Source organism: Acidobacteriota bacterium (assembly GCA_040754075.1).
Lineage (GTDB): Bacteria > Acidobacteriota > Blastocatellia > UBA7656 > UBA7656 > JBFMDH01.
In genome coordinates, this window is record JBFMDH010000001.1 from 230,687 (window position 1) to 288,357 (window position 57,671).

The window sequence follows — 57,671 nt, forward strand, 5'->3', positions numbered from 1 at the left end:
GCGCAACCTTTGCCTTGAAAATTACCGGCGTGATTTTCATTGCCAATATGATTGGCATCGGCATATTTAAACTGGCGGGAAACCGTCAAAGCAGTGAACCGGCTTTGGAACCGGAAAGCGCCGATTGAAATTTCCCGCCTTGAAACATTGCCGAAGCCTCTTTACTATTTCACCTATGCTTAAACAAAAGCTGTTCGATTTACTGGATAAGCCGTTTCGCTGTCATCCATCGGTTGTCTGTTTGATAGTGGCGCTCGGTTTTGCAATTTCAGTTGCCGACATCGAAGCCCTGGCGCAAGGCGGCAAAGCCAAGCCCGCGCCGGTTTTCGATATTGACGCGACGAAATACAATTTCGGCGATATTTTTGTTGGCGAAGAGGTGGCGCATTATTTTCGCGTGCGAAATTTGGGCAATGTGCCGCTTGAATTGTCGGAATCACCGATTTATTCAGACCGCCCGGCGAATGCTACGCAGGAGATGGATTTTCAAACCCGCCTGATGAAAGAGCGCATGGTGCTGGTAGTAAACGGCAAACCGACGCCTAGCTGATGTCCCGCGAAAGACTTTTATTTCGATAAAGTCATCCAGCCTGGTCAGGCTGGCATCGTCAGATTGATTTTCAAAGGCGTCGATACGATGGGTGCGGTCGATGCGACATTCAAACTCTACACCAATGACCCGCGCAATAATCTGGTTGAGATTAAAGGCACCGGTTTCATTCGTCCGGTTCCCGAATTCATCAAACGCATGACCAAGGTCAATTTGACCGGCGGCGAAGATGTGGGGCTTTATAAAGTTTATCCCACGGCACATTCCGAGATGGTCGTCGAACGCCAGGAGCGTGTGAAGTTGATTTATAAAATCCGAACTGATGACGCGCAGGCGGGCGAATTGAAACTGGTATCGAACGATTTCAAAGACGCGAAGTACACCTTGCGTCGCGACCCGGCAAGCGCCAATTATTTTCTCGAAGTGGAAACCGAACCGGTCGGCGAAATGGGCGCGCGCAATGTCAAAATTACTTTGCAGAATACCGGCGATAAAGTGCAGACCTTCGATATCGTGCTTGCTTTAAAAGTCCCGGCTGAGAGTTTGACCTTTGCGCCAAGCGTGGTGAATTGTGGCGAGGTTCCGCTTTCGAGTTTGAAAGAGTTCGCCAATCGGGTTGGCAGATTGGGGATTAGAAAACTCGCGGGCACTTTCAAGATTAAAGCGGTGAGTTCGACGATTCAGTTTTTAAAACCTGAAATTCAGGAAATGGTCGCGGGCAGCAATTATCTGGTCAGGCTCAGCACTGACCCGCAAAACCTGCCCAAACCCGGAAGCTACGAAGGGATGATTCGCATCGAAACCGACGATGCGCAAAAACCTGTCGTTGAAGTTCCCGTCAAAATTGTCATCACTGACAAATAGAACTTACCTTGTAACAGTCGTTAGTTGTTTAATCACTCAACTGACGATTGTTACAAGAACCAATAAAAACAAAAGAAACTTTCAAGCACGTTTTTGTAGAGCAGATTTGTTAGAAGTGTGGTGTTACTCCGCAGGAAACACCAGTGAGAACGAGCCAACCTCGACACAGGTGAAAGTCTTTTTCTCTTCATCCCACTTTAAAATAGAAACCCTATGTCCGCCTGTCCCTAAATACTCTATTGCTACAACCCCTATATTTGAATTCCAGAGGCTTGTTCTTGTCAGATCATAATTGCAGGTTACCCAATATGGTTTGTAATCTCGGTGTTTATAACTGTAATCACGCGCATATAAAACAAGAATCTTATACCGTGAAGCATCTTTTACTTTTTGATCAGCTACGATAATGTAACATTCGCCTAATTGGTGACACTGAAATCGACGAAGTCCGCTAATTTTGAACTCATCAAGTCGAATAGGTTTATAGCGTTTGTTATTTTTAGAAACTTTAACCCAAGCCCAAGTAAAGTCATTATCAGTTAAATCGGGGGCAGGTATTTGGCTAAGCACAATCTCCTGCTTTTGAAGTTGAGGTTGGTTTTCATTTGTTGTGATGACATTTTGCTTCGGTTGGTTTTGGCAGGTTATCAGTCCATAGCAAATTAGACTGAGTATTCCTTGTATCAGAGATTTCTTCATGAAAATCTAAATTGGTCTAATGCCGCGATTGACCGGACGCGATTAGCACTGATTGCATGAGAGCCGCGGAGTTACGCGCTCCGGTAATCGCTGGTCAGGCATCGTCAGAATGCGCCCGGTATCCTTGCTCGCACTTCTTCCGATAGCGCTTTGATCTGTTCATCGACCCACCCTAAGCCATAACATTTTCCGCAAATGAAAGTGTCAAACTGCTGCCCCTCAACACTGCTTCTCCCGCTGCCTTGGCAATCAACACACACACTTGCCGCCGCTGTCCGCCTCGGCAGCAGCGCTTCCAACTCTGGATGCTTCTTGCTTTCTTCAATCAGGGCGACTAATTGCCACTCCGGCTCAACCGAGTTCTCGACCGTGCCGTCATCTCCACAGAATAGAAACGAACCATCAGGGCGAATCGCAATGTATCCAGTCCATCCGGGATAAATTGGCAATGCGTTTTGAGAAGCGGCTATTTGCCACTCTTCGGAGTTCATTCGCTCGGCATCTGCGAGCAGTTCGTCTATCCGTTGCTGTATTTGATCGGATAATGACATTGCGAAACTTATAGATGCCTAACGCCCCGCGTAATCGGGCGCGCGTGCGGCACTAAAAGAAACTATGAGAAGTCCGCTTCGCGCGCTCCAGTTCACGCCATTGTTAGGCGGCTTGTTGACTGACGATACATCTTTTAAATGCGAAAAGTGACTCTCCCCGCTTCGCCATCAATAGTTATGCCTATCTCTTCAAGGCGCGTAATCAGAATATCCAATAGGTCAATCATATACTCTACAAATGCTTGTGAAGCCGAAGACACCATTTCAATGAGGTCATCAACTTTGAGAGTAGGCGCATCTCCACCACCGATAAATACGTCAGTATAGCCCTCTCGTTTAGTTGCTCGTGGCTTCCTTTCATAAAGGATGCCCATACCTTCCATAAGAGGAGGTTGGTCGTGTACCCATTTATTTCGGTACTTCATTGTTTCATCCCAATTTTTTTCAGTTCTTAGTTTCCTTATAGCTGCCGTGATTGGGTGATTTGGCATCTGCTTGCCCATATATGTTCCGACAATAGCTGCGCGAGATGTAAGATTATTCTTCTCTTTATACGGTTTCAGGTCATCTTCGGCAATATCAAGGAAGTTTGCAATGAAATTAGCAGTATGCTCTCCTGCTGCATAAAGTCTAAGTGCAACATCATCAGCGTAAAACTTCCCAAGTAGAATTGCTTCAAACTCTGTAGGACCATCAGGTCTTTCCTCACGATTCCAGGCTAAGTGGCTATGAGCCTGACCTAAAGCGTGAGAAACTTCCCATGCGACATTATAGGCATCCTGAAAGCATATAACAGCAACATCGAGTCGCCCACGCAGCCTCATTTGAGTGGCAACAATGTTTGGCTCTATAAAAAGGCATTTCTTGAGTGGCGAAATATCAGGTAGCTTCGTTCTGATTTCCTTTAGCTTTTCATCGGACAATTGCATAACAGCCTCCTTCTTTCATATTCAATAGTATAAGGACAGCATAGGGAAGAACCTCTGCCGCCTAACGTGAATTGTCCGGCGGCGGTTATTTATCACGCCGTTATTTTTCCTGCCCATCAACGCGAGTTTCCAGGCGTTCGGCTTTTTTTCTTAATGCTTCGATGCGCGCTTTCAAACGGTCGGCTTGCGCTTGCAAATCCCCGATGCGGGTTTGATAGGTTGATTGTTGGCTACGCGCGCTTTCAATGGCGCGTTGATATTCCTGACGCAAAGCGGCTTCGGCTTCATCCTTACGCAATGCGCCGAAACCGCCGCGAAGCGCAACTTCCTGTGGCACATTGCGCAAACGCCGTTGCAGGTCGGCTTCCTGATTATCGAGTTGCGCTTTGGTGGTAATCGCCTCGTCCATTTTGTCTTCAATCTTGGCGAGGCGCTCTTCGTTCAGCAGCAGTTCGAGCATCGTCGAATTGCGTTCGGTTTCCTGGCGCATGCGTTGAACTTCGGATGCGAGTTTGCCGATTTGTTCGGATAAACTATCAAGCGTGCGGCGCAGCAATTGTTCACTGGTTTCTTCAACCGTGACTTCGGGTTTTTCATCCGCCACCGGTTTGGTCTGCTGACGTGGCGCGCGGGGTTTCTGTTCCTGCGTATTCTGGCTTTGCGCGAAAGCCCCGGTTAAACCCGCAGTTAAAAAAATAAAAAGTGTGATGGCAAATAATCGGTTGTTAATCATTGCTTATTCCTCTCGGCTTCTCTGGTTAAAAGCCATTTTCAACAGGTTAGTTCCAATTTCTTCAGCAATCAAGAAAAGCATTTGGAAATTTTCTGAAGGCGATACAGGAAAATTCAAGTGTGGTCAGAACTATTTTTGCCAAACGTCTCGCCGCGCGCTTGCCTGGAAATTGGTATCGCAAGCATTTTGCTCCTAACCAAAACAGGGAATGCGGGAATGATTGACCGCAAAGAAACGAGGTGATAACGTGCAGACTATGAATCAAACGGAAGAGTTCAACGAAGAATATAAACGCAAATTTCAAGGACCCGGGGGAACGCCCGGCGGCTTGGGAATGTTTTTATTCGGGCTGGCGCTCGCCATCGCCGGAGGTTACTTGATTATGCAGCAGGTGCAGGTAACCAGTGCCTATTGGGGATGGTTCGGGCCGAATACCTTCGGGTTTACGTTGATTCCATTAATCATCGGCATCGGACTATTGTTCTTTAATGGCAAATCAATTTTCGGATGGGTGCTTGCCGGTGGCGGACTGGTCATCATCCTGGTCGGGGTGATTAGCAATCTGCAAATCTATTTTCGCACCACGAGTCTTTTCAATGTGCTGGTGATGCTTATCTTGTTTGCCGCAGGCTTAGGACTGATGGCGCGGTCATTCAAAGGCAAATAATTTGCGCTAAACAAATCGGCGAACCCGTATTAAACTTGTGCGGCTATGAAAATCAAATTCCTGTTTTCGACAGCCGCCATGCTTGCGCTTTTTGTCGCTTCCGTTTCATCTTCGACAAGTCTTTCAACCCGACAATCGAAACCGGCAAATCCGCCAACCGAGGCGTGCGACATTGATGCCTATATGATTGAAGATGACCCGAACGGATTGAATGTGCGTTCGGGTCCGGGCAAAGATTATCCGGTGATTGCCGTGTTGCCAAAAAAAGAGGAGCCGAACCTGATTCACATTAGTGGCGCAAGCGGCGCGTGGGTCAGAATCGCAATGGCTGAAACCTTGGAAGGCGAGCCCTTATTCAACGGTACGGGTTATGTTTTCGCCTCAAAACTGGCAACCTCCATTCGACCGGATGGAGCGGGCGGCTATCAGGCGCGAATCTTTCAACAAGCGAACCTCAAGAGCAAAGTGGTGACTAGAATCCCTGCCGAATCCGAAGTCTTGATTATCGGTTGCGCAGGCAAATGGGCGCAGGTGCAAAGCAAAAGCATCAAAGGGTGGCTCAGCCCCAACGGGCAATGCCCGAATCCTGTAACTACCTGTCCGTAAAAATTTCTGAAAATAAAAAGTGATGAAGGTGATGAATCAAACCTGGTGTCGAAAAAAAATGGTTGTGTCTGCGATTTTATGGCTTTTCCTCAGTTCCTCGATGCCGCAAGCTTTTGCGAAAACCGATTTGAAAGCGATGCGGGCAAAAATCGAAGCCTTAATCCAACAAAGCGGCGCAGAGATAGTCGGCGTCGCCTTTTATGACTTGAAAACCGGCGATGAACTTTTGATGAACCCTGATGAAAGCTTACACGCGGCATCGACGATGAAGGTGCCGGTGATGTTGGAACTTTACCGGCAAGCCGCTGCGAAAAAATTTTCACTTGATGACCAAATCGAAATTAAAAATGATTTTGTGAGCATCGCCGATGGCAGCCATTTCTCAATCGGCAAGGATGACGATTCCGAACCGACCCTGTATAAACGCATCGGCGAAAAAGAGACGATTCGCGAATTGATGCGCCTGATGATTGTGATGAGCAGCAATCTGGCTACCAATATTTTGATTGAGCGCGTTGATGCTAAAAATGTGATGAAGACCATGCGCGAGATGGGCGCAAAAAACATTCAGGTGTTGCGCGGCGTCGAAGACAACAAAGCCTTTGAGCGCAAAATGAATAACACGACGACGGCGCGCGATTTGATGATTATCTTGCGCCGTATTGCCGAAGGTCGCGCGGTTTCCCGTCAGGCTTCCGATGAAATGATTCAGGTGTTACTGACGCAGCATTTTAACGAAGGCATTCCGGCGGGCGTCAGTCGCGATGCGAAAGTGGCGCATAAAACCGGCTCGATTACCAGAATCTATCACGATGCGGCAATCGTTTTTCCAAAGGGGCGCAAGCCTTACGTGCTGGTGGTGCTGACGCGCGGATTTGCCGATGGCAAACAGGCACATCGATTGGTCGCGGATATTTCCAAAGTAGTTTATGACTCGACGGTGAAATAACTGAAATGTGCGCGAATTAAATCGCTTCTCTCTGAGTACAATGAGAAAAAACTATACTCAGCCTCAGTGTCTCAATGTCTCTGTGGTGAAAAAGAAAAACCACTGAGACACTGAGATTTTATAGAACACGACTCGCGCGCACTGCAAATAATTCAACAGGCGCAAACGCTCATTGGGTCGCTTAAATGTGAGAGAAAATCGCAATCAACCGTGAATCGGATTGTGGAATCGCGTGGGTTTCAATAACCAATTTTTCAGCAGTTTGTTTTTTCAAATGGTCAACCATATCGGGCGCGCAATAGAGCATCAGTTTTTGCTCTGCGCGCATTCGTTTTAACACCTGCGGCATCATCTCGTCGGCGCGATCAAGGGCGCGACTGGTGAGCCTTTCAAACGTTGATAAATCGAAAGCTTCAACTCGCGAACCGGCAATTTTGAAATTCGCTAAACTGAGCGCGTCTTTGACTTCATAAAGAAACAGCGATTTTTTTTGATTGGCTTCCAGCGCCGTGACCTCAACCTCGGGCAAAGCCACTGCCAACGGAAGCCCGGGGAATCCCGCGCCGCTACCGATGTCTAAAAGAGTTTTTGCCTGACCGACAAACTGCGCGCCAAAAAGCGATTCGCCATAATGCAGGCGCGCGGCATCAACGGGTTCGATGATGCGGGTCAAATTGGTGCGCTGATTCCACCGCAACATCAATTCGTAATGTTTGACCAACTGCGCTAGCTGATTTTCTTTAATCGAGGTGATGTTGAAATCACTCAAGACTTTTTCAAGCGCGGATTGAAATTGAGCAAGGTAATCGGCAAACGAGATTGAATGAATGGAGTTTGCGCCACGCTCCCTTGCTCCCTTGCTCCCTCTCTCCCTTTCTGCTTTTCTCGCTTTGTTGACCATCGCCCTAATCGTTACAATAAAATTTCAAGAAAGCAAAACCAATTTTTATAAGGACAAATTTGAAGCAAGCGAATCATATCAAAGCCATCTCATTCGATTTTTGGAATACCCTGTTTACCGAACAGGACGGCGGTTTCAAGCTCTATCAGGATACTCGTCGTCGCCTCCTCACACGCGCTTTACGCGAACTTGGATACGCTGTCACCGAAGCGCAGGTTGCCGAAGCCACTTTGCGCGAAGCCGAATCCCATCATTTAATCTGGACGCTGGAACATCGCACACTGGTTGCTGCCGACCGGTTGCGACGTGTGTTGAACATACTCGACGTGACGCTTCCCGATGAGGTGTTTAACGAAGTGGTTATCGCCTACGAAGAAGGTATACTTGAACGCCCGCCGACGTTGATTGACGGCGCGTTTGAAGTGGTTGAACATCTCGCCCGACATTACCGGCTCGGCATCATATCCGACATCGGCTTTTCGCCGGGACGCATACTTCGCGAAGTGATGCGACAGGCAGGCGTTTTAGAATTCTTTGAATCACTGGTATTTTCCGATGAAGCGGGACGGTCGAAACCGCATCCTGAGGTCTTCACGCAAACCCATCGTCAGCTTGCTGCTGAACCCGCAGCCTGTGTGCATATCGGCGACCTCGAACACACGGACATTGTCGGCGCCAATCGCGCGGGCTTTTATTCGATTCGCTTTGTCGGAGTGACGCCGATGCTTGATGGCGAAAGAAGCGATGCCCATTTTGTGACGACCAGTTTGCGTGATGTGCCGCGTTGCATTGCAGAGATAGAAAATCGTTTGGAAAGGGAACTGACGAAATGAAAATTTTGAGTTTACAGGAAGCCGAACGGGCTGCGGATTTTGATATTAAATTGGTGACGGTTCGCGCTTCGCGTTACCGCGTCTTCGGCTCATCGGAACGCATCCCGGATGGTGAAATGGTCGTCGTTGATTTACGCGGCTCGGTCAAACCCGAAGATTTCGAGGCGCGCTTTCGCGTGCTTGATAAACACCCCGCCTTGCCGATTATGTTGGTGCAGAAATTGAGTTGAAATTCAGCCATTGCCAGTAAAGACGCCGCGCCGGTTGAGCAAGCGGTCTTTGACCGCGTCGTTGGCAAATCGCAGACCGCTTGCTCAACCAATTCAAAGTAAAGGCAATCGCAAATCGCTCCAAGCGATAACCTATCTTGATTCAAGTGCATTGCGAAGTCTGGCAATGTCGCGTAGGGGCGGAGCGCCAAAAAGCTTTTTGTAGTCGCGACTGAAGTACGATGGGTCTTCGTAGCCGACACGGAACCCGGCGCTTGCAGCATCGAGGTCTTCGCCAAGCATCAAGCGGCGGGCTTCCTGAAGGCGTAATTGTTTTTGAAATTGTAAAGGACTCATCGCCGTCACCGACTTGAAGTGATGATGGAACCCCGAAACACTCATGCCGAATTCGCGCGCGATATTTTCAATTTTAAGCGGCTGGTCAAAGTTTTCGCGCAGATGCCCGATGGCTTTGGAAATGCGCTGAGTGTCGCCTACCGAAGCCACAAGATGGGTGAGCCGCGCGCCCTGTTCGCCTCTTAAAAGTCGATAAACCATCTCGCGAATGATCAGCGGCGCAAGCATCTGCATCTCATCCGGGGTGTCGAGAAGTCTGATCAGCCTGAGAACCGCATCCAGCAGATTGGCATCAATCGAACTGACATCCATCGCCTTGACGCTGGCGTCGCTTTTTTTAGTTTCAATGCCGGATTCCATCATGAGTGAGGCGACTAACGCAGCCTCGAGATTTAATCGAAAACTCAAATAGGGGCGCTCCTCAGAAGCTTCGACGACCTGACTGACGATTGGCAAATCAACCGTAGAGATTAAGTAATGTCCCGAATCGTAGCGGAATACTTCTTCACCTAAAAGCACCTCCTTGCTGCCCTGGGCAATGACGCAAAAGGCAGGCTCGAACACGGAATGCAGCATCTCCGTCGGTTGAGATGAACGAGCGAGAAAAAAGCCGGGAAAGACTTCTAATACTTTGTCATCGGGAAGCACGCGCGCCATGCGCTCGACCAGTTCTTCCCGGTTGCTTTGCATCCGGTGTTTCTCGCGTTTCGTGTCTCGAAAGTTCATAAGCTCATATTAATCGCTTTGTTTCTAATGAGCACGCCGCGCGCAAGAGTTTTGCAGGATTGTACAATTATTCGCGACTATCGTCTTACCGTCCGGCATTCCGCAGCCTTTATAATCAATCTCAAGCAGAAGGATAAAAAATGGCTGCTAACCAAACAAAAAAATATTTGAAGAAGGTTGAGGTAAGCCGATTGCCGGCGCCTCGAAGGAGTAATTATGCAAAAACGAAAACTTGGAAATAGCAATTTAGAAATTTCGGCTCTCGGTCTCGGCTGTATGGGAATGAGTTTCGGGTATGGCCCAGTGGGAGACAAACAGCAGATGATCGCGGTGATTCGCGCCGCTGTTGAAAGCGGCATTACGTTTTTTGATACCGCTGAAGTGTATGGCCCGTTCACCAACGAAGAACTCGTTGGCGAAGCGCTCGCTCCCGTTCGCGAACAAGTGATCATCGCCACCAAGTTCGGGTTCAAAATTGATCCCACAGCAGAGCGTGGTATCGGTGGGCTGGATAGCCGACCGGAACACATCAAAGAAGTTGCCGAAGCCTCGCTCAAACGACTCAAGACCGACGTTATTGATCTGTTCTATCAACACCGCGTTGACCCGAATGTGCCGATTGAAGATGTGGCGGGAGCCGTCAAAGATTTGATTCAAGAAGGCAAGGTCAGGCATTTCGGTCTTTCGGAAGCAGGCGCGCAAACCATTCGTCGCGCCCACGCCGTTCAACCGGTTACGGCACTTCAAAGCGAATACTCGCTGTGGTGGCGCGAACCGGAAGCGGAAATACTGCCGACCCTTGAAGAACTCGGCATCGGCTTCGTTCCTTTCAGTCCGCTGGGGAGAGGTTTCCTGACGGGCACGATTGACGCCAACACGACATTCGACAGCACGGATTTTCGCAGCCTTGTTCCGCGCTTTTCGCCGGAGGCTCGCAAAGCAAATCAGGCTTTGGTGGATTTAATTGGCAAGTTCGCAGAACGAAAGCATGCCACGCCCGCGCAAATCGCGCTCGCCTGGGTGCTTGCACAGAAGCCCTGGATTGTGCCGATTCCGGGAACTACGAAACTGCACCGCCTACAGGAAAATATTGGCGCCGTTGAAGTAGAACTGACGCCCGACGATCTACGCGAAATTGATCGCGCCACCTCGCAGATTACGGTGCAGGGAGCGCGATACCCGGAACATTTACAGAAGATGACCGGACGCTAAACGGTTTGGAACCAAACGACAAGCAAAATAGAAATCTTATTACTGTCTTTGAAAAAATGATCATCAAGGAGCAACAAATGGAAGTAAGAAATATTAAAGCCTTCGGCGCCGAAGCCGCCGATGCGCCATTAAAACAATTGAACATTCAACGCCGAATGGTCACCCCACGAGATGTCGAAATCGAAATCCTTTATTGCGGCATTTGTCATTCGGATTTGCACTCGGCGAGAAACGAATGGCAAAACACCATTTATCCGATTGTTCCCGGTCACGAGATTGTCGGCAGAGTAACCCGGGTCGGCAGTCAGGTGACGAAATTCAAAGTCGGCGAGCTTGCCGCAGTCGGCTGCATGATAGATTCGTGCAGGGAGTGTGAATATTGTCAGCAAGGCTTGGAGCAACTTTGTGAACCGGGCAGTACCTTGACATTCAACTCACCGGACAAATTCTTAGGCGGACAAACCTTCGGCGGCTACTCGGAAAGCATTGTGGTTGATGAAGACTTTGTGCTGCGAGTGCCGGAGAATTTAGACCTCGCGGCTACGGCTCCGTTACTTTGTGCAGGCATCACCACTTATTCGCCGCTCAAGCACTGGCAGGGTGGAGCGGGCAAAAAAGCAGGCATTGTCGGTTTAGGCGGACTGGGGCATATGGCGATCAAACTCGCCAAAGCGATGGGCGCTTACGTTGTGGTTTTCACGACATCACCTTCCAAAACCGAAGCCGCGAAAAAATTGGGAGCGGACGAAGTCGTTTTATCCACTGACGCAGCGCAGATGAATGCCAAGACGAAAAGTCTCCATTTTATTCTCGATGCCGTATCTGCCCCGCATGACATTAACGCTTATCTGAACCTGCTGAAGGCTGACGGCAATTTGGTGCTGGTCGGCGCGCCGATGGAGCCGCTGCCGGTAGCCTCGTTTAATCTCATTTTGGGAAGAAGGAGTTTTTCAGGCTCACCGATTGGCGGCATTGCTGAAACCCAGGAGATGCTGGATTTTTGTTCTGAGCATAACATTACTGCGGATATTGAATTGATCGGAGTTCAGCAGGTGAATGAAGCCTATGAGCGTTTGCTGAAAGGCGATGTGCGGTATCGTTTTGTGATTGATATGGCTTCGCTGAAAAAATAATCCGTCGGCAGGATTCGGCAATTCCGTACAGTCGCCGATTCTGCCTGAGATTGCCAATGCGATTTTCACGGCAACGGGCGAACGCCTTCGCGCGCTGCCGATGACGAAGCAGGGTTTCAGCTTCGCGTGAAAGTATTGTGAAGTAGAGCCGCTTACCATTTTATAAGTGTTCAAAAAAATTCAGCGCGGGCGTATGAGAATACGCCCGCGCTGAATTTTTTTGTGCAAGGCAATGCCGCCGAGTTGTGGCACCCTGAAAGGGCAATGACATTAAGCCAGCCAATTGCCGCGTCGCTGATGAGCGCACGAACGGTTCCGTTGCGGCGCAAGCCCAACGGCTGTAGACAAACTACAGGTTATAGGTGTAGAGTGGGTACATCCTACGATATTTTCAGGAAAGGAACACCGCGATGAAACCTCACAAGAAACGAAGCTACGAAAACCGCATCGAGCTGCTGCAGGGGACGCTTGACCTGCTGATTCTGCAAACCTTGCAATGGGGGCCGCGCCACGGCTACGGCATCAGCCAGGCAATTCGCGCCGGTTCGGGCGAAGTGCTGCAAGTGGACACCGGCTCGCTTTACCCGGCGTTGCACCGGCTGGAACGCAAGAAATGGATCAAGTCCGAATGGACGGTGTCGGAAAACAACCAGAAGGTCAAAAGCTATCAACTGACGGCAACTGGCAAGAAACAACTCACCGCCGAACGCTCCAACTGGGAGCGGCTGACCGCAGCAATGGCGGGCATCTTGAATCCATCAGAAGGGGCGTGAAGTATGCAATTCTGGCGACAACGCAAAGACGAGGAACTCAACATGGAAATCCGCCATCATCTCGATGAAGCGATCCGCGACCGCATCGCGCGCGGCGAAGCGCCTGACGAAGCCCGCGCCAATGCCTTGCGCGAATTCGGCAATGTCGGTTTGGTCAAAGAAGTCACACGCGCAATGTGGGGCTGGGCTTGGCTCGAACAGTTGGGACAAGACTTGCGGTATGGTCTGCGAATGCTGTTCAAACAGAAAGGCTTCACGCTGGTGGCTGTGCTCAGCCTCGCGCTGGGCATCGGGGTAAACACGGGCGTATTCAGCCTGATGGATGCGGTCTTGCTGCGAATGCTGCCGGTCGCAGAGCCGGAGCAACTCTATTTTGTCAACAATGTAGGCGCGCGTGGCGGCGGCGGCGCGCCACCGTATCCGTGCTTTGAGCGATTCCGCGACCAGAGTCAATCTTTTACCGGGCTGGCGGCTTTCACCCGGCGTGATCTGCGTATCAGGATTGATAGCCAACGCGAAGAGATTCAGGGGCAGTTTGTCTCAGGGAATTACTTTGCGGTGCTTGGCGTCAGCCCGGCGCTGGGGCGCGCGCTCAGCCCCGCAGATGATGCAGTGCCGGGAAAAGGCGGGCCGGATGGCTACGTTGCGGTCATCAGTTACAACTACTGGACACGTCGCTTCGGTCGCGACCCGGAGGTCATCGGCAAAGTGGTAGAAATTGGCAACGATCCCGTAACGATCATCGGGGTGTCGCCGCCCGAATTCTATGGCTTGTTTGCCGGCGCTGAAATGGACATTTCGTTGCCGCTGATGTTTGAAGGGCAGCGCCTGCTGGCTTCCAAAAATACCTGGTGGTTCAACGCCGTCGGCAGGCTCAAACCTGATGCTTCCGTCGCCCAGGCGCAGGCGGAGTTGGAGGCGATTTTTCAGCCCTTCATGACAGAAACCACGGTCTCAGCCGAAATGCGGCGCGACGCCTTCGCGCGCATCGAACTTACTCCCGCAGGCAGAGGGCTGGACACCGTGCGGCGGCAGTTTTCCCGCCCACTGCAAACCCTGATGGTGATGGTCGCGCTCGTGCTGGCTGTAGCCTGCGCGAATGTGGCGAACCTGTTGCTGGCGCGCGCTACGGCGCGTCGTAAAGAATTCGGCGTGCGGCTGGCATTGGGCGCGAGTCGAGGGCGAGTGGTGCGCCAGTTGTTGACCGAAAGCCTGTTGCTGGTTTGCTGCGGCGGGTTGCTGGGGCTGTGGTTCGCGCACTGGAGCGGCGACTTTCTGAAGAGTTTCTTTGCTAGTGGCAGTGACCGCCTGTTCATTGATGTGACGCTCAATTACCGCGTCTTGCTCTTCACCACGGGCGTCGCTTTACTGACCGGATTGCTCTTCGGACTTGCCCCTGCCTGGCAGGCGACACATCTTGACCCCGCGCCCGCGCTCAAGGAGAACACCAGTATGAATACGCGGCGGCGTTCGCGCTTTGGCAATTTGCTGGTGGTTACGCAAGTCGCGCTGGCATTGCCCCTGCTGGTCGGAGCGGGATTGTTCCTGCAAACCATGCGCAATCTCAAGCACCTGGATGCGGGTTTCCGCAGCGACGGCGTGGTGACGATGCGCGTGAACCCTTCGGCGGCGCTTTATCGGGACGAGCGATTGTCTGATTTGTGGCAAGACATTTTGGCGCGCGTCACCAGGCTGCCGGGCGTGCGGGCTGCGAGTTTGTCAACCATCACGCCACTGGGCGGGGTTGATGCGGTCAAATCGGTTGAGGTCGCGGGTTTTACTCCCGCCACACCGCAGGAACAGGAAGTTCGGCTCAATCAAGTCTCACAGGGCTTTTTCCAAACCTTCGGCATCAGCCTGTTGCAAGGGCGTAGCTTCAACGAAGGCGATAACGAGGCTGCGCCGCAAGTCGCGTTGCTCAACGAAACCGCAGCACGCTTCTATTTCGGCGACCGCAATCCAATCGGCGCGCACCTCAGCTTCAATCGGGGCGCGAAAGCTGCGCCTGCGGTTTATCAGGTGGTGGGCGTGGTCAGAGACTCGCGCTATAACAACCTGCGCGAACCGGACACGCGGGCGGTTTACCTGCCGATGCGGCAAGCGATTGATCAATTGGGACGATTGATGCTCGCGGTGCGCGGCGAAGGGCGCGCGCTTGACTTGACGACTGCCGTCCGCAATGAAGTGCGCGCGGCGGGCAATGACATTCTGCTTACCCATCTCGCTACGCTTGACGAACAGGTTAACCAATCGCTGTTGCAGGAACGCCTGCTCTCGACGCTCGCGCTGTTTTTCGGGGGGCTGGCGCTGCTGCTGGCATGCATCGGGGTGTACGGCGTGCTGAAGCTCGACGTAGCGCGGCGCACACACGAGATTGGTATTCGGATGGCGCTCGGCGCGAGCGCGGGACGAGTCAGGCGATTGGTTTTGCGTGAAATGCTTGGTTGGGTCGCGCTCGGTGTGGCGATTGGATTAGGCGCTGCGCTGCTTGCCACACAGTGGGCGGAAAGTTTGCTGTTCGGACTGAAACCGAACGATCCGCTGACGATTGGCTTAGCGGTGGCGTTACTGTTAGCAGTCGCGGCGGTCGCCGGGTATTTGCCTGCGCGCCGCGCCGCCAAAGTTGACCCGCTTGTGGCGCTGCGGTGCGAGTAAGCCCGGAATGGAACAGACGCGCGCCGCAGCGAGAGACCGTTTTTATCTGCGATTGCCAATGCGGTGTTTTCATTCACAGGCGAACGCCTTCGCGCGCTGCCGATGACAAAACAGGATTTCAGTTTTGCGTAAACCGAGAGGCAAACTGAGAAGCGTGGGCATCCCTCACGCTTCTCAGTTTGCCTACCTTAACTTTTCCCCAGCAGGGAGCGATGTGCTGAAAGGAATTCTGCTACAGTCACCAGCGCGCCCAGTCAAATCTTCAACGACAGAAGGGCACGGAGGTTTAGGCGAAGGCGTGAAATACCAGCATCAGTCAAGCAGTTGCTTGACAAAGTAAGTTCAGTAGTGTATACACACACTAAGATGTCTAAAGAACTAGATATGTCAGCAATGGAGAATTGCGTGTGCTTCAACCTGCGTTGGGTGACGCGGGCAGTGACGCAGTTTTTTGACGCGGAAATGCGGCGGCATGGCATCCGCCCCACGCAGGGGTCAATTTTGCTTGCCTTGAATTCAAAAGAAAGTTGGACGATGGCGGAATTAAGCGATTGGCTTGGGTTGGAGCGCACGTCACTCGTGCGTAATCTCCGACCCTTGCAGCGGGATGGTTTCGTCAAAGCCGTCGGCGGCGGGCGCGGTAGCCGTGTGGAACTGTCAATTACCGCCAAAGGGCGAAAGAAAATTGAGGAAGCCATGCCAGCCTGGCGATCCGCCCAAAGCGCCGTGGTCAAAACACTCGGTGAAAAACGTTGGTCTGCCATACTCTCTGATCTCGAAACTGCGGCGCTGTCCCTGAACCAATAAACCAATAACCCTGAATGCCACTAAAGGTGGCAAATTGAGAATTAAATTGTGTATATGCACACTTCACTAGCAAACAAAACCACATTCGTCACCGGAGTTTCCTCCGGCATCGGGCGGGAAATCGCCCAGTTACTGGCGGCGCGCGGCGCGCGCGTGTTCGGCACGGTGCGCAATCCGCAGTCGGTCAGTTCGATTCGCGGCGTAGAACTTGTCCGCATGGAGGTCACGGACGACGCCGGCGTGAACGCCGCGGTGCAGAGCGTTGCGCAAAAAGCCGGCCCGATTCAGCTTCTGGTCAATAACGCCGGTTACTCATTTATGGGCGCGCTGGAAGAAACCAGCATCGAAGAGGCCAGGCAGCAGTTTGAAACCAATCTCTTTGGCGTGTTGCGCGTGACGAACGCCGTCCTGCCGGGAATGCGACAACAGGGCTATGGGCGAATCGTCAACATCAGTTCTGTGGTAGGTTTTCTCCCCGCGCCGTATTGGGGAATTTACGCCGCGAGCAAACACGCTGTGGAAGGATATACCGAGACGCTGGATCACGAAATCAGGAGGTTCGGCGTGCGCGCGGTGTTGGTTGAACCGGCATACACGAAGACCAATCTCAGCGGAAACACCAAGTCTGCAAAAATCAATCTCGAAGCTTACGCGGAAGAACGAAAGCGTATGACCGAGATGGCGCTGCAAAGCATCGAACGCGGAGACGATCCTCGCCTGGTGGCGGACGCGGTTTGGACTGCCTTGACCGCGAAGTCGCCCCGGCTGCGTTATCCGGTCGGCAAGGGTATCGCCTTGAGCCGAATGCGCCGCTTTGTTCCCGCTGGCATGTTCGACAAAAGTTTCCGCAAGCAATTTCAACTGGACTGATTTTATGAACACACCATTCAAGGAACATCCCACGGTCAAAGCGCATCAACAAAGACCTGCGCTACAGAAAACATCCGAACCACTGGATGCTGCCTGGCTGCGGCAGTTGTGTCTCGACGCAGGCGCCGATGATGTCGGCTTTGTGGAAATTGACCGTCCGGCGCTGGCAGAGGAACGCCCACACATTCAACGCGCTTTTCCGCACACGCGCAGTCTCATCAGTTTTGTGCTGCGGATGAATCGCGACAATGTTCGCAACCCGGCGCGCTCGGTCGCGAATCTGGAATTTCATCACACCGGCGACGAGGTCAACGATGTGGCGCGACGCATTACGGCGGCTCTGGAAGGCGCGGGGATTCGGGCGCTGAATCCGCCGATGGGGTTTCCGATGGAGGCCAACCGCTGGATGACCGAGCGGATTTGGATGGTGGCGCACAAGCCGGTCGCGGTTGCGGCGGGGCTGGGTCGCATGGGCATTCATCGTAACGTGATTCATCCGCGCTTCGGCAATTTCATTTTGCTCGGCACGATTCTGGTTGGCGCGGAGATCAGCGCATATTCGCACGAACTCGATTACAACCCGTGTCTGGAATGTAAATTGTGCGTAGCCGCGTGTCCGGTTGGCGCGATTGGCGCGGATGGCGCGTTCAATTTCTCCTCGTGCTACACGCACAATTACCGCGAGTTCATGGGCGGGTTTGAAGATTGGGTCGAAACGATTGCCGACAGTAAACACGGGCTGGATTACCGGCGACAGGTGAAGGAGTCGGAATCGGTTTCGGTGTGGCAAAGCCTTTCTTTTGGCGCAAACTACAAGGCTGCGTATTGCATGGCGGTGTGTCCGGCGGGCGAAGACGTGATCGGGCATTACCTCGCATCGAAGAAGGATTTTACCGATGACGTGGTGCGCCCGTTGCAGGCCAAGCGCGAGCCTGTGTATGTGGTGCGCGGCTCGGACGCTGAGACGCACGTGCAGAAGCGTTATCCGCACAAGACCGTGCGACAGGTGCGCAATTCGCTGCGTCCGCGAAGCATCGCCAACCTGCTGTTTGGAATGCCGCTTTCGTTTCAGCGCCACGCCGCCGGCAAACTTGACGCCATTTACCATTTCGTATTCACCGGCAACGAGCCAGCCGAGGCGACAGTAACAATTCGCGCCGGAAAACTGACCGTCGAGGACGGACTGCTGGGCAAGCCGAACATCAAGGTCATTGCCGATTCGGAAACCTGGCTGGGATTTCTGGCAGGCGAACGGAACCTTTTGTGGGCGCTTGTCACGCGCCGCGTCCGGTTGCAAGGAAACCCGAAATGGCTGCTGGCATTCAAACGCTGTTTTCCGTCGTGATGACGAATGGTCGCTGGCGTGACCGTGGTGACAACATTCTGAGGAAGCAAATTGCCAACGCGGTGTTCTCAACGAGTGAACGCCTTCGCGCGCTGCCGATGACAAAGCAGGGTTTCAGCTTCGCGTAAAAATATTTTGAATTACAGGTCGAATCTACGCCCGATGAGCCAGGCGAGTTTGATAGCGCCGCACTGTGGAAGTGAGCGCATCAAGCGCCGGACACCGGTTTATCCAATAAAATATAGATAACCGGACGTTCATAAAGCGCGCCCCTGTTTCAGGTCTGATTTTTTCAGGAAGATGTCCCGACAGAATAGAGTGATTTTCTTAGCAAGCCGCTAAAGTCTCCATCCTGCCGGGTGACAAAATAGGAACGCCCTGATTGGGAAATCGCTTGCTTGATGATGAATTAAATCAATGGGTCATCTTCAACCGCCGGTTGATTTAATTCTTTGAGTTTTTCAATCAACCGCGCCGCTTCCTGATAGGATAATTCTTCACGCGATTGTTTGCCGGTGAACTCCACCAGCAACTGTTTTTGCGCCGGGCGTTGATTGGGTTTTATTGATTCCAGCAGTTCTAAAATTTCATCTTTTTGAATTTCGGTTGCCATACGCTCCGTTTTTGCTGGCGCAGTCGTTGCGGTTTCGGTTGCCACTCGCTCAGGTTTTACCGGCGAGGCTTCTTTCACAGCGGTCACGACTTTTTCACGAAAGGTTTCTGCCATTCGCGTTTGTTTTTCCATCTCTTCGCGGCTGGCGATGCCGCGCTTGACTTCAAATCCGCATAAAGCCAATGCTCTTCCGACACTCGAGGTTTCGCAGACCTCAATATAAGAGGTCTTTTGCACGAATCCCGCATCGCGATATTCATAAGCGTGACCGGTGGCTGCCGGTTGCGCGTCGTCTGCGTTGCGGAAAACCTCGGCGCGCATGAGAATGAATCCGCGTTCGGCGTCGTGTTCCAGAATATGGGTGATGATGCGACCTTGCGGATGTTCGCGATAAAATTTTTCAATGCGTTCGGCAACCGTGACGTAATCCTGCATCGGGTTGCCGCGTTGTGCTCCTTGTTGTGCCATATGGTTCTCCTTTTGTTTTTTCGATAAAGTTGCGCTTTAAATTTACTCTGTCGCGCCTGCGGCTTTCAATAGACCAACAATTTCCTGGTGTCCCTCTTCTTCGGCATAGGCTAACGCGGTTTTACTTTTAGTGTCTTTAACCGTCGCATCGGCATTTGCCGCAAGCAAAGCTTTCACAATATCTGTGCGCCCGCGAAGCGCAGCGGCGATGAGCGCCGTGGTATTTTGGTTATTGCGCGCATTCACATCTGCGCCTTTGGCAAGTAAAAAATTGACAATCTCCGCGCGCCCGAAAGTGGTCGCGTACATCAATGCCTCATCGCCATCATTATCTCTGGCGTTAATCTGCGCGCCTGCCTGAACCAGCAATTTAACGATTCTCATTTGCCCGTCCTGGGCGGCGTACATCAACGCAGAGGTGCGCCCGATGCGGGTTTCATTGGGGTCGCTGCCATTGGCGAGCAATCGCTCTACAGTTGCCGCGCGACCTTCGCGCGCGGCTCTGATTAAAGACATTTCGTTCGACCCGCCGATGTTGACCAGCGAAGAGAAAATCAAATAGGCAAATAAAAGCAGCGGCACGCCTATCCATCCCAGCGTGGCTTTTCCCATGCGGTCTGTCTGGGTTGGGGTTTCGGTTTGCAGGCTATCGGTGGCGGTTTTTTCTATCGCTTCACCGTTTGCCTGCTTGGCTTTGAAATAAAGCAGCGCCATCGGCATTGCCATATAAACCGTGTGCATCAAGGCGAGAATGAACCAGCTATACCCGGCTGTGAAATTGCGAATCATCGGCAAGGTCATCGCCGCGACGGCGTCCGTGCGCGTACCGCCAAACGCATACGCCATGATGGAAGTGATGCTTGGAAAACCGATGACCGCGGCAAGTGTGATGCCGAAATCGCGGGCTGATAATGAACGGGCGATGGGGCGCACCGGTTGCGCCAGTTTTTCGGAACGCGCAAGCGTTTGTAAAGCTGTGTGATTTTCCAAAGCCGCAACCGAAGGCGCAAGTAAAACATCGGTGTATTTTTTAATTCCCGGCAACAGGAGTTTCAGCAGATTTAAAAAGATTAAGCCGACGCTCACCATCATCGTCAACAGGAGTTTGGGCAACCGTTTCAAAAAATTTTTCAATATCGTAGATAGTTTGATTTTTGCGGTCGGTGACAGCCGGGCTTCTTCCATAATCATTGCGCAAAGCGCCGTATTCAAATGCGCGCAAATCATCAGCAACACAAATAACGACGCAAAGAATACAATCGCTGCCCCGAGCTTTTGAGACAGAACAGCATCAAAGGCTAAGCTCAAACCTATCGACAAGGCTGCCATCGGCAGATAGATAAAAATCGATGCGCCAAAAAAAGTTTTTTGCGCTGCATAGTAAAAGGCTTTTGCCTGCCTTAAAACATCGGCTTCACTTTCTGAGCGCACCCGCAAGGCGGTTGCAAAAGATTCGGCGCTTAACGGGCGGTCTTCAGGGTTTTTCGCCAGCGTTGACATGACGAGCGCCGCAAGTGACTCGGGTAAATCCGCGCGCCTGGTTTTTAAATCAGGTGGCATAGCGGTTGAATGCAGATTGATGAGTTCCATCATCGAGCCGGTAAACGGCGTTTCCCCCGCAAGCATTTGATAAACGATGACCCCAAGACTGTAGATGTCCGAACGCGCATCAAGATGTTCGCCGCGACACTGTTCGGGTGACATATAAAGCGGGGTTCCGAGAATGGAACCGAACGCCGTCAATTCAACCGTCGCCGCCGGGTTCATCCGCGTTACATTGCCCTGTGAATTGGTCGCCTGCGTTGCCATTTTCGATTGCGCGTAGCGGGTTGCGGATTTCTGTTGCGAACTTTTCACTGCACTTTGCGAATCCGTCTGAATGAGCGTCGCCTCATCATTGACAATTTGGGTCGCAGAAGCCGGTTTAATCTGCGTTGCGGGTTCCTCTGCGCCGGTATTGCTGATTTGCGTAGCCGCTTCCTGCGTGACCGCCGCTGATTGAATAACCGTTGTGGCTTCAATCTCGGTTGTCGTGGATGGGTATTGAATCAGGGTTGCCGCTTCATCAAGATTTGCGCTCGATGGTTGAATGAGGGTTGCCGCTTCCGGTTCGCTCGATGTCGCGGGTTGAATCAAAGTCGCCGCTTCGATTTCCTCATGCGGGTTTTGAGTTTGCGTCGCGCTTTCACTTACAAATTGCGCCTCGGTGTTGGCGCTTGCGCGAATGGTGTCCGTAGGTTTGACATTGAGTTGGGTTGCCAGTTGCGGCGCATCCGTTTGTACGAGTTCTTCGGCTTCATCGGAAATGGTATCGCGCAATTTGGCAAGCCCGAAATCGAGAACCTTGACGAGATAGCCGCCGCGCCCATCGGGTTGCAACCAGATGTTATCGGGTTTCAAATCGCGATGAATGATGCCGAGTTCATGGGCATTGCCGATGGCGAGACAAACCTGTTCGACAAAATCAACTACCAGCGGCAACGGTAAACGCTTTTCGCGTTTCAACATCTCGCCAAGCGAACAGCCATCCAGATATTCCATCACCAGATAAGCGAGTTGATCTTTGCCGAAAACCGTCACTCCAAAATCCGTGACGTTGACGACATTGGGATGGCGCAAACGACCTGCGGCTTCGGCTTCACGGCGAAAACGTTCGCCGACCTCGGCGTTTGCCATAAATTGCGGGGCGATGACTTTGAGGGCAACGGGTCGCTTGGTTCCAATGTGGGTCGCTAAAAACACTGCGCCCATACCACCTTGACCGAGCAGTTTGTCGAGGTAGTATTTTCCGTCCAGGGTTTGCCCTAATAAATTCGTCAGTTGCATAAATGTTCAGTGTTTATACCACAACCAGGCGAGAAATCCACAAGGCGAGCCGGTTGCAGGAAAATGAATTCCTAAAGATATTCACGAAATATCATTGAGCCAAATTTGCCAGGTACATTCCCAGCGGATGCGACGGATTGAGCGGATTTTCGCGGATAATTTTGAGACATCGGATAGCAATTCTCATTAACACTACTCATTGATAGAAGAAAATCCGTCCTCGTCCGCAATATCCGCCGCATCCGCTGGGAAAGCCAACTTGATGAGCCGAGCAGGGGTTTTCCATCTATTACTTTTGCGTCAGATTGGTTTTGAAAATTCAGCCAGAAAAATCGAATTACTCAATCGGAGATTCAACGCGCGCATCAACCCAGCCGACACAGGTTGCCGCGCCGCATTCGCATTTAAAGAACCACGGTGATGCCGGAATCGGATGATGCAAATAATTAAAGGTGATTTCTTCGCCCGCTTGAATATTCCGCAAGGCAACGAGCATTCCCGTTTCATCAAACTTTCCATTCGCATCGCACGAATGATTCGTCGCATGCATCGGCATAAGCGGTTGAGACCAATAATCGAACGGATAGATTGCCTCGCCGGTTTCGTAGTTGCGTGTTGCAAACAACCCCGCGCCTTTATCGCCCAGGTCGCGAATTTCAAAACGCTCATGGTTGAAAGTGATGGTCGGCGGGTATTCGCTCATGGATTCCTTAAATAAAAGCAGTTTTAAATTATTGCGCTTGCCAGTCGCCGCGCAAAAAAGGCAATGCGGTGGCAATGAACGGCGCGGTCATCTCTAAAAATATGGGACCGTGTCCAGCGTTGGGAACCATCCACAAATAAGCATTGGGCATCGCTTCGTACAGTTCAATGGCGAGTCGCGCCGGATAAAACGGGTCGCGGTCGCCATGCACAATCAAGGTTCGCGCAGTGATGGTTGACAGAAGCGGCGGGGTGAAATTCATATCATCAAAACTGTCTTTGAAATGATGCGCTTGTGTCCACAACGCGCGAATTTGCGCGTCGCCGTGTTTATGCCACTCGCGCATCTGTTGCCATTCGGTTTCGGTGTGGCTGTCGGGCGTCATGGCTTGCATAATGGCGCGGGCTTCATCGGGAAAGTAAGGCGCACAGCTTACAATGACCATCGCTTCAATGCGTGCAGGTTGCTGGGTTGCCATATGCAGCAGGGTTTTTGCGCCGCCGCTTAAACCAATAGCTTTGAATTTTTCGATGTTCAACAGGTCAAGCATTGCAAACAGATCAAGCGCCGATTGCCGGAAAGTAAAGGTATTCGATGGATTGGTGGTGCGTCCGTGCCCGCGCAAATCGGGAATGATGAGTTGATATTCTTTAACGAAATCAGTGACGAACGATTGCCAGTTGCTGCCGCATCCCGAAAAGCCATGCAATAAAACCAGCGGCTCACCCTCGCCATAAATTTCACAATACATTTCGATGTCGTTGATAGATAAGGTTTGTTGGATTGAAGAAGTTGCCATTGCGATTTTAAAAGGAAATAAATGAATTCAAGTTGCCAACCTGGAAATGCCCCGAAGGGGCTTTGGAGATTAGCCTGTGGCAACGCCACAGGAAATCCGGCGACCACAAGTTTCTTCGCTCTGGAAGAGCGATGGATGAAAAACAACTTCCTGCGCCCCGTCAGGGCGCGAGGGTTGGTTGATATGTACATCTCTCCAGTGGCTGCACCACTGGCTAATTTCCTCTGCGCCTCCGGCGCATTTTGAATAACTAAAATTTATTCCCACTCAATCGTCGATGGCGGTTTGGAACTGATGTCATAGACGACGCGGTTGATGCCTTTGACTTCACTGACGATGCGCGAAGAGATGCGTTGCAGTACATCATACGGCAGTCGCACCCAATCCGCTGTCATGCCGTCAACCGAATCGACGGCGCGAATGGCGATGGCGTTTTCATAAGTTCGCAAATCGCCCATCACACCGACACTCGACACCGGCAACAACACCGCGAAACTCTGCCAGATTTTGTCGTACAAATCGGCGCGGCGAATCTCTTCGATGACAATCGCATCGGCTTCCTGCAACAGCGCCACGCGGTCGGCGGTTACTTCGCCGAGTATGCGAACCGCAAGACCGGGACCCGGAAATGGTTGTCGCCCGATAATCTCTTCCGGTAACCCAAGCTCGCGCCCGACTCTTCGCACTTCATCTTTGAAGAGTTCGCGCAACGGTTCAACCAATTTCAAATGCATCTTTTCAGGCAGACCCCCGACGTTGTGATGCGATTTGATGACCGCCGAAGGACCTTTCACGGATACCGATTCGATCACGTCCGGGTAAAGCGTGCCCTGTACGAGAAAATCAACTTTGCCGAGTTTGTTGGCTTCTTCCTGAAAGACTTCGATAAATTCATTGCCGATGATTTTGCGTTTCTGTTCGGGGTCAGTGACGCTCGCAAGTTTCCCTAAAAACCGTTCGCCCGCCGCGACACCGACAACATTGAGGTGCATCTCTTGGTAAGCTTCCAAGACCTGCTCGAATTCATTTTTACGAAGCAAACCGTTATCAACAAAGATGCAGGTTTGCCGGTCGCCAATCGCGTGCGCCACGAGCGCCGCCGCTACCGATGAATCCACGCCGCCCGAAAGCCCGCACACCACCTTGCCGCCGCCTACCTGCTGTTGAATTTGCGCAATGGCGGTTTCAATAAACGATGCCATCGTCCAATCACAGTGCAAGCCGCAGACATTGACCAGAAAATTTTTCAAGACCGCTTTGCCGAGCGGCGTGTGGGCGACTTCGGGGTGAAACTGTATGCCGTAAAGTTTGCGCGAAGGGTCTTCAACCGCGCCGATTGCCGCATCGGTGGCGGCGGTGATGGTGAAGCCTTCGGGCGGCAGGCTCACATAATCGCCGTGACTCATCCAGACTTTTAAGGATTGCGGCAGGTCTTTGAATAACAGGCTTTCGGATTGCTTTTCGATTTCCGCATAGCCGTATTCGCGACGATTCGACGGTTTGACTTCGCCGCCTAAAAAATAGGCGAGCAGTTGCACGCCGTAACAGATGCCAAGCACAGGAACGCCGAGTTCAAGCACGGCGCGGTCAGGATGCGGCGCGCCCGCTTCGTAAACCGAAGACGGACCACCCGAAAAAATGATAGCTTGCGGGTGTTTCGCCTTGAGGGTTTCGATTGATGTGTTAAAGGGAACGATTTCGGAATAGACGCCGATTTCGCGTATGCGACGGGCGATGAGCTGGGTGTACTGGGAACCGAAATCAAGGACGATGACTGTTTCGTGGGTTGTAGTCATAGGTTAAGCGAGGATTATAGGGAGGCGAGTCGCGCAGTGTAAAGCGACAGACTTTTGTGGCTGTAAGAGAAGTTGAATCCAAACCGAGTTCTGATTTCATCGAACATTGATTTATGACAGGATAAAGAAAGATTACGGAACAGACGAAATAAAGCGGAACAAACGGAAAACGACATTGAGGAAAAGGAAAAAGCTAAAAATCTTTTTTATTCCTGCTTCCGTTTGTTCGGTTATTTCCGTTTGCCAGGTATCGCTTGTTTAATTCATCCGACTATCAAGTGATGCGTTAAGGGAACCGTTGGGATTATTTAAAAGCTTGGGCGAATTTTCGCAACCAAACGAGCAGGATTCCCCAGCATTTTTGATGAGCGTGCAAAAATCATTTGCTTTAAGCGGCTCTTGGTTGGAATAGCGATTGCTCTAATGAATTTAATACCAATCCCCCGAAGTGGGAGGTCGCGGTAATGCCTCATCGAAAAATCTTTAACCCTCTCTTCTCTACATTACTGGTTGGTTTATTAATCTTGATGCTCTATCCGTGGACAGGCGCGCAAACCGGTAAAACTAAAAGCCAACCAAAACCGCAAACTCAGGCTACGCCAGCAATCATCATTTTTGATAACTGGAATCGTGGAGCAGTTTCCAATCATCCTTCACAAGCAACCCGGTTTACGATTTCGCAACCTCACCTGATTACGCTCATCCGCAATTATCACTGGAACAATGGCAAAGGCGCGGTGCCGCGAACCATCGGGTTGCGCGATGACAAAGGAAATCGCTTCGGCCCCTGGCAATGTAAACGACCTGCGGGAAAAGCAAGTGTGGCAAGCACCCACTGGGAATGCCAGCCGTATGACATTTTGCCTGCCGGAGTTTATGAAGTCATTGATGCTGAGCCGATGTCCTGGTCATACAATGGCGCATCGCAAGGGAGCGGATTTTCCAGAATCGAAGGCGAACCGCTTGACGAACCGCTTGCCCCGCAAGTCGAAGCTGCATCGGTAAAAACATTTGAGGTCAATAAATCCAAGACCGCGCAAAACATCGGCTATCAAAACCGCGTTACCGTGACCTTGCCGCCGGGATTATTGGGCAGTAAACAGAAAGTGACCATCGGGGAAATTCCCAAAGAGCGATTGTTGATTGGCGATTATGATTATTACTTCATGCCGATTGACGGTTTCGGCATTGCGGTCGGCGATAAACGCGAGTTCAAAGAAGACATCGTTATCGAAATTCCTTACAACCCCGCCGACCTTAACCCCAAATATCGCGCCAGCCAGCAAATTACTGCCTATCATTGGGATGAGCGACAGAAAATGTGGCTGCCGGTTTCCAGCACGGTTGACGAAGCGAATCGCAAAGTCACGATTCGCACACGTCACCTCTCTTTCTTTTCATTTGAATGGACAGCTTGGGGGCTTGCCAAAATTACCGGTGCCATCGCTGCTGGCGCAGCCATTGCCTATGTCGGGCATATCGCATATGAGAAGAAAGCCCTTGACACCTTCTCCTCGTCCAACAGCAACTTCAACATTTTATACAGCGCATCCGATATTAATGGCGCAGCCAGTCCGGTAAATAATGCAAAGTGGAATGTTCAAAATCCCGGTTCGGGCGCTAGCCGCGCGCATCCGCGCTACATCGTTGATTTAGGAGCCTATCTCGAAACGGCGTTCAGTAAATATAAAATTTTGGGCGTGCCAGCAACGCCGATCATCGTCAAAGTCAATTCCTATTACATCAAAGGCTGGAATCAAAACCCGGCATTCTATGAATCCCGCTGGACGGGGCGAATTCATGTGGATTCGGCAAAAACCAATTCGCCGACGCGATTGCAACATAAAATTTCGCATGAACTCTTTCACGCTTTTCAATACGCTTTTCTCAATCAGAATTTGGAACTCTGGTGGAAAGAGAGCACTGCCGACTATGCCGCCTGTCGCTTTGCCGCGAATTTGCGTGACCAGATGGGACACGGATTGAACGACATTCACCCGAAATTATTGACCTTTCCTTTATCGGATACCGGCATCAAAGACCCCCCGGCAACGCTTTCCGAAATCGAATATGACAAAGGCTACTTTATCGAATATCTGGTCGCCAAAGGCGCAGATTTTGCAGCGATGTGCAAAGAGGTAGCAGCGGCTTCAACGCCCGCTACCTTCACGCTCGACCGCTATTTGAGGAAAACGACAGTCGCCGGGCTGGATTCACATTACAGAGGCTTTGCCGGTTATTTTCTCTTGAATGCCGATAGCCCCATCAACCGGCGCGGCGCGGCAACAGTGGCTGATGGTGGTTTGGAAAAAACCGATATATTCAAACTTGGAGCCAATAAAAATACCCCTGCTGCGCCGATTCAATATCAATTTCAACTGGCGCAAGAGTACACCGCAAAAGCCTGGGGCGTAAAAGCCGAAGTTCGTCCGCCTTCTACGACGCGGCAACTCAACGCGCGGTCAGTAGGGCAGGAGCTTGGCGCCTATGTTGATTTGTATGTTCTGAAAAACAATCAGGCAATACAGGGAAACGCCAAGCCTACAGCGACGCTGATTAAAAAAGGCGAGATGGCGGTTATCACACTCGGCGCAAGCGATATGCTTTACGTGGTTGCTGTCAATATCAATCCTTCGCAATCGGGCAGTGCGGCAATTCAAATCAGCGATGCCGACATCGCGCTGGAAATTGAACCCGTTGAAACCAAACTCGGAAAGTTTGATTACAAATTCAAAGCCAAAGCTCAACCGATTCCGCCGACGATGAACAAACTTGCCTACCAGTGGAATTTCGGCGATAAAAGCGACAGCTTCACAGACAAGTACAGCGGCGGTTTTACCAATCAAACCATCGCCTTTTCAAAAGAGCACAAATTTCCCGGCGCTGGGAAATATCTGATTTCAGTCGAACTTTTCGATGTCAGCAAAGGCATTCGTTCATTGATTGCCAAAGCGACTTTGCCGATTACGCTCACCGCTAAACCCGATGTTGAAATCACGCCGGATTTCGTGAGCGGCGACCCGCCGAAAACCGTCACTTTTCGCGCAGTTGTCAAAAACGGACCGGCAAAACCTTACTTCGTCTGGACGATTGATAACGTCAGTCGAAGCAGCGACAAGGAAGAAACCATCGCCACGACCAGCGCGACACTGACAAAAAAATTCATTGATTCGGGTTCCTATGAAGTGAAGGTCAAACTTTACAACAATGAGAACCGCAAACAACAACTCGATGCCGATAGCGCCTATTTGAATTTAATTGCTGCTGCGCCGCCAACGCCAAAGCCACAGCCGCCAACTCCTCAACCAGCGCCACCAAAACCCGCGCCGAAAGAGGAAAAGCGCAGCGGCTATTGGAAATTCATTCGCGAAGAAAAACAATTGCCGGCAATTCATGAAGGCGGCGCGAATATAACCATTACGGCAACGGCAACCTTCGGAAAAATTGCCGGAACCAGAGTGGACGTCTGGAACGATGGAGTGAATAAAAATTTTATCAACGGCTGGTTTAGCTGGACAGTGGCGGGCGGTGTTGATGTGTTACTGCCGGGACAACAAATCAATGCGACGGGAAATTGCAGTTATGACTGGACGAGTACGCAAAACGCCAAATCATCGGGAAGAGGCAATGCAGGCTTGGGATTTGAACGACCGGGAACGCCCAGAGGCGTCGCCTTTTTGCTAGCTCCGGCGATTATCAGCGATTGGTGCCCTGCCGCCAAAATAACGCCGTTAAAAGGCGTCAGCACGGTTCCTTACCCAAGCGAAAAGTTGAAATTCCCTGATGGCAAATATCGCCTGGCACTGCGCGGCGAATTTTGGTTAAGTCCGACGATAGTTATTGACCGCATCTATGAATGGGTGCAATAGCCAACGCCGATTTAAAACCGAAGGGCGCGGATAACTATATGCTATCCGCGCCCTTCGGTTTTTTAGTTATTGAATGGAATTGATAGTCTCAATCGCCGCTTTCGGCGGTGACTTCGAGTTTCTCTTTTTCGGCGCGGGCTTTTTGCCGTTTCGCAAACAATGCTTTGATGGGATGGAGAACCGGCGCAGCAACGCTTGCGAATTTATGCGCCCACGCGGTTTCGGCTAAATCATCAAGCAGAGAATACGCGACCGGCGTGACCAGCAAGGTCAATAATAGACAAAGCGTCTGCCCGCCAATGACCACAACCGCAATCGCCCGTCGTTCATCTGACCCGGGACCTGTGCCCAGGGCGAGCGGCAACATACCGGCAACCAATGCGAGCGTAGTCATCAGAATCGGTCGGAAACGGTCGCGGTTCGCCTGAATGATGGCGTTGAAGCGTTCCATCCCCTGCGCCCGTAAATTATTCATATGGTCAATCTGCAAAATTGAATTTTTCTTGACCACCCCGAAGAGTACGAGAATGCCAAGCGCCGAATAGAGATTCAAAGTATTATTGGTTACCCATAATGAGATGAGCGCAAACGGCACCGACAGCGGCAATGAAAGCAGAATCGTAAACGGATGGACGAGGCTTTCAAATTGCGATGCCAGAATCATGTACATAAAAATAATCGACAGCAAAAACGCCCAGATGAATTCCTGAAACGTCACTTCCAGTTCTTTGGCGCGACCCGACACGGCGGTTGTATAACCGGCTGGCAGATTCATCCGTTCGACTTCTTGTCTGAGGGCTTCGATGCGGTCGGCAAGCGCATAGCCGGGCGCAACCGAGGCGCGCAAACTGATCTGCCGTTGACGGTCGAGCCGGTCAATACGCGAAGGCGCGCGGTCAGGTTTCAGTTCGACAAGGTTATCAAGTCGCGCCAACCCGCCACCCTGACGCGGCACATAGAGTCTCGAAATCGTATCGATGTTATTGCGCTCGCCGTTTTTGACGCGCAATTGCACATCATAATCATCGTTCACCACATTATCGTGAAAACGTGACACCTGCTGATCGCCGCCAACCATCAAACGCAAAGCGGTGGCAATGTCGGATGTTGCGACACCCAAATCGGCAGCGCGCTCGCGATTGATCTGCACACGCAATTCCGGCTTGTCGAGTTTCAAGGTCGTATCGGCATCAACGATACCGAGTTCAGTCGATTTTTTGCGGAGTTCTTCGGCGTAATTGTAAAGTGATTCGATGTCAGGTCCGCGCAAGGCGAAATCGATTTCCGCATTGCCGCCGCCGAGGTTGATGGTTTGTCCGTTGCGCACAGAGGAGCGCAAATCTTTATATTTGCGCAAACGACCGCGCAATTCATTCATCACATCGCGTTGCGAATAATTGCCTTTGAAAGCGTCAAACGGCGCGCCTTTCAAGACGCTCTTCCACAATCGCGTCAGTGAAAAAGTGCGTTCTTCAATCGGCACAATGCGAACATAGGCATTGCCGTTGTTGACGCCGCCGCCGAAACCGCCGCCGGCGTTTGCCAGAACCAGTTGCACGCCGGGGGTTTCCATAATCTCTTTTTCGATGACCTTCATGGTTTCGTTCATTGCGGCAACCGTGGTGCCTTCGCGGGCAGTGACGCCGACATCAAATTCGGCTTCATCAACATCGGACGGGATGTAATCCTGGCGCACGATTTTATAAAGCGGAACCGAAGAAAAGATGACCGCGAGTCCGACGGTTGCAACCACCAGCCGATGGCGCATCGAGAAAGTGAGCATGCGCGTGTAAATTCTATCGAGTAAACCGTAAAAACCTTGTCGCGATTTGGCTTCGTTATGTCTGCTGGCTTCGATGTCTTCGGTTCTCAGGAGTCTGGCGCTCATCATCGGGGTGAGCGTAAAAGAAACCAGCAAACTCACCATAATCGCAACCGCCGCGGTGATGCCGAATTGATAAAGGAAACGCCCCGAAATACTCGACATAAACGAAACCGGCAAAAAGATGACCACCAGACTGAGCGTGGTTGCCATAACCGCAAGTCCGATTTCTGCGGTCGCTTCTTTGGCAGCTTGGAATGGGCGCATCTTCTTTTCTTCGACAAAGCGGTAGATGTTTTCCAGAACCACGATGGCATCGTCGATGACCACCCCGACCATTAACACCAATGCCAGCATGGTGACGGAATTGAGGGTGAAATCCAAAGCGCGCATCATGCCGAATGTCGATATAACCGACGCAGGAATGGCGATGCCGGCAATGATGGTCGAACGCCAACTGCGCATAAACAGCAAGACGACAATGCAGGCGAGGATACTGCCAAGAATCAGGTGCAGATTGATTTCATGAAGCGCCGCGTCAATGTAACGCGACTGGTCGCGGATAATTTCCATCTTCATATCCGCAGGAATTTGCCCTGTAACCCGCGAGAGATTTTGTTTGACTGAGCTGATGACTTCGATGGTGTTGGCGCCGGTTTGACGACGTATATCGAGAGTCACGGTCGGCACGCCGTTCAACCTTGCCAGTGTGCGTTGTTCTTTGGTGCCGTCTTCAACTGTGCCAATATCGCGAATACGAATCGGCGCGCCGTTCACGGTTGCGACGACAATATCATTGAAGGCTTCGGCGCTATCCAATCGCCCAAGGGTGCGCAATGTCTGTTCAACATTCGCGCCGGTGACGTTACCACCCGGCACATCAGTGTTTTGTCTGCGAATCGCATCACGAACCGTAGTGACGGGAACTTGATAAGCCGCCAGGCGGTCGGCATCAATCCACACATTGATGGCGCGATTGAGGCCGCCGAGAATTTGCACTTCGCCGACGCCGGTGGCGCGTTCGAGTTGCGGACGGACGACTTTATCGGCGATTTCCGTGAGTTCGCGCACCGAACGGTTGCCCGAAAGCGCGATGCTCATCACTGCGCCGGAATCGCTGTTGAATTTGGAAACAATCGGCGGGTCGGTATCTTCGGGCAATTGACGAACCACACTGGCAACCCGGTCGCGCACATCCTGAGCGGCGGTTTCAATATCGGTTTCAAGGCTGAAGGTCGCGATGACGAACGAGTTTCCGGCGTTGGAAATAGACCGCAGTTCCTGAACCCCTGCGACGGTGTTGACGGTCTCTTCGATTTTGTCGGAGATTTCCGTTTCGACCTCTTCGGGCGAGGCTCCCGGAAGACTGGTGCGAATGGTAACCGATGGGCGGTCAAAAGCAGGGAAGCGGTCAATGCCTAATCGATAATAACTGGCTGCGCCGACGACGACGAGCGCGAGAATAATCATCGCGGCAAATACCGGACGTTTGATACATATATCTGCGAGCTTCTGCATAAATAATCCAAGTTACGAGTGATGAGTAATGAGTGATGAGTGATGAGTACGTATGCAACTCATCACTCATCACTCATTACTCATCACTGTTGAACGACAACCGGTTGACCGGTTTGTAAATTGCCGGGTTTCAGAACAATCGTTTCGCCTGCTTTAATGCCGTTTAGAATCTCAACCCACTGTTCGTTGCGACGACCGAGGGTGACAGGTTTTTCCTGAGCCTTACCATCTTGAATGGTAATCACCTTATCGATACCTGCAAACGTGACAACCGCATCCGCCGGAACCGCGACGACCATATTATTGGGGTTGATGATGATGGCGGCGTTGGCAAAAGCGCCCGGTTTCAAACTGCCGTTATTGCGCACTTCGGCTTCGACGATGAGCACACGGTTTTGCGCCGAAATCGCCGGGCTGATGCGTTTAATCACGCCGCTGTAAACATTGGTGTCGCCTTCGACGGTGACGCGCACCAGTTGACCTTGTTTAACATCGCGCGAATCGCGTTCAGGCACTTCTGCCTGTAAACGCAGCGGGTCGATCTTAACCATTTTAACTACAGGCGCGCCCGCTGCGACATATTCGCCGAGGCTGGCAATGCGTTCCTGCACCATGCCGTCAAAAGCCGCTTTGATAGTGGTATCGGCGAGTTGTTGCCGGGCTATATCGACTTCGGATTTGCGTTGCAGCAAAACGCCCTGTCGATTGCGAATCTCTTCTTCGGCATCCTGATAACGACTGAGCGCGACTTTATAATCGGCTTCGGCTTGATCCATTTGGGATTTTGAAATGACGCCTTGCTGCAAGAGTTTCGCGAGTCGTTGACGATTGGCTTCAGCCTGTTCGAGCAGGGCTTTTGCCTGACGAACCGTGGCGGTGTCTTCAATGCGCAAATTTTCGTTGGCATTTGCAGGGTCGAGTCCCAGTCGGGCGCGCGCCTGGGCAAGCGCCGCTTCAGCCTGTTGTAACCTCAGTTGGGCATCGCGTTTTTCGAGTTCGGCAATCACCTGTCCTTTGCTGACGCGACTGCCGAGATCGACATTGAGTGAATTGATGCGTCCGGCAACTTTGGCGCTGATGGTGGCTTCTTCGTAAGCCGCAAGCGTTCCGGTGACGGTGATGAGATTTTCCATCGAGGTTTCCGCCACTTTAGCCACCGCCACCGGACGGGGTTCGCCGCCGCCACCTTGTCTGGCGGAAACCGGGTAGCCGCTCTTGCAGGCTGAAGTCGTCAAAAGGGCAATCAATAATCCGAAAACGGGTAATACGGACAGCTGAAGAGGATTAAAAGTTTTATAAAATGATTTCATCATGCTCAAAAAAAATTAAGATTTAAATAGCTGATTTAAGGTTATTAACGTCATCTATCAAAAAACTGTTACAGATTCAGATACGTCCCCTCGCTTGCAGGCGTTACAGACAATTCAGCGAATCTTCAACGAACCTGTCAAAGCACAGATTATTCCGCTATCGTTTGCCCGGGTTAATGAGGTGGCGTTCAAAAACGCTGGCGAAATGCCCGCTCACTTTTTGCGCAACTTCCGATAAATCGACTGGCCTGCCCAGTAATTTTTCGATAGACGTTACGCCTTTATCGGTTATTCCGCAAGGCACAATCATTTTGAAATAGTTCAAATCGGTGTTCACATTCAATGCGAAACCGTGACTGGTTATCCAGCGGGCAATCCGCACGCCAATTGCTGCAATCTTTTTATCGCCAACCCAGACGCCCGTGAGTCCGCGAATGCGCGCGCCTTCAATGCCATATTCGGCAATCGCGCGAATCAAGACTTCTTCAAGGTCGCGCACATAACGATGGACATCCTGACGGTCGGGTTTGAGATTGATAATCGGATAGCCGACGAGTTGCCCTTCGCCGTGATAGGTGACATCGCCGCCGCGCCCGATCTCGAACACTTCGATGCCTCTTGAATTAAGGGTTTCCTGATTTAATAAAATATGCGAAGCCTTGGCGCTGCGTCCGAGCGTGAAGACGTGATTATGTTCAAGCAGAAAAAGCCTTTCATTGCCTGAGTTCTCTTTCAGTTCTTCGACGGCGCGTTCCTGCAACCCGAGTCCTTCGCTGTATGGCACGCGACCGAGATATTGCGCCTCGCATTCGCGAAGCTGTGCTTTAACTAAATGCATTGATGATTCCATCACCGAAATTTTAACTGGCAAGTGGCAAAGAAGAAATAGTAGAAGCGTCAAGGCGGGTTGATGGGGGGTATCAAAAAGGCGCGATTAAAAATGGGACTTGCTTTGGCGCGCTGCGACAGTAAAGTCGTACCCCGGTAGAGTCATACTCTCTCGTAGTGTCATAGTCTGTCGTAGCGTCATACTCTGCGTCGCAGTTTTTGCGCAATCGCGGTAATCGTCGCCGACTGGGGTTTGATAATCGCTTCACTGAGCAGTTTGCTTTGCGAATCCAAAACGGCAACGTTGATGCTTGATGGACATCCAGTCCGCCATACCCCATCGGTCACTCCTTTCCCTAATAAATTGGGTTTTTGCTAACTCCAAAATATCACCAAGGGGCGACCTTATTCATATTACGTTAGGCGCTTTCCTTAAAATTCATAGATTCTTCGTTCTGAAGATACTTGGGGCAAATCCAATATCAGCCATTGGTACTGTTCATCGTAACCCTGAACTCTTGCTGTTACAAAATGCCCTTTGCCCATGACAAAACTCTCTCTTGTGGAGGCTTTGCAAGCGTGATAATCCGCTACACCCAAAATGCTGTTGCCTAAATCTATGATTGCTCCTTGAGGGAGGAATACTTCGATATAGCCGCGTACTTGATCACCTGGTGAGTATGCAAGTTTGGTCAAGTGCCAACGCCCAGCATTATTTTTCAAGTGTCGCTCCCAGTAGTGAGTAAACTCACTCAAGTCAATCTTCTGGACTTCCTCGATTGAATCATAGGCACAATCACCCTCTGCAAGCATTACGCCCCACTTCGGGTATTTAATATTTGAAGCAATAATGGCATCATCGTTGACAATGATTTCTCGAATAGCAACGACATTGAGAGCTTCCACATAACGCATCCCAGAAAACAAATCGCTGTCATTATAATATTTGTAATATCTATGAGTCATTGCGGTTTCCTGATGCCCAACGCCCCGCTGGACGCATTGGTTATGCTGCGCCCGCCTTCGACATCCTCATTTGGTACCATTTCACCGCTTCCTCTAACCCTTCGGCCAAATTATCATCACCACAATCATCGGCGCTGCAGCCAATAATACTGAGAATAATAAGCCTGCACTTGCTTCCCCTCGTCGCTCCGCACGCACATTCATTACTATGCCTATTAACGTCAGTATCAGGCTCGATAGCCCCTCACTGGCATATAGACTGAATGTTGCATACCCGATGTGGATACCCAATGCCCCTCCTATAACTGTCAAAGCGAACAAGATGAAGAGGAGCGCAGACCCGGCAAGGAAGCCCGTTTTTGCATTGTAGATACGTGCGAGGAGTATGAGCAGGAGTTGAGGCAAGGCTAGAGGGAGGATAATAATTACCCAAGCTGTAGTAAGGCTGATTAAAATTGTCCTCTCCATAGTAGATCACCGATTTGCACAGATATCCAGCGGGCTAACGTTCGACATCACCGGGCGCGAACGACGCTGATTTCAGGTGAACCAGGGTTCGCGCGCTCCACGGCATTGACCGGTGAGGCGCGGCTTCAAACATGAAAGATGACTGCTTTTCGATCCATCTCGATGAAATCAAAAATCGCAAATCCTTCTGCTAATTTTTCAAGGTTCGCCAAAAAAAAGGTGTGCAACTCTTGGTTCTTGATATTCCCTGTCGATACCAACAACAGTTTGTATGGCTTATGATTCAAGTGAAAAGAGTTGACGAAATCCGCATCTTTCCTAATGACGATGTATCCTTCGCGGATCGAAAGCTCATTGATAACAGAATCCGGCGTGCGGTTGCCAAGCGGCAAATCAAGCGTGTGAATTGCCTCAAACCCTTCCTCAATGAGTGATTGAGCAAGACGACGCGGCAATTGGGCATCAATCAGAAACTTCATACCAAAGCCGGTTCGATTCGTTTGATTTGACTGAGTTTCGTGGCAAAGGATAAAGCGGCAAGAATATCCTCTCGTTCAAGATCCTCATAGTCAGCCAGGATTTCTTCTGGAGTCATTCCGGAACTGAGTAACTCAAGCAGCATTTCAACGGGATAGCGTAGCCCCCGGATGCAGGGTTTGCCGTGACAAATATCTGGATCAATGGTGATTCGTTGAGCAAGTTCCATACGATACCTCCTGAGCAAAATCATATCACAGGCTGGTCGCTTTCGATTTGCGCTTCGAGTGATAAGCGCCTAACGGTTGGGATGACGCGGCGCACGCCGAACACTGAAAGAAATCATACAAAACTCGCTTCGCGCGCGCGCGTCGAACCGATTATTATGCCGATTAAAAGGGCGCGTTAACGCTCCCGTTCAGCGGGCGCGCGAACGGCCTCACAAGTATAGATGAGAACCGCGCGGCGCGCGCTCCGCTGCAACGGGTTGTTAGACCCCTTTCAGGAAGGCCAGTCTTGTTGTGCTCTCCACAACTCATACTTTTCCCATTTGCTCTTCAGCCTCATTATGTCTGCATCAATGCATTGGTTTAGAAACAGTTTTGCTCTGACCCCATTCACTCTGTAACGAAAAGTATAGGTGTTAGGGTAAAGTGGGTTGTGGCTCCGAAGGCGATATATGCCTGCCTTATCTGTCCGAGCCGTCGGGTAGTTTTCATCAAAGAAATCTCGAATCCACGCCAGAATATCTTCTGATCCGCTAGTGAAAGTTATACTGACGTAAGGCTGTTTTCTATCCTTATCAAATAGATTAATGCATCCGTCGCCGTCGAGGTATCCAACGACGAATGCCAGGATGCAATCGTTATCGGCTAAGGTCGGAGGTTGTAGGGTGTGGGACTTCTTGGGGGTTACGTTGAAATTCAATTCTAAGTCTCTAAGCCATTCCGAAACTCCGCAGATTTGCAGACCGGCAAGAGAAGAATAGCTTTGGAAAGCACTCTTATTCTTCTTCATCTCGACTATTGGTCCATCATACTGGACAGCAGACGCAAAGCGGCGAAGGTGATCCCTGTGCTTTTGGGCTGTATATAGCAAGAGCTGGTTTTTCTTTGCATAGAGACACCCATCAGCCGCTATGAACCCAGCCCAATATGAGTTTTCAGGGTTCGGAAGCTTAAAGTATGAACTGTCTTTGTTATAAATGGCTCTGTTCTTCATTGAGCGGAACCTCGTTAAGGGGTCTAACGACCCGATTGACCGGGCGCGATAAACATTGATTGAACGAGAACCGACAAGTTCGCGCTCCGGTCGAATCGCTGGTTAGATGTTCGGCTTGCGGACGATAGGCTTGTCTCCTAAGGGGGATTTCTTTAGCTTCTCAAGCTCCTGCCGCTGTAATTCCAGGTTGGATGGCCGCTCTCGGTTGGTGTTATCAACGACCTCACGTTTCAGGATTTTCCCCGCCTTGACCTCAAACAGTATGTCCCGCTCGTACACCGACCCGTAGCCCATGTGGACGTACTCTAGCTCTTTGCCGTCTGGGACGCGCAACTCCCCCGAGAACCATGACGCTAACACCATTCCGTTAACGACCCTCTTCCCGAACAATTCGCGCAACGTGACCCGGTGGCATCCATTATTCCTACGCGACTTGGAACGACCGCCGCAGAACCAGGAATCGATCTTGCTCAGGTACAGTTTGTCGCCGATGATTTCCCACGTAGCGACATAGCCACGCCAGTTACCGCTGCTCATCGTGCCTGGTCTCACCCAAAACTGCGGCCGTTTGTCCTCGTCCGGGTAATAATCTTCTAACGGATTGGAGAACAGGTCGTAAGTTTTCCCGGCGTAGACGAGCACGTCGGCCTGCTGCCCAGTGGCGAAGGCATGCATGGGAAACAGCATTAAGAGAAATAAGCTAATAAGCGCTTTTTGTATATTCATAATCCAATCTCTCAACAGAAAGAACATCTAACGCTCCACATCACCGGGCGCGCGAACGGCATTGGTGGAACGATATGAACTACGCTTCGCGCGCTCCGGTGCATGTGGTTGTTAGACGGCGGCTTGTTCACTATGCGCTTCTTGTTACGGCTTAACTCAATATGGCTATCCGCTGCCAACGGGGTTAGCCGCTCAATATGCCAAGAGGATTCTATTTCCATTTGACATTGAGGACTTGGACAATAGCTTCCATTTCAGTCCTTAGGATATTCATTCGTTGTTTAACTCTTTCCGTCTTGCTTTCTATCTCATGAAGCTTCACACGGAATTCCTGGTCAACATCCGACATACGCCTGAGGTAGGTAGCATCTCTTGCTCGCTCCCAATTTACAAGGGTTTGAGATTCTTCGCGCTTCAAGTCAGATAGCTCTTGCTGAAGGTTGGAGACCTCGTTTTGTCTTCGCTCGTATTCAAACCGAAGCCTGTCCACAGGATATTCATCGAATTCACTCATGGCTCTCCTCCCACAATAATATTACTGTTCATACTTCGCTAAGGCTCGTTGAGAAGCCGTCTAACATGAATTCGGCGAATTAACGCCATCTACTAATGGATGGATCTGGCTAAATATGTAAAGTTCCATCTACTAATAGAAATTTCAGACCATATAAATCCATATGGTGTTCTTCCCGGCAATCCGTTGCCTTAATCGCAATTGTGAGGCTGCGCTATCATGCATTGTCCCTGCCTTTGCCGCGTGGCTCAAAAAAATTTACTGCCGTGTTGACCCGGTTGATGCTTCATTTTGCAGCATCAGCTTTCCGAATTGGATTGCTTGAAAGGGATAGCTTAAAACTTCGCCATCATACGCCTGAGTCTTTCATCGCGCAAGTTGACGGGTTCAGTTTTTCTACCAGTGGCGCAAAAAGAAAAGCAGCAAACGACAAATTATGTTATCGCTTGCTGCCTCGGTTACGAAAAATTACCGTTTGACTGACGAAGTGAATGCGCCTCTTATTTACAAAACGCCTTCGCCTTTTTTCTATAAAATTCAAGTTGCCAGTTGCGCAAAGCCCTCTGGAAAAACGCCATTGCCCCAAAGGGGCAATGGAAATTAGCCTGTGGTAAAGCCACAGGTTAGTGAGCCAGTCAAAACTTTCGTGCCCTGAAGGGGCGCAGGAAGTTCATTGAATCCTGCGCCCCTTCAGGGCACTGCCTTTGATAGCGCCCCTTGCGATCCAGCGGCTGCACCGCAGGCTAATCTCCACAGCGCCTCCGGCGCAGATTAAGGAACGAGCAACTTGGATTATGAAGTGAATTCGCCTTTTTCGATGATGTCGCGCACATAAGCCAAAAATTGGTCAGCGTCTGCGCCATCCACTACGCGATGGTCATAACTCAAACTCAGCATGCCAATCTGGCGAATGGCAATCGCATCATCAACCACCACCGGACGTTTTTTGATACCGCCAACCCCCAAAATCGCCACTTGCGGTTGATTGATAATCGGCAAGCCGATCAACCCACCAAATACGCCCGGATTGGTGATGGTAAAGGTGCCGCCCTGCACTTCATCGGGCTTGAGCTTTTTATTGCGCGCTCTATCGCCCAAATCATTTACCGCGCGGGCAATCCCAAGCAGCGATTTTTCATCGGCATTGCGAACCACAGGCACAATCAAACCCCAATCGAGCGCCACCGCGACACCGATGTTGTAATCTTTTTTGTACACAATCTGATCGCCCCACACCGACGAATTGACGATGGGGAATTTCTTCAAGCCTTCAATCACCGCTTTGATGATGAACGGCATGTAGGTGAGTTTGACGCCATCGCGTTCCAAAAATTCTTTCTTGAGTTTATCGCGCAACGCCGATGTCTTGCTGTAATCGACTTCAATCAGCGAATAGACATGCGCCGAAGTATGTTTGCTTTCGACCATGCGTTCGGCAATCTTGCGTCGCATGATGCTCATCGGTTCGATTTCGACGCGGTCTTTATCGCTGAACGGCTGCGCGCCATATTCGACTGTCGCCGGCGGTTTCGCTTGCGGTGGCGGAATCGGAATAGATGGCGTAGCTGCCGGGGTCGCCGGCGCAGTCACCGCAGGCGCTTGAACCTGTGCGCTCACTTGCGCGGTTGCGGCTTTAGCTGCGCCGCCCGATTCGATGAATTGCAGAATATCGTTTTTGGTGACGCGCCCGCCCGCGCCTGTGCCTTGAACCTGGGCGATGTCAACCTTGTGTTCTTCGGCAATTTTGCGAACCACCGGCGACGATTTCACTTTGCGTAAATCCTCGGCGCTCATTTCGGCAGCAGGCTGTTCGGCAACCGGAGTTGGCGGCGTCGGTGGCGCAACCGGAGTTGGCGGCGGCGCGACTGCCGCAGGCGGTGTAGGTTGAACAGGCTCAGGCGTAGAAGTGGCTACCGGAGCCGGTTTGGCGTCACCACTGCCGATGATGGCGACCACTGTGCCGACCGCAACCGTCTGGCTCTCCTGAACTTTGATTTCGAGAAGCGTGCCCGATACCGGCGCGGGGATTTCCGCATCAACCTTGTCCGTCGAAATTTCAAACAGCGGCTCATCGCGTTTGACGCTTTCGCCGACCTGCTTGAGCCAGCGCACGATGGTGCCTTCGGTGATGGATTCGCCCATCTGCGGCATCTTCACTTCTTCACCGGTTGCGCCGTTTGTTGCAGCCGGAGGCGGCGCGGTCTGCGCCGGAGGCGTTGGCGGTTGAACTGCTGCCGCAGGCGGCGCAGGTTGCCCGTTTGGTTGTGGCGCAGGTGGCGCGGCAACCTCAGCGGGCTTGGAATCGGCTACCGGAGCCGGTTTGGCGTCGCCGTCACCGATGATGGCGACCACTGTGCCGACGGCGACGGTTTCGCCTTCCTGCACTTTAATTTCCGTCAATGTGCCTGAGACCGATGAAGGGATTTCCGCATCGACCTTATCGGTAGAAATTTCAAAAAGCGGCTCGTCGCGTTTAACCGTCTCACCCACTTTTTTGAGCCATCGAACAATCGTTCCTTCCGCGATGGATTCGCCCATCTGCGGCATCTTCACTTCTTCTGCCATCTCTTCTCCTCTTATTTAGTCTTGCGAGTCTTGCCAGTCTAGCAAGTCTTACGAGACTAAATACTTTCAAGACTCGCAAGACTCGCCGAACTCGCCAGACTCTTTAATACTTTGCCAGCGAACGCGCGGCTTCGACGACGTCTTTCACTTGCGGCAAGAAAAATTCTTCAAGCGGCGGCGCATAAGGCACCGGCGTATCAATCGAGGTGACGCGCACCACCGGCGCATCAAGATATTCAAACACCTCTTCGTTGATGACGGCGGTGAGTTCACCAGCCATCCCGCCGGTGCGCGTCGCTTCGTGTAACAAAATAACTTTGCTGGTCTTTTTAACCGATTCGCAAACGCTCACGCGGTCAAACGGCGCAAGCGTGCGCAGGTCGATGACTTCCGCTTCGATGCCGGCTTTGGCTAATTCATCGGCGGCATCGAGCGCCGTATAAACCATCGCGCCGTAGGTGATGATTGACAGATCGCGCCCTTGGCGACGGGTCGCCGCTTTGCCAATTGGCACGATGTAATCGGTGTCGGGCACTTCCTGTTTGATGCGCGGATTGCGATAGAGCAGCTTGTGTTCAAAGAACAACACCGGGTCATCATCGCGTATGGCGGCTTTGATTAAGCCTTTCGCATCATACGGGGTCGAAGGCTCAACCATTTTCAGCCCCGGCGTGTTCAAGAAAAAGGCTTCGACGTTCTGCGAATGGAAAGGTCCGGCATGTACGCCGCCACCACACGGACCACGCACCACCATCGGAATGCCTATGCCCTGACGATAGCGGCTTTTGGCGACGTAATTCGTCAGAATATCAAAACAGCATGAAATAAAATCAATGAACTGCATTTCGGCGACCGGACGCATGCCCATCATTGCCGCGCCGCTCGCCGCGCCGATAATTGCCGATTCCGAAATCGGCGTATCAATCACCCGGTCAGCGCCGAAATGCGCTAAAAACCCTTCGGTAACTTTAAACGCGCCGCCATAAGCGCCGATGTCTTCACCTAAAATGAACACGCTCTTGTCGCGTTCCATCTCTTGCCAAATTCCTTGTCGTACCGCTTCCAGTAATGTAATCGCTGCCATAAATTTTTGTTAGTTACTCTCTTCTTCGTTTGCTTCTTCTCCGCTCAATATCTTGATACCCATCGTCAGCATCACACAGCCTTCAATGGTTTCCAGCGTCTCTCTTTTTAACGTCCCAAGTTTCTGTAACAATCGCGTCTTATCTATTGCGCGCAATTGATAGCACAACGCTACAGAATCGCTCTTGAGTCCGCCTTCACCTTTCGAGACTTGAACACAAGAGGGCAATGCGGCGCGGCGTAGGTTCGTAGTAAAGGGTATAGCCAGCACCGTAGTCGTAAATTGGTTTATCAAATCATCTTGAAAGATCAGCACAGGTCTGATTCCTGCCTGTTCGGAACCTTGAATCGGATTCAGGTTTGCCAACCAGATTTCGCCGCGCTTAACGACCATCAACTATCCTCTCTGGCTAATGCCTCTGCATAATCAGCCATCCCTTCTTCGGCAAGCTGGCGGTCTTCTTCGGCAAACTCCGCGTAGAGCGCCGCCAATTGCTTTTCATCTACAACCGGATGTGATTTGAGCCGTGATTGATATTTTAAAAACGCAAGGTACTGTGCCACTTGTTCAAGTTCATTCGGACTCAAACGGTTAAGTTCTTGCGCGATTTGTTCCCTTGTAGTCATTGCTTGATTCTCCCAATTGAATCATCCCCGCAAGCGCAAAATGAACACGCTCTTGTCGCGTTCCATCTCTTGCCAAATTCCTTGTCGTACCGCTTCCAGTAATGTAATCGCTGCCATAGAATTATTGCGTATCCTCTTCAAAGCATCTGCATAATCTTGCATTTCCTGTTCGGCAAGTTCGAGGTCTTCCTTTCCCAACTCTCCATAGAGTATAGCCAGACAATAGCTTCATCCATGAGGCGTTGCCTTTGCTATTCATTCGCCAAATCCAAGACGCGCTGACGAACACTTGCTGAAATCCACATCCCTGAGTTTTGTAACTCGTCGAGATGTGGAGCAACCGCACTGGTTAAACCTTGCAATTTGGCTTCAAGTAAAACTCTCAAGGTTCCCCAAACCGTCAGTCCCGCAGCTTGAGCGATTTGTCTGGCAAGCGCATCGTCCAATAAAACCACTCGACTCGGATTTTCCAGCGCCAATGCCATTACGGCAATCTCGCCTGCGCCCAAATCCGAAGCTAACCATTCAGAAGGTAAAGCCCTCGGGTCAACGATTTGCAGCCAAGTATAATCATTTGGACTGGGAACATCATGACCTCTTTGTTGACCTTCCAACAACTCATTCAATGCTGCATTGGGACACCAGATTTCATTGAATAATTGCGGTAACCAGTTCACCGCACCAATACGGTATAAATAAAGTAAAGGTGAGGTATTGGTAATCGCTTCAGGCATTCTGTTTTTCCAGGTCGCGCAGTTCGGCTTCAAAGGGGAATACTTTGTAACGCCCAAGCGTCAACAGAAACTCCACTCGTGGCATTCCTGCAAGTTCAGCCGCCCGCCCCGAAGACAAACGACCCAATTCATAAAGTTTGATTGCCGCAAGCAAGCGCACTTCATTGGCAAAGGAAACTTCGTCAGCCTTTTCCGCTAGCAAAATTTTTTCTGGTATATCGATTACAATTTGTCGGGACGGCATGATTTCCCCTTTCATTAAACAATCTTAAACGCGCCGATGTCTTCACCTAAAATGAACACGCTTGTATCGCGTTCCATCTCTTGCCAAATTCCTTGTCGTACCGCTTCCAGTAATGTAATCGCTGCCATGTTCCGCGTTTGGTTGTCCCTTTAATTTTAAGCTGCTCACAGAAACTCAGAAGGCTTGGCATCACGCCAGGATGGCAATCTTGCGCTAACTGTGACTTGAGATTGTAACGGATGAACCAAACATTGCCAAAACGATTCCTAAAAATGCTGCTCCCCCGGCGACTTCGCTGCTTGATGAGCGTGGCTTGCGCCTGAAGGTTTGGAAATCGTCAGGGTAAGCCTTAACCCAGACGCCGGACTTGGTTGTTATCGCCTTGCCTTTACGAACTCGTCTCTCAGTGACCGCTGTAAAAATCTGGCAATGTGACATTATGAAATTTGAAATCGTAAAACCGCATCACCATTTTCCAGGTTAAATTGCGGCTGAGAAATTACCGCAGAAGAGGGTTGCGTTTATGTGGAAAATCCGGCGACGCATCGTCGGCTGAACGGCGATCCAGTTCCCAGCGGTTAAGGTCGCGTTTGTCGAGCACCTCTGAAGAGGCATGCAATTCCTGATTGTCTTGAAATTCCAAACCGACAGCGCGACCAATCTGATCAACCTGATCCTGATCAGGCGTTGGCGACGAACCACCGACAGACTCTTCACCGTTTTCTTCAGCCTCCTGCCACGCCGCATCCACATCGCCGCCCGATAACCCAGGACTGACGGCAGGGTATTCTTCGCGCTCGGCTTCCATCATTCTTGTACCGGTTGAAAGATGGTGTTCTTCAAGCGGCGTTCCATATCTGACTTCACGGTCATAAGCATTTAAATTCTCAGCGTTCGCTTCATCCGCAGGCGGCTGATCGAGAGATTCAAAATCTTCATCCGTTGGTTCGGGCAATTTGTCTGCCCACCCTGCCTCTATATTTTTCGCGATTTTGTCATCCAATATTTTATTTGTGAATTTATGTTTAGCCATAACCTTCTCCTATGATTCCCTGAATTATTGGCGAGTTCCGTACCACTTGCGGATTGCTGCGGATAGCGCCTTATTGCCGGATGGTGTTCGCTTTCATAACAGCCAAAAAATAGGCGAATCATACGAAGTGTCACATAAACATTCATCTGCTTTTTAGCCGTAATCCTGTGCCGTTAATGAATCTCAATCTGAATGGGCTGACTGAAAAGAAGTTTTGCAGTGAAAGGATTCAACGAACGCTGGTTGAGGTTAATTCCATCATAAGGCGCTCAACTCCACACAACGAGCGGTCGGGAATAAATAGCGCAGAATCAGTTTACCGGCTATTTAAAAATGATTTGCACATCAACGGTTAAGTTTTGCTCACTGGGGATTGCCCGGATACCGGCAAGCCGAGCGTTCAGTTTCGGGTCGAGGTCTTTATTCAAAAAATCGTCGAGATAAGTGGTATCAAATATTTCTCCGGTTTTTAATCGCCAACGCTTCTGCAATTTTTCCGCCTCACCCATCGGCAAACCATTAAAGCTGATGAGACCCATGTGATATTGCGCGCCTTCTTTGACGGTGATGTGAGAAGCAGCGCGTTTGCTCTCTTCGTCGAAGGTCGTCGCGATATTGAATTGCGCTCTGATGAAGCCTTTTTTACCGTAAGCGGCTTTGATGGTTTTAAGACCATTATCGAATTTTACGCCGTTCGCTACTTCGCCCGGTTTCATGGCTAACAGGCTATCCAACTCTTTGGTCGAAAGGGTGAGATTATCCGACCACTCGATTTTATCCAGAGTGTAGCTCGCGCCTTCATCTATCAATATGGAAACATCCACTCCGTTTTTGCAATTGGCATCGGCAAGCAACCGGGCATCGATGCTTTGAAAACGGGCTTTGAGATAACCCTGCTCGCGATAGAGTTGAAAGAGATGGTTTCTGGCAAAATCACTCAGGGCGCTTTTGGAATACTGTCCACCGGAGGTGGTTTTTACGGCGTTGATTAAGACATTTTCTTTAATCCCTGAAGCTTTAGGGAAATGCAGCGCACATACCGGCAGATTGAGATTTTTTACCACAAAGACATGCTCAAAATGGTTGCCGGTGAGTTCCGAAGACGAAAGATATTCAACCGCACCGGCGATCTGGCGGGCGCTTAATAATTGTTCCAGAGTTTGCGCAATCAAACTGGTCAGGTTGCCGGATTTAGGCGCCGTGCCGTCAAAACTGGGAACCGTCTGGGCAATGGCTTTGATGAGTTCTTCATCGGTAAACCAGACAAAATTATCGAAGATGACCGGGGTGTCCCAGACCGCCTCTTCAATTTTAAAAGTGACTGTCAACTGGTCATTTTGATAGCGGTATCCATAAGTCACCTGGTTAAACAAACCGGTGTCGCGCAACCTGAGAGTTGCCGCATCAAGAATTGCCAGATCAACTTTCTGTCCGAGAGTCAGGTTAGTTAATTTCGCAACCTGCTCGACGGTGTAGCGGGACAAACCGGTCGCCGCGATTTTAGTTAATTTCCATTCCTGCGGCTGAGTCGCGCTTTGTTGCGCGTCCGTTGTCAGGGTGCAAACAAACAGGAAAGTGATTGCCAGCCAAATAACCATTGGATAAGGTTGCTTGGATATTTTCAGTTGCTTTCCGCCGCCAGGTGTCATCAAGATAAACTCTCTCCTTTAGTTACGCGCGCCTCCTGCACTGCGCTTAGGAGGCTGCGAAATGATGCTGCCGGCAATTGTTTAGGACTGTAACAAAGTCGGAAGCCGTGACACTGGGAACGCGGACGTCCACGTCCGCAGCCGTGAAGTCGGCGGACGTGGACGTCCGCGTTCCCAGTTAAAAAGTTTTCTGATTCCTCATAGAGAAGCACTTTTGGATTTGCCCCAGACTTTGTTACAGCCCTGGCAATGGTTGCGATTATAGTGAAAGCGTCTAAAATGGCGATTTAAAATCGCAAAACGATGCCGCCGGTGACAAAAATATTGTGCTGACGTTTCTCGAACAGATTGGTTCTGAAATGTGGCGTGCTACTGCGAAAATCGCGCACTTCGCCACGAATGCTCAAAAATTTATTTGCCTTGAGGTCAACCCCGCCGCCGAAACTAAACGCATCATCGGTTTGCGGATTATCGCCTACACTGGGATTGCCGTTGATTCGATTATCGCTGGGGCTGAGCCTTGAAATCCCAACGCCCGCAACAATATAAGGAGAGATTGACGCCTCTGGCAACAGTTTGAGCTTTAATCCGGGTGTGAAAAAAAGCGAAGAATAGCTTCGTAAAAAAAATGCATTAGCGGTATTGAATTTACTCTTAGGGGTGACGGCGAGCGGCATATCAAGGTAAAGACCTGCTACCCTGGCATTCACCAATCGATAACCATAATTAATTTGCAATGCGAAACTGCTGTCGGCGGTTACGTTGAACGGAATGGCTGAAAATTCATAATTCGAGTCCAGCGTGGATTTCATCGCGCCGATTTGCATGCCGAGTTCATGTTTTTGTGCCAGAGCGGTGCTGCAAAATAAACCCATCCCCATTAATAAAACAACGATACTGAGCTTCATGTTCTTACTCCGCGATTGAATTATCAGCACGGGGATTTTTAACTTATCATTTTGCGAATACCCCTTCAATTGCATCTTCGCCCTTGAAGATGGGCTGGCTTTCCGCCCATGCCAAATCTGCTGCTAAAGACGCATCAATTTTTCGATCAATTGATTCAATGTCGTCTTGAGTGGCGAAATGATTTTCGAGTAAATGGCGAATGAATCGATCAATCGGGTCTTTTCTGCGCCATTCGTCGAGCAATTCTTTCGGCACATAAGACTGGTTATCGTGCGCCGCGTGTCCGCGCATCCGAAAAGTTTTGGCTTCGATAAACGATGGTCCGCCGCCATTGCGCGCGCGTTCAATCGCCCGTCTTGCGGCTTCATAAACCGCCAGGACATCGTTGCCGTCCACGATTTCGGTGGGCAAGCCGTAAGCTTTGACTCTATCGGCTAAGTTTTCAACCCGCGATTGTTTCGCGGTCGGCGTTGAATAAGCGAAGCCATTGAATTCGCCGATAATCACCAGCGGCAAATTTTGCACGGCGGCGAAATTCGCGGCTTCATGAAACATTCCCGTGCTCATCGCGCCATCGCCGATGTAAACCATGCCAACGGTTTTTTTGCCCTGTAATTTCGCGGCAAGCGTCACCCCGTTCATCACTCCGATCATGGTGCCGAGCGGCGAAATCGTTCCGATAAAGCCGCGCTGCATATCGGTAAAGTGGATGTTCTGGTCGCGCCCGCGATTTGGCGAAGTGATTTTCGCAAGGTAGGAACTGAAGACCTCGCGCGGCGTTGCGCCCATCACCATCATTGCGCCCATATCGCGGGTGAGCGGCGAAATAATATCGTTATGCGATTTGTCTAAGGCATAAGCCGAGCCAACCGCTGTGCCTTCCTGTCCGAGACTGCGAAACAATCCGCCTTTGATTTTGCCCTGCTTGAGCAAATTCTCCAGCTTTTCTTCAAGCGAACGAGTCAGGCGCAGGTAGTAATAGATTTCGTGGAGTTGTTCTTTGTTCATTAGGATTCAGGATACAGGATTCAGGACTCAGAGCAGAAGAAACGATGAAGGTGGAATGTTAAACGATGAATAATTGTAATCCGCTTTCTGTTCATCGTTCATCGTTCCTACTTCATACTTTCCTTTCCCTGAATCCTGAATCCTAGAAATGTACCATCATGCCGTGGACGTCTTCGGCGGCTTCTTTAATGCTTTCGGAGACCGTCGGATGGGCGTGCATGGTTTCAATCATCTCTTCAACCGTCGATTCCAGGTGCAACGCGATACCGGCTTCGGCAATCAGTTCGGTTGCGTGCGGCCCGATGATGTGAACGCCGAGAATTTCATCATACCGGGCATCGGCAACGATTTTCATCAAGCCTTCACTGGCGCCGAGTATTTGCGCTTTGGCGATGACCGGCACAGGGAATTTGCCGACCTTGACTTCGTAACCGCGCTCTTTGGCTTTGGCTTCCGTCAGTCCTACGCTTGCGACTTCGGGCGCGCAATAAGTACAACTCGGAACGTGGTCGTAATTAATCGGGCGCGCGGGTTTTCCAGCGATGGTTTCGGCGGCAATGATGCCTTCGCTTGAAGCCACGTGCGCCAGCCACGGCGTCGGAATGCAATCGCCAATCGCGTAGACATTCGGCGCGGAAGTGCGCATATAGGCATCCACTTTGATGTAGCCGCGTCCGTCCATTTCGACATTGAGATTTTCCAGTCCAAGTCCTTCGGTGAAGGCTTTACGACCAACGGCGACCAGCAATTTTTCAGCGGTGAATTCGCGCTCCTGGTCGCCGATTTTGGCAATCGCTTTGACCTGTCCGTTTTCAACCCTGGCAGTTTGAAAACTCGCGCCGGTGAACACTTTGATGCCCTGACGCTTGAATGATTTCGCGAGTTCGGCGCTGATCTCTTCATCTTCAATCGGCAACAGTCGCGGCAACAGTTCCATAATCGTTACGTCTGCGCCGAAGCGCGCATAAACCGAAGCGAATTCGACGCCGACCGCGCCCGCCCCCAAAACGATTAAGGATTTCGGCACTTCTGTAAGTTCGAGGATGTCATCGCTGCTGATGATGTGCGTGCCATCGAAGGGCAGATGCGGCAAAGGTTTTACGACCGAACCGGTGGCGATAATGATATTTTTGGTCTGGACAGTTTGCGTCGCGCCGTCGTTTAAGGTGACGGTGAGGCGTCCCGGCGCGTCGATTTTGCCAAAGCCTTTGAAGACCTGAATCTTGTTTTTCTTCATCAGGAATTCGACGCCTTTGGAAAGTTTGGTGACGACTTTATTTTTATATTTGTGGGTTTGGGCAAAATCCAGACTGATGGAACCGGCAACAATGCCAATATCTTTCGAGTGTTTGAATTCTTCAAAAACATCTGCGGTGTGCAACAAGGCTTTCGTGGGGATACAACCGCGCAGCAAACAAGTACCGCCCAGTCCTTTTTTATCTTTTTCAATGATGGCGGTACGCAATCCCAGTTGAGCCGCGCGAATGGCTGCGACATACCCGCCGGGACCTGACCCGATGACAACGACATCAAAAATTTCTGTACTCAATGATTTCCTCCTAACTCAGAAACAACAGCGAATTCAAATTAAGGCATAACCCTCGCCCGACGTTTAGTCAATTTCGACGTGGATTTCATCGCCTTCGACTTTGACGGCAAACTTCTGCACCCGGGCATTGGGGATGTTGGACGATTCGCCGGATGTACAATTAAATGTCCAGCCATGCCAGGGGCATTGCACAGTCAGGCGCGCGAGGTCAATGAATCCTTCGCTTAACGGCCCGCCGCGATGCGGGCAGGAATTGTCAATCGCACAATATTCGCCGTTCAGATTGAACAGCGCGATTTGATTGCCCGCGACCTCCGCACAGAGGCTTTCGCCGCTCGCAAGGTCAGATACTTTTGCAATTTTTACAAACATTTCACACTCCGATTGATGATGGCATCGCACAGCGCCGGTTCAGGCTCGTGCGCGAACTGAGCATCTTAGCAACCGACTCCGTAGCCTATCAAGCTTGCATAGGTTTAGGCATCGCGCTAGTCTGCTTTTTCCCTCTGAACGAAATCTCAAAACCTGACGGAGATTTATGACTTCTTTAACTTTGCGATTACGTCGTCATTTTAAGTTTACGGCATCACTTTTCATCATCACTGTTTTGATTTTTTTAGTAACCAGCTCAAATATGGCAAGCCATACGCAACAATCAAAGGCTGGCAGCCAATCCGCAATCCGCGAGAGGCTAAAGCCTGCCCCGCAATCCGCAATTGAATCGTCCGCAATCCGCGAGAGGCTAAAGCCTGCCCCGCAATCCGCAATTAAACAGCCTTTGCTCGTCGCCCATCGCGGCGCTTCGGGGTATGCGCCGGAACATACGCTTGCCGCTTACGACCTGGCAATCAGGCAAGGCGCGGATTTTGTTGAGCAGGATTTGCAAATCACCAAAGATGGCGTGCTCATTTGTATGCACGACCCGGAGATGTCACGCACCACCAATGTCAAAGAGGTCTTTCCCGACCGCATTACCGCGCGCGATATTGAAGGGCAGGGAAATGCTAAAAATGGCTGGTACGTCGCGGATTTTACGCTTGCGGAAATCAAACGACTGGATGCCGGCAGATGGTTTAACAAATCAAATGCCTTTGCCGCAAAGCCCGAATATGCAGGGCAAAAAGTGCCGACGCTTGCAGAGGCGATTAACTTCATCGGCAATCGCGCAGGGCTTTATATCGAACTCAAACACTTTGAGTTTTATCAATCGCTCGGATTCGATGCTGCTAAAAAATTAGCAGCGGTTTTGAAAAAAGCAGGCTACGCCGGTAAAGCGAAAAGCCAGCGTCTTTTCATTCAATCGTTCTCAAAAGCCTGTCTGTTGCATATGCGCGAGCTTGCGCCGCAGTACCGTAGAGTGCAACTGCTGCCGATGGATGATGCGAAACGCGAAGACAGCAAAAAAGTTACCGCCGAACTTGCCAGAGAGATTGCTGAATATGCACAAGGCGCTGGACCCAGTAAAACCATGCTCACAGGCAAAGCCGACGTTGACGTCTTTCATCAAGCGGGATTGGTCATTCACCCTTATACGTTTAGAGGCGCGACCAGTCCTGTGCTTCGTCGCCCGCTTGATGAACCCCAGGCTAATAATCAAACGACTGGTGAACTCATCAAGGCGGATATCGCGCGTTTTCTGGCGTTTGGCATCGACGGCGGGTTCACCGATTATCCTGCTTTATGGCGTGAACTCATTCCTAAAAAATAGGCTTGTGTAGCTTACCTGAATTTCAATTGAGGCGGTTGCCAGCAGCGCGGGCATGCTTGTCCGCCTCCGCCTATAAGCCTTTACAAAATGGTTATGGCTGCTTGCTTGCGACTCTTGGTTGCGCAGTCTGAACCGTTCAGAAATCAAGTGTAATATTTTACTCGCGGCTTCGTTTTGAATTGATGCGTAGTGTATGCGCATCTATCAATTCCTGATAAAACTCCCTTGATATTCCTGACTTTTTAAACCTTTTTTGGGGGCACAGTGATTGCTTTTATCGCATAGGACGATGACATCCGGTTTTTACTCGAAGACGAACAATCGATCAGGGGGGTGGGTTTTCAATGACCGGATGCAAAGTTTGCTGTTGATAATCAAAATGGCAAAACGAATTTCGTTTTTCGCTGTGAGGCATTAACCAACTGTAAAGATATTTGGTAATGGGAAAGGAATAACAATCATGGCTAACTCCAAAAATCAGTCTAAAGAACAGCGGCAGCAAGACAGAACGGGCAACCAACCGGGCAACCGCATGGGTGACAATCCTTCTAAACAACAAACCGCTCAACGCGGTCAACAGGGCAGCCAAAATATGGGACAAAGCCAGCAAGGAACGGCTCCTCGAACCAAACGCTCAGATGAGGATTTTGATGAGAATGAATTTTAGCTTGTGACCTTTGATGGGGAACGGATTCTAATGCCGATAGAATCCGTTTCCCTGATTTAACTACAGGTAAAAAAGTAATACGATGCCCAACAATCAAGCTACAAAACCGGCAAGCCACCGCAAACCGAAGCCTCCATTTCCCGAACCGCGCCAGAAACGTCCGGGTTTGGAAATCAAAGTAAAACTCCGTCCTCAATATGAAGCCTCTGAATACAAGGCGGCGGGCAAACTGGAAGGGAAAGTGGCATTAATCACCGGCAGCGAAGCCACCGCAGGGTAATTATTTTTTTGAGTTCGCAAGCGTAGGAGTGGGTGAGAGTGAGGCAACATTCTTACGTTTCGATAAGGAGATTCTAAGGATGACAACAACGCGTGAACTTTATAAAAAATTGCAACGCGGTACACCGCCAATGCAAAAGCTGTATGCAAAAAAACGCGAACGCGAAAGTAAAGTGAATATCAGCGGAACCGACCGCCTGGTGTCGGCGGTTACAGGTGGCGCGCTGGCGGTTCTCGCGTATAAAAAAGGCGGCTTGATGGGCGCGTCTCTGGGGCTATTAAGCGCAATGATGTTGAAATGGGGATTGACCGGACATTGTGAAGTTTATCAGGCATTGAAAATCAACACCGCGAACGGCAAAGCCAAACGCGCCAGCGTCAAACATGGCGAAGGCACAAAGACCGAATATCGGGTGACGATTAATAAACCGGCTGCGGAACTTTACCGTTTCTGGCGCAATTTTGAAAATCTGCCGCGCTTCATGGAACACCTTGAAGCGGTTCAGGCGCTCGATAAAAATCTCTCGCATTGGGTCGCCAAAGCGCCTGCCGGAATGAGCGTTGAATGGGATGCTGAAATTATCAATGAAAAAGAGAACGAACTGATTGCCTGGCGTTCGCTCGAAGGCGCGGAAATTAACCATGCCGGGTCGGTGCAATTTATCGAAATGCCAGAAGGGCGCGGCACCCTTGTCAAGGTGGTGATTAATTATCAAGCGCCCGCCGGAGTGCTCGGAACCACGCTTGCCAAATTGTTTGGCGAAGAACCAGGTCAACAAATCGAAGATGATTTGAAACATTTCAAACAATTAGTGGAAACCGGAGAAATTGCTTCAATCGCAGGACAGACATCAGGAAGAGAAACCGATAACGAAAAATCCAAATCAAAGGCGGCGGTTGCCATCAGCAGTTCAAAGAGTCAAACCCCATCGCAACCTTCTCGTGTTCATGAAGAGATTCCCGGAGAAAAAATTCTCTCTCATGGCCGTTAATAGAGCGTCTCGGTGCAGCAGGCATCCGGGAGTTTGAGAGAGAGCCTGCTGCACTTAAATCGCCACGAACGGTTGACAATGAATATAAAGACTTTCGGGTCTGTCGATTTTTTCTCAATGCAAACTGCTCAGCAGGTTAAAGAGGAACTATGAAAGCCCTTTGCTGGTATGGAAAGTATGATGTGCGGGTGCAGGATGTGCCTGAACCGAAAATCATCAATCCTCACGATGCGATTATCAAAATCACTGCCACCGCAATTTGCGGTTCCGATTTACACCTTTATGACGGCTACATCCCGACGATGGAGAAAGGCGACATCCTCGGTCACGAATTTATGGGCACGGTCGTTGAAGTCGGCAAAGATGTAACAAGTTTAAAAGTTGGTGATCGCGTGGTCGTGCCCTTTACGATTTCCTGCGGGCGATGTTTTTTCTGTCAGCGCCAACTGTTTTCCTTGTGTGATAACTCGAACCCCAATGCGAAAATGGCTGAAACCCTTTACGGATTTTCGCCAGCGGGGCTTTACGGGTATTCGCATATGATGGGTGGGTACGCGGGCGGACAAGCCGAATACGCCCGCGTGCCTTTTGCTGATGTCGGCGCGCTAAAAATTCCCGATTCACTTTCAGATGAACAGGTGTTATTTCTTTCAGATATTTTCCCCACCGGTTACATGGCGGCGGAAAATTGCAACATCCAACCGGGCGATACCCTTGCCGTGTGGGGGTGCGGTCCCGTCGGGCAATTCGCCATCAAAAGTGCCTACCTGCTTGGCGCAGCGCGCGTCATTGCCATTGACCATATTCCCGAACGGTTGCGCATGGCGGAAATCGAAGGCAAAGCCGAAACCCTGAATTTCGATGATGAAGATATATTCGACAAGTTGAAAGAGATGACTGGCGGACTGGGCGCTGATGCCTGCATTGATGCCGTAGGGCTGGAAGCGCACGGCACCACCCCTGATGCGATTTATGACCGCGTGAAAGCGGCGATGTTTATGGCAACCGATAGACCGCACGCGCTCAGACAGGCGATTCACAGTTGTCGCAAAGGCGGTACGGTTTCGATTCCCGGCGTTTATGGCGGCTTTCTTGATAAAGTTCCGCTGGGCGCGGCATTCAATAAAGGCTTGACCCTTAAAATGGGGCAGACCCATGTGCAACGCTATATGCGCCCGTTGCTTGAACGCATTGAAAAAGGCGACATTGACCCGTCGTTTGTGATTACCCATCGCTTGTATCTCGAAGACGCTGCCAAAGGCTACAGCGTTTTCAGCGATAAAAAAGATAGCTGTATCAAAATTGTGTTAAAGCCATAAAGGTGAACCATGAATTTGAAAAGTCTGGTCATTCGCAAAGTGCTGAAAGATTATCTGGTGCCCGATTGGGCGCGAAAGAAAAAACGGAGCAAGGCGATATTGTGGACTGCTGCCGGGGTAGGCGCAGTCCTTGCGGCGCGCGCTTTAACCAAAAAAATTATGGAATATGACCTTCGCGGTAAGAATGTACTGATCACCGGAGGCTCGCGCGGACTTGGGTTGGTGATGGCGCGCGAATTCTTACGCGAGGGGGCGCGCGTCGCCATTTGCGCTCGTGACCCGGAGGAACTCGAACGGGCTTATGATGACCTGATGAAATACGGCTCGACGGTTTTCACCGTCACCTGTGATGTGACTGACCAGACCCAGGTTTTCGGAATGGTGCAGACGATTAAAAATCTTTACGGGGATATTGATGTGCTGGTCAATAATGCGGGCACCATCAGCGTTGGTCCCATCGAAGAGATGACCCTTGATGATTATGAAAAAGCCATGAATACGAATTACTGGTCGGCGCTTTATTGCATTCTTGCCGTCATGCCGAATATGCGCCGTCGCCGCGATGGGCGCATCGTCAATATCACTTCGATTGGCGGAAAAATCAGTGTGCCGCATCTGGTGCCCTATTCGGCGAGCAAGTTCGCGCTCGTCGGACTTTCATCAGGGCTGAATGCGGAACTCAAAAAAGACCAGGTGATTGTGACCACTGTTGTGCCCGGACTGATGCGCACCGGCAGCCCGCGCAATGCCAATTTCAAGGGCCAGCATCGCGCCGAATATAGCTGGTTTGTGATTAGCGATTCATCGCCGCTCACCTCCATCAGCGCCGAAAGCGCGGCGCGGCAAATCATTGCCGCTTGTAAACGCGGCGATGCGGAAATCGTCCTCTCCCCGCAGGCAAAAGTAGCCGTAAAATTCGCAAGCTGGTTTCCCGGTCTGACGGCAGATTGTTTGAGTCTGGTGAGCCGATTGTTGCCGGCACCGGGCGGCATCGGAACTCAAACCGCCAAGGGCAGAGAAAGCGCTTCGGAAATTGCGCCTTCCGTATTAACGACTTTGGATGAAAAAGCGGCGCGGGAAAATAATCAAATTCATTGATGGTTGCAATCTCATACCTGATGCCGGCAACTACATTCAACGCGGGATTGTTTTCGATAAACTCACAAAAATATCAGAAGTAAGTGATGAGCGTTATTGGCGATTGATTTTAATTTGAATCGGTTGAGGAAGGGCTAATGACCGCTTCCTCAACTTCAGTAAATCAATGTGCACGCCGCTCTATTTTGCGGGAGTCAATTTCGCGCCGACTTTAGCTGCCGTATCACGCGCCATTTTTTGATGTTCGCGCAACGTCGGAAGGGTTTTATCTGCCCAGGCTTTCAACTCGACATCTTTTCCGCTGGTCGCTTGTTTTTCAAAAAGCGCCACTGCTTTGTCATGGTCTTTAACCATCATCTCCATGTATTTTCGGTCAAAATCCGCGCCCGACAACTTCGACAAATCATCGACCATTTTTTTCCCTGTGGCGTCTAAAGCGGTCGGCAAGGTGATGCCTTTGGTAGCAGCAAGATTTTTCAACTCATCATTGGCTTTGGAATGGTCATCCACCATTCGCTGAGCAAAGGTTTTGACATCGTCGTTTGACGCTTTGGTTGTCGCCAGTTGTCCCAACTCGACTTCCGCCATGCCATCTTTTGCAGCCTTCATCGCAAATTCATGATCAAGCGGTTTGCTCATTTGATCATGATGGGTTGTTTGCGTTTTATCGGCTTTTGTCGATTTATCCTGGGTCTGCGGTTTATCTGTGGGTTTGGGATTTTCCTGTGCGAAGCCAGCGACGAATAAAGCTAAAACACTTAACATCACCAAAAGCATTTTTACGGCCTGTGGTTTCATAATCTCTTACTCTCCTTCTAATGTAAATTTGGTATTGCTTAAAATTGATGAGCCGGAATCGTACATTTGATTGAACCGAACCCAATCAAAAAAGCTTGCGAGGTGAAATTAGTGTG

General features: G+C 50.8%; 58 protein-coding genes (1 of these 58 cut by a window edge). 24 read left to right on the plus strand and 34 right to left on the minus strand.

The window, feature by feature from the left end:
* The 3 genes from AB1757_00920 to AB1757_00930 form a co-directional block, all read left to right on the plus strand.
* Positions 1–128: the 3' end of an APC family permease gene (locus tag AB1757_00920; GenBank protein ID MEW6125596.1), read on the plus strand. The gene continues 1,336 nt to the left of window position 1, outside the view; 128 of the gene's 1,464 nt are visible here — the last part of the coding sequence; its start codon lies off the left edge, out of view; the stop codon is at positions 126–128.
* Positions 129–175: 47 nt separating this feature from the next.
* Complete coding sequence (locus AB1757_00925; protein MEW6125597.1) at positions 176–550, plus strand: hypothetical protein; 375 nt, start codon at positions 176–178, stop codon at positions 548–550.
* Between the two features lie 63 nt (positions 551–613).
* On the plus strand, positions 614–1,414 hold the full coding sequence (locus AB1757_00930; GenBank protein ID MEW6125598.1) for a hypothetical protein: 801 nt from the start codon (positions 614–616) through the stop codon (positions 1,412–1,414).
* 123 nt (positions 1,415–1,537) lie between these two features.
* Here AB1757_00930 and AB1757_00935 read toward each other — a convergent pair whose 3' ends face one another.
* The 4 genes from AB1757_00935 to AB1757_00950 all read right to left on the minus strand — a co-directional run bounded on the left by AB1757_00935 (position 1,538) and on the right by AB1757_00950 (position 4,326).
* Positions 1,538–2,113: a hypothetical protein gene (locus AB1757_00935; GenBank protein MEW6125599.1), complete on the minus strand. Its 576-nt coding sequence runs from the start codon at positions 2,111–2,113 to the stop codon at positions 1,538–1,540.
* Positions 2,114–2,217: 104 nt separating this feature from the next.
* Complete coding sequence (locus tag AB1757_00940) at positions 2,218–2,664, minus strand: hypothetical protein (GenBank protein MEW6125600.1); 447 nt, start codon at positions 2,662–2,664, stop codon at positions 2,218–2,220.
* A 134-nt stretch (positions 2,665–2,798) separates the two neighbouring features.
* Positions 2,799–3,593 (minus strand): hypothetical protein, encoded by a 795-nt coding sequence (locus AB1757_00945; protein MEW6125601.1) that lies wholly within the window; start codon positions 3,591–3,593, stop codon positions 2,799–2,801.
* A 100-nt stretch (positions 3,594–3,693) separates the two neighbouring features.
* The gene (locus AB1757_00950) at positions 3,694–4,326 is read right to left on the minus strand and encodes a hypothetical protein (protein ID MEW6125602.1); all 633 of its coding nucleotides are present in this window, start codon (positions 4,324–4,326) and stop codon (positions 3,694–3,696) included.
* A gap of 256 nt (positions 4,327–4,582) precedes the next feature.
* On the opposite strand from AB1757_00950, the gene AB1757_00955 reads away from it, so the two are divergent.
* Genes AB1757_00955 through AB1757_00965 form a run of 3 tightly spaced genes read left to right on the plus strand, consistent with a single transcriptional unit; the run spans position 4,583 to position 6,548 of the window.
* On the plus strand, positions 4,583–4,993 hold the full coding sequence (locus AB1757_00955; GenBank protein ID MEW6125603.1) for a hypothetical protein: 411 nt from the start codon (positions 4,583–4,585) through the stop codon (positions 4,991–4,993).
* Positions 4,994–5,038: 45 nt separating this feature from the next.
* Entirely contained in the window at positions 5,039–5,599 is a 561-nt protein-coding gene (locus AB1757_00960) for an SH3 domain-containing protein (protein ID MEW6125604.1), read from the plus strand.
* 31 nt (positions 5,600–5,630) lie between these two features.
* Positions 5,631–6,548 carry a serine hydrolase gene (locus tag AB1757_00965; protein ID MEW6125605.1) on the plus strand — a complete coding sequence of 306 codons (918 nt, stop codon included), beginning with the start codon at positions 5,631–5,633 and terminating at the stop codon, positions 6,546–6,548.
* A gap of 181 nt (positions 6,549–6,729) precedes the next feature.
* Here the strand turns inward: AB1757_00965 and rsmG are convergent, their stop codons facing one another.
* Positions 6,730–7,449 (minus strand): 16S rRNA (guanine(527)-N(7))-methyltransferase RsmG, encoded by a 720-nt coding sequence (gene rsmG, locus AB1757_00970; protein MEW6125606.1) that lies wholly within the window; start codon positions 7,447–7,449, stop codon positions 6,730–6,732.
* Positions 7,450–7,508: 59 nt separating this feature from the next.
* Here rsmG and AB1757_00975 point away from each other — a divergent pair, with 59 nt between their 5' ends.
* On the plus strand, positions 7,509–8,282 hold the full coding sequence (locus AB1757_00975) for an HAD family hydrolase (GenBank protein ID MEW6125607.1): 774 nt from the start codon (positions 7,509–7,511) through the stop codon (positions 8,280–8,282).
* The gene (locus AB1757_00980) at positions 8,279–8,512 is read left to right on the plus strand and encodes a hypothetical protein (protein ID MEW6125608.1); all 234 of its coding nucleotides are present in this window, start codon (positions 8,279–8,281) and stop codon (positions 8,510–8,512) included. Before AB1757_00975 ends, AB1757_00980 begins: the two co-directional genes overlap by 4 nt.
* Before the next feature lie 132 nt (positions 8,513–8,644).
* Here the strand turns inward: AB1757_00980 and AB1757_00985 are convergent, their stop codons facing one another.
* A complete protein-coding gene (locus AB1757_00985) occupies positions 8,645–9,538 on the minus strand; it encodes an AraC family transcriptional regulator (protein MEW6125609.1) in 894 nt (297 codons plus the stop codon).
* Between the two features lie 252 nt (positions 9,539–9,790).
* Between AB1757_00985 and AB1757_00990 the strand changes: the two genes are divergently transcribed.
* The 8 genes from AB1757_00990 to AB1757_01025 all read left to right on the plus strand — a co-directional run bounded on the left by AB1757_00990 (position 9,791) and on the right by AB1757_01025 (position 18,497).
* Positions 9,791–10,786 carry an aldo/keto reductase gene (locus AB1757_00990; GenBank protein MEW6125610.1) on the plus strand — a complete coding sequence of 332 codons (996 nt, stop codon included), beginning with the start codon at positions 9,791–9,793 and terminating at the stop codon, positions 10,784–10,786.
* A 77-nt stretch (positions 10,787–10,863) separates the two neighbouring features.
* Positions 10,864–11,919 (plus strand): NAD(P)-dependent alcohol dehydrogenase, encoded by a 1,056-nt coding sequence (locus AB1757_00995; protein ID MEW6125611.1) that lies wholly within the window; start codon positions 10,864–10,866, stop codon positions 11,917–11,919.
* Between the two features lie 410 nt (positions 11,920–12,329).
* Complete coding sequence (locus AB1757_01000; protein ID MEW6125612.1) at positions 12,330–12,692, plus strand: PadR family transcriptional regulator; 363 nt, start codon at positions 12,330–12,332, stop codon at positions 12,690–12,692.
* A gap of 3 nt (positions 12,693–12,695) precedes the next feature.
* Positions 12,696–15,347 carry an ABC transporter permease gene (locus AB1757_01005; GenBank protein ID MEW6125613.1) on the plus strand — a complete coding sequence of 884 codons (2,652 nt, stop codon included), beginning with the start codon at positions 12,696–12,698 and terminating at the stop codon, positions 15,345–15,347.
* Between the two features lie 366 nt (positions 15,348–15,713).
* Entirely contained in the window at positions 15,714–16,154 is a 441-nt protein-coding gene (locus AB1757_01010) for a MarR family winged helix-turn-helix transcriptional regulator (protein ID MEW6125614.1), read from the plus strand.
* A gap of 54 nt (positions 16,155–16,208) precedes the next feature.
* On the plus strand, positions 16,209–17,024 hold the full coding sequence (locus AB1757_01015; GenBank protein MEW6125615.1) for an oxidoreductase: 816 nt from the start codon (positions 16,209–16,211) through the stop codon (positions 17,022–17,024).
* Between the two features lie 4 nt (positions 17,025–17,028).
* The gene (locus AB1757_01020) at positions 17,029–18,369 is read left to right on the plus strand and encodes an SCP2 sterol-binding domain-containing protein (GenBank protein MEW6125616.1); all 1,341 of its coding nucleotides are present in this window, start codon (positions 17,029–17,031) and stop codon (positions 18,367–18,369) included.
* Complete coding sequence (locus tag AB1757_01025; protein MEW6125617.1) at positions 18,333–18,497, plus strand: hypothetical protein; 165 nt, start codon at positions 18,333–18,335, stop codon at positions 18,495–18,497. Before AB1757_01020 ends, AB1757_01025 begins: the two co-directional genes overlap by 37 nt.
* A gap of 281 nt (positions 18,498–18,778) precedes the next feature.
* Here AB1757_01025 and AB1757_01030 read toward each other — a convergent pair whose 3' ends face one another.
* From AB1757_01030 to AB1757_01045, 4 genes are all read right to left on the minus strand, one after another.
* Positions 18,779–19,450 (minus strand): hypothetical protein, encoded by a 672-nt coding sequence (locus AB1757_01030; protein MEW6125618.1) that lies wholly within the window; start codon positions 19,448–19,450, stop codon positions 18,779–18,781.
* 42 nt (positions 19,451–19,492) lie between these two features.
* Positions 19,493–22,276 carry an ankyrin repeat domain-containing protein gene (locus AB1757_01035; GenBank protein ID MEW6125619.1) on the minus strand — a complete coding sequence of 928 codons (2,784 nt, stop codon included), beginning with the start codon at positions 22,274–22,276 and terminating at the stop codon, positions 19,493–19,495.
* 337 nt (positions 22,277–22,613) lie between these two features.
* On the minus strand, positions 22,614–22,979 hold the full coding sequence (locus AB1757_01040; protein MEW6125620.1) for an SET domain-containing protein: 366 nt from the start codon (positions 22,977–22,979) through the stop codon (positions 22,614–22,616).
* Positions 22,980–23,007: 28 nt separating this feature from the next.
* A complete protein-coding gene (locus tag AB1757_01045; protein MEW6125621.1) occupies positions 23,008–23,778 on the minus strand; it encodes an alpha/beta fold hydrolase in 771 nt (256 codons plus the stop codon).
* Positions 23,779–23,799: 21 nt separating this feature from the next.
* On the opposite strand from AB1757_01045, the gene AB1757_01050 reads away from it, so the two are divergent.
* Positions 23,800–24,024: a hypothetical protein gene (locus tag AB1757_01050; protein MEW6125622.1), complete on the plus strand. Its 225-nt coding sequence runs from the start codon at positions 23,800–23,802 to the stop codon at positions 24,022–24,024.
* Positions 24,025–24,035: 11 nt separating this feature from the next.
* Here the strand turns inward: AB1757_01050 and guaA are convergent, their stop codons facing one another.
* Positions 24,036–25,574: a glutamine-hydrolyzing GMP synthase gene (guaA, locus tag AB1757_01055; protein MEW6125623.1), complete on the minus strand. Its 1,539-nt coding sequence runs from the start codon at positions 25,572–25,574 to the stop codon at positions 24,036–24,038.
* A 464-nt stretch (positions 25,575–26,038) separates the two neighbouring features.
* On the opposite strand from guaA, the gene AB1757_01060 reads away from it, so the two are divergent.
* Positions 26,039–29,443, plus strand: a complete 3,405-nt coding sequence (locus tag AB1757_01060) for a hypothetical protein (protein ID MEW6125624.1) — start codon at positions 26,039–26,041, stop codon at positions 29,441–29,443.
* A gap of 88 nt (positions 29,444–29,531) precedes the next feature.
* On the opposite strand, the gene AB1757_01065 is transcribed toward AB1757_01060, so the two are convergent.
* From AB1757_01065 to AB1757_01170, 22 genes are all read right to left on the minus strand, one after another.
* Positions 29,532–32,783 (minus strand): efflux RND transporter permease subunit, encoded by a 3,252-nt coding sequence (locus AB1757_01065; GenBank protein MEW6125625.1) that lies wholly within the window; start codon positions 32,781–32,783, stop codon positions 29,532–29,534.
* Between the two features lie 83 nt (positions 32,784–32,866).
* Entirely contained in the window at positions 32,867–34,018 is a 1,152-nt protein-coding gene (locus AB1757_01070; protein MEW6125626.1) for an efflux RND transporter periplasmic adaptor subunit, read from the minus strand.
* A gap of 232 nt (positions 34,019–34,250) precedes the next feature.
* Complete coding sequence (lipB, locus tag AB1757_01075; GenBank protein ID MEW6125627.1) at positions 34,251–34,931, minus strand: lipoyl(octanoyl) transferase LipB; 681 nt, start codon at positions 34,929–34,931, stop codon at positions 34,251–34,253.
* Positions 34,932–35,353: 422 nt separating this feature from the next.
* Positions 35,354–35,887, minus strand: a complete 534-nt coding sequence (locus tag AB1757_01080) for a hypothetical protein (protein ID MEW6125628.1) — start codon at positions 35,885–35,887, stop codon at positions 35,354–35,356.
* A gap of 593 nt (positions 35,888–36,480) precedes the next feature.
* On the minus strand, positions 36,481–36,834 hold the full coding sequence (locus AB1757_01085) for a DUF5615 family PIN-like protein (GenBank protein MEW6125629.1): 354 nt from the start codon (positions 36,832–36,834) through the stop codon (positions 36,481–36,483).
* Positions 36,831–37,061, minus strand: coding sequence for a DUF433 domain-containing protein (locus AB1757_01090; protein MEW6125630.1), 231 nt, complete (start codon positions 37,059–37,061; stop codon positions 36,831–36,833). The genes AB1757_01085 and AB1757_01090 overlap by 4 nt, the downstream gene beginning before the upstream one ends.
* A gap of 272 nt (positions 37,062–37,333) precedes the next feature.
* Positions 37,334–38,053 (minus strand): LAGLIDADG family homing endonuclease, encoded by a 720-nt coding sequence (locus AB1757_01095; protein MEW6125631.1) that lies wholly within the window; start codon positions 38,051–38,053, stop codon positions 37,334–37,336.
* Between the two features lie 102 nt (positions 38,054–38,155).
* A complete protein-coding gene (locus AB1757_01100) occupies positions 38,156–38,779 on the minus strand; it encodes a hypothetical protein (GenBank protein MEW6125632.1) in 624 nt (207 codons plus the stop codon).
* Between the two features lie 211 nt (positions 38,780–38,990).
* Positions 38,991–39,293: a hypothetical protein gene (locus tag AB1757_01105; protein ID MEW6125633.1), complete on the minus strand. Its 303-nt coding sequence runs from the start codon at positions 39,291–39,293 to the stop codon at positions 38,991–38,993.
* A gap of 792 nt (positions 39,294–40,085) precedes the next feature.
* Positions 40,086–41,858, minus strand: coding sequence for a 2-oxoglutarate dehydrogenase, E2 component, dihydrolipoamide succinyltransferase (gene sucB / locus AB1757_01110; protein MEW6125634.1), 1,773 nt, complete (start codon positions 41,856–41,858; stop codon positions 40,086–40,088).
* A 103-nt stretch (positions 41,859–41,961) separates the two neighbouring features.
* A complete protein-coding gene (locus AB1757_01115) occupies positions 41,962–42,942 on the minus strand; it encodes an alpha-ketoacid dehydrogenase subunit beta (protein ID MEW6125635.1) in 981 nt (326 codons plus the stop codon).
* A 9-nt stretch (positions 42,943–42,951) separates the two neighbouring features.
* On the minus strand, positions 42,952–43,335 hold the full coding sequence (locus AB1757_01120; GenBank protein ID MEW6125636.1) for a type II toxin-antitoxin system PemK/MazF family toxin: 384 nt from the start codon (positions 43,333–43,335) through the stop codon (positions 42,952–42,954).
* Positions 43,335–43,568, minus strand: a complete 234-nt coding sequence (locus tag AB1757_01125) for a hypothetical protein (protein MEW6125637.1) — start codon at positions 43,566–43,568, stop codon at positions 43,335–43,337. The genes AB1757_01120 and AB1757_01125 overlap by 1 nt, the downstream gene beginning before the upstream one ends.
* 21 nt (positions 43,569–43,589) lie before the next feature.
* Positions 43,590–43,766 carry a hypothetical protein gene (locus AB1757_01130; protein MEW6125638.1) on the minus strand — a complete coding sequence of 59 codons (177 nt, stop codon included), beginning with the start codon at positions 43,764–43,766 and terminating at the stop codon, positions 43,590–43,592.
* Between the two features lie 53 nt (positions 43,767–43,819).
* Positions 43,820–44,302: a DUF3368 domain-containing protein gene (locus tag AB1757_01135; protein ID MEW6125639.1), complete on the minus strand. Its 483-nt coding sequence runs from the start codon at positions 44,300–44,302 to the stop codon at positions 43,820–43,822.
* Positions 44,295–44,546 (minus strand): UPF0175 family protein, encoded by a 252-nt coding sequence (locus tag AB1757_01140; GenBank protein ID MEW6125640.1) that lies wholly within the window; start codon positions 44,544–44,546, stop codon positions 44,295–44,297. Before AB1757_01140 ends, AB1757_01135 begins: the two co-directional genes overlap by 8 nt.
* A gap of 499 nt (positions 44,547–45,045) precedes the next feature.
* The gene (locus AB1757_01145; GenBank protein ID MEW6125641.1) at positions 45,046–45,579 is read right to left on the minus strand and encodes a DUF6335 family protein; all 534 of its coding nucleotides are present in this window, start codon (positions 45,577–45,579) and stop codon (positions 45,046–45,048) included.
* A gap of 323 nt (positions 45,580–45,902) precedes the next feature.
* Positions 45,903–47,228, minus strand: coding sequence for a POTRA domain-containing protein (locus tag AB1757_01150; protein MEW6125642.1), 1,326 nt, complete (start codon positions 47,226–47,228; stop codon positions 45,903–45,905).
* 287 nt (positions 47,229–47,515) lie between these two features.
* On the minus strand, positions 47,516–48,136 hold the full coding sequence (locus AB1757_01155) for an outer membrane beta-barrel protein (protein MEW6125643.1): 621 nt from the start codon (positions 48,134–48,136) through the stop codon (positions 47,516–47,518).
* Between the two features lie 46 nt (positions 48,137–48,182).
* The gene (locus AB1757_01160) at positions 48,183–49,145 is read right to left on the minus strand and encodes a thiamine pyrophosphate-dependent dehydrogenase E1 component subunit alpha (protein MEW6125644.1); all 963 of its coding nucleotides are present in this window, start codon (positions 49,143–49,145) and stop codon (positions 48,183–48,185) included.
* A gap of 142 nt (positions 49,146–49,287) precedes the next feature.
* Positions 49,288–50,694, minus strand: a complete 1,407-nt coding sequence (gene lpdA, locus AB1757_01165; GenBank protein MEW6125645.1) for a dihydrolipoyl dehydrogenase — start codon at positions 50,692–50,694, stop codon at positions 49,288–49,290.
* Positions 50,695–50,757: 63 nt separating this feature from the next.
* A complete protein-coding gene (locus AB1757_01170) occupies positions 50,758–51,066 on the minus strand; it encodes a Rieske (2Fe-2S) protein (protein MEW6125646.1) in 309 nt (102 codons plus the stop codon).
* A 166-nt stretch (positions 51,067–51,232) separates the two neighbouring features.
* Here AB1757_01170 and AB1757_01175 point away from each other — a divergent pair, with 166 nt between their 5' ends.
* The 6 genes from AB1757_01175 to AB1757_01200 all read left to right on the plus strand — a co-directional run bounded on the left by AB1757_01175 (position 51,233) and on the right by AB1757_01200 (position 56,757).
* Positions 51,233–52,402, plus strand: a complete 1,170-nt coding sequence (locus AB1757_01175; protein MEW6125647.1) for a glycerophosphodiester phosphodiesterase family protein — start codon at positions 51,233–51,235, stop codon at positions 52,400–52,402.
* A gap of 460 nt (positions 52,403–52,862) precedes the next feature.
* Complete coding sequence (locus AB1757_01180) at positions 52,863–53,069, plus strand: hypothetical protein (GenBank protein MEW6125648.1); 207 nt, start codon at positions 52,863–52,865, stop codon at positions 53,067–53,069.
* A gap of 82 nt (positions 53,070–53,151) precedes the next feature.
* Entirely contained in the window at positions 53,152–53,349 is a 198-nt protein-coding gene (locus AB1757_01185) for a hypothetical protein (GenBank protein ID MEW6125649.1), read from the plus strand.
* Between the two features lie 79 nt (positions 53,350–53,428).
* Positions 53,429–54,340, plus strand: a complete 912-nt coding sequence (locus AB1757_01190; GenBank protein MEW6125650.1) for an SRPBCC family protein — start codon at positions 53,429–53,431, stop codon at positions 54,338–54,340.
* A gap of 149 nt (positions 54,341–54,489) precedes the next feature.
* Positions 54,490–55,659 (plus strand): zinc-dependent alcohol dehydrogenase, encoded by a 1,170-nt coding sequence (locus tag AB1757_01195; GenBank protein ID MEW6125651.1) that lies wholly within the window; start codon positions 54,490–54,492, stop codon positions 55,657–55,659.
* 9 nt (positions 55,660–55,668) lie between these two features.
* Positions 55,669–56,757, plus strand: coding sequence for an SDR family NAD(P)-dependent oxidoreductase (locus AB1757_01200; protein MEW6125652.1), 1,089 nt, complete (start codon positions 55,669–55,671; stop codon positions 56,755–56,757).
* 180 nt (positions 56,758–56,937) lie between these two features.
* Here the strand turns inward: AB1757_01200 and AB1757_01205 are convergent, their stop codons facing one another.
* On the minus strand, positions 56,938–57,555 hold the full coding sequence (locus AB1757_01205) for a DUF4142 domain-containing protein (protein ID MEW6125653.1): 618 nt from the start codon (positions 57,553–57,555) through the stop codon (positions 56,938–56,940).
* Between the last annotated feature and the right edge of the window lie 116 nt (positions 57,556–57,671).

Bases quoted from the DNA above. Each gene is read 5' to 3' on its own strand.
- AB1757_01080 (MEW6125628.1), bottom strand. From the start codon at position 35,887: ATGACTCATAGATATTACAAATATTATAATGACAGCGATTTGTTTTCT.
- AB1757_01025 (MEW6125617.1), top strand. From the start codon at position 18,333: ATGGCTGCTGGCATTCAAACGCTGTTTTCCGTCGTGATGACGAATGGT.
- AB1757_01050 (MEW6125622.1), top strand. From the start codon at position 23,800: ATGAATTCAAGTTGCCAACCTGGAAATGCCCCGAAGGGGCTTTGGAGA.
- AB1757_01185 (MEW6125649.1), top strand. From the start codon at position 53,152: ATGCCCAACAATCAAGCTACAAAACCGGCAAGCCACCGCAAACCGAAG.
- AB1757_01205 (MEW6125653.1), bottom strand. From the start codon at position 57,555: ATGAAACCACAGGCCGTAAAAATGCTTTTGGTGATGTTAAGTGTTTTA.
- AB1757_01095 (MEW6125631.1), bottom strand. From the start codon at position 38,053: ATGAAGAACAGAGCCATTTATAACAAAGACAGTTCATACTTTAAGCTT.
- AB1757_01120 (MEW6125636.1), bottom strand. From the start codon at position 43,335: ATGGTCGTTAAGCGCGGCGAAATCTGGTTGGCAAACCTGAATCCGATT.
- lipB (MEW6125627.1), bottom strand. From the start codon at position 34,931: ATGCATTTAGTTAAAGCACAGCTTCGCGAATGCGAGGCGCAATATCTC.
- AB1757_01195 (MEW6125651.1), top strand. From the start codon at position 54,490: ATGAAAGCCCTTTGCTGGTATGGAAAGTATGATGTGCGGGTGCAGGAT.
- AB1757_01175 (MEW6125647.1), top strand. From the start codon at position 51,233: ATGACTTCTTTAACTTTGCGATTACGTCGTCATTTTAAGTTTACGGCA.
- AB1757_01100 (MEW6125632.1), bottom strand. From the start codon at position 38,779: ATGAATATACAAAAAGCGCTTATTAGCTTATTTCTCTTAATGCTGTTT.
- guaA (MEW6125623.1), bottom strand. From the start codon at position 25,574: ATGACTACAACCCACGAAACAGTCATCGTCCTTGATTTCGGTTCCCAG.
- AB1757_01045 (MEW6125621.1), bottom strand. From the start codon at position 23,778: ATGGCAACTTCTTCAATCCAACAAACCTTATCTATCAACGACATCGAA.
- AB1757_01150 (MEW6125642.1), bottom strand. From the start codon at position 47,228: ATGACACCTGGCGGCGGAAAGCAACTGAAAATATCCAAGCAACCTTAT.
- AB1757_01145 (MEW6125641.1), bottom strand. From the start codon at position 45,579: ATGGCTAAACATAAATTCACAAATAAAATATTGGATGACAAAATCGCG.
- AB1757_00955 (MEW6125603.1), top strand. From the start codon at position 4,583: ATGAATCAAACGGAAGAGTTCAACGAAGAATATAAACGCAAATTTCAA.
- AB1757_00980 (MEW6125608.1), top strand. From the start codon at position 8,279: ATGAAAATTTTGAGTTTACAGGAAGCCGAACGGGCTGCGGATTTTGAT.
- AB1757_01020 (MEW6125616.1), top strand. From the start codon at position 17,029: ATGAACACACCATTCAAGGAACATCCCACGGTCAAAGCGCATCAACAA.
- AB1757_00945 (MEW6125601.1), bottom strand. From the start codon at position 3,593: ATGCAATTGTCCGATGAAAAGCTAAAGGAAATCAGAACGAAGCTACCT.
- AB1757_01190 (MEW6125650.1), top strand. From the start codon at position 53,429: ATGACAACAACGCGTGAACTTTATAAAAAATTGCAACGCGGTACACCG.
- AB1757_01200 (MEW6125652.1), top strand. From the start codon at position 55,669: ATGAATTTGAAAAGTCTGGTCATTCGCAAAGTGCTGAAAGATTATCTG.
- AB1757_01010 (MEW6125614.1), top strand. From the start codon at position 15,714: ATGTCTAAAGAACTAGATATGTCAGCAATGGAGAATTGCGTGTGCTTC.
- AB1757_01135 (MEW6125639.1), bottom strand. From the start codon at position 44,302: ATGCCTGAAGCGATTACCAATACCTCACCTTTACTTTATTTATACCGT.
- AB1757_01090 (MEW6125630.1), bottom strand. From the start codon at position 37,061: ATGGAACTTGCTCAACGAATCACCATTGATCCAGATATTTGTCACGGC.
- sucB (MEW6125634.1), bottom strand. From the start codon at position 41,858: ATGGCAGAAGAAGTGAAGATGCCGCAGATGGGCGAATCCATCGCGGAA.
- AB1757_01065 (MEW6125625.1), bottom strand. From the start codon at position 32,783: ATGCAGAAGCTCGCAGATATATGTATCAAACGTCCGGTATTTGCCGCG.
- AB1757_01105 (MEW6125633.1), bottom strand. From the start codon at position 39,293: ATGAGTGAATTCGATGAATATCCTGTGGACAGGCTTCGGTTTGAATAC.
- AB1757_01170 (MEW6125646.1), bottom strand. From the start codon at position 51,066: ATGTTTGTAAAAATTGCAAAAGTATCTGACCTTGCGAGCGGCGAAAGC.
- AB1757_00925 (MEW6125597.1), top strand. From the start codon at position 176: ATGCTTAAACAAAAGCTGTTCGATTTACTGGATAAGCCGTTTCGCTGT.
- AB1757_01015 (MEW6125615.1), top strand. From the start codon at position 16,209: ATGCACACTTCACTAGCAAACAAAACCACATTCGTCACCGGAGTTTCC.
- AB1757_01000 (MEW6125612.1), top strand. From the start codon at position 12,330: ATGAAACCTCACAAGAAACGAAGCTACGAAAACCGCATCGAGCTGCTG.
- AB1757_01035 (MEW6125619.1), bottom strand. From the start codon at position 22,276: ATGCAACTGACGAATTTATTAGGGCAAACCCTGGACGGAAAATACTAC.
- AB1757_00990 (MEW6125610.1), top strand. From the start codon at position 9,791: ATGCAAAAACGAAAACTTGGAAATAGCAATTTAGAAATTTCGGCTCTC.
- rsmG (MEW6125606.1), bottom strand. From the start codon at position 7,449: ATGGTCAACAAAGCGAGAAAAGCAGAAAGGGAGAGAGGGAGCAAGGGA.
- AB1757_01030 (MEW6125618.1), bottom strand. From the start codon at position 19,450: ATGGCACAACAAGGAGCACAACGCGGCAACCCGATGCAGGATTACGTC.
- AB1757_00935 (MEW6125599.1), bottom strand. From the start codon at position 2,113: ATGAAGAAATCTCTGATACAAGGAATACTCAGTCTAATTTGCTATGGA.
- AB1757_00960 (MEW6125604.1), top strand. From the start codon at position 5,039: ATGAAAATCAAATTCCTGTTTTCGACAGCCGCCATGCTTGCGCTTTTT.
- AB1757_00965 (MEW6125605.1), top strand. From the start codon at position 5,631: ATGAATCAAACCTGGTGTCGAAAAAAAATGGTTGTGTCTGCGATTTTA.
- AB1757_01115 (MEW6125635.1), bottom strand. From the start codon at position 42,942: ATGGCAGCGATTACATTACTGGAAGCGGTACGACAAGGAATTTGGCAA.
- AB1757_00985 (MEW6125609.1), bottom strand. From the start codon at position 9,538: ATGCAAAGCAACCGGGAAGAACTGGTCGAGCGCATGGCGCGCGTGCTT.
- AB1757_01160 (MEW6125644.1), bottom strand. From the start codon at position 49,145: ATGAACAAAGAACAACTCCACGAAATCTATTACTACCTGCGCCTGACT.
- AB1757_00940 (MEW6125600.1), bottom strand. From the start codon at position 2,664: ATGTCATTATCCGATCAAATACAGCAACGGATAGACGAACTGCTCGCA.
- AB1757_00950 (MEW6125602.1), bottom strand. From the start codon at position 4,326: ATGATTAACAACCGATTATTTGCCATCACACTTTTTATTTTTTTAACT.
- AB1757_01125 (MEW6125637.1), bottom strand. From the start codon at position 43,568: ATGACTACAAGGGAACAAATCGCGCAAGAACTTAACCGTTTGAGTCCG.
- AB1757_01155 (MEW6125643.1), bottom strand. From the start codon at position 48,136: ATGAAGCTCAGTATCGTTGTTTTATTAATGGGGATGGGTTTATTTTGC.
- AB1757_01085 (MEW6125629.1), bottom strand. From the start codon at position 36,834: ATGAAGTTTCTGATTGATGCCCAATTGCCGCGTCGTCTTGCTCAATCA.
- AB1757_01040 (MEW6125620.1), bottom strand. From the start codon at position 22,979: ATGAGCGAATACCCGCCGACCATCACTTTCAACCATGAGCGTTTTGAA.
- AB1757_01180 (MEW6125648.1), top strand. From the start codon at position 52,863: ATGGCTAACTCCAAAAATCAGTCTAAAGAACAGCGGCAGCAAGACAGA.
- AB1757_01005 (MEW6125613.1), top strand. From the start codon at position 12,696: ATGCAATTCTGGCGACAACGCAAAGACGAGGAACTCAACATGGAAATC.
- AB1757_01060 (MEW6125624.1), top strand. From the start codon at position 26,039: ATGCCTCATCGAAAAATCTTTAACCCTCTCTTCTCTACATTACTGGTT.
- AB1757_01140 (MEW6125640.1), bottom strand. From the start codon at position 44,546: ATGCCGTCCCGACAAATTGTAATCGATATACCAGAAAAAATTTTGCTA.
- AB1757_00995 (MEW6125611.1), top strand. From the start codon at position 10,864: ATGGAAGTAAGAAATATTAAAGCCTTCGGCGCCGAAGCCGCCGATGCG.